46 protein-coding genes, 2 tRNA genes and 15 pseudogenes (1 of these 63 running past the window's edge) are annotated in these 57,347 nt (G+C 60.4%); 50 read left to right on the forward strand and 13 right to left on the reverse strand.

Annotated elements, in window-relative coordinates:
- The 11 genes and pseudogenes from Q427_RS31835 to Q427_RS01240 form a co-directional block, all read left to right on the forward strand.
- On the forward strand, positions 1–417 hold a 417-nt coding region (locus Q427_RS31835; RefSeq protein ID WP_043510350.1), incomplete at its 5' end, for a hypothetical protein.
- Positions 418–659: 242 nt separating this feature from the next.
- Entirely contained in the window at positions 660–1,769 is a 1,110-nt protein-coding gene (locus Q427_RS01205) for a Wadjet anti-phage system protein JetD domain-containing protein (RefSeq protein ID WP_081785764.1), read from the forward strand.
- 37 nt (positions 1,770–1,806) lie between these two features.
- A complete protein-coding gene (locus tag Q427_RS01210) occupies positions 1,807–2,115 on the forward strand; it encodes an MTH1187 family thiamine-binding protein (protein ID WP_043510353.1) in 309 nt (102 codons plus the stop codon).
- Positions 2,116–2,652: 537 nt separating this feature from the next.
- Positions 2,653–3,753: a 4-hydroxyphenylpyruvate dioxygenase gene (gene hppD / locus Q427_RS01215; RefSeq protein ID WP_043510355.1), complete on the forward strand. Its 1,101-nt coding sequence runs from the start codon at positions 2,653–2,655 to the stop codon at positions 3,751–3,753.
- Between the two features lie 164 nt (positions 3,754–3,917).
- A pseudogene (locus Q427_RS01220) lies at positions 3,918–5,377 on the forward strand (sodium-dependent transporter).
- 156 nt (positions 5,378–5,533) lie between these two features.
- Positions 5,534–7,254, forward strand: a pseudogene (locus tag Q427_RS01225) (ATP-binding protein).
- Positions 7,255–7,309: 55 nt separating this feature from the next.
- Positions 7,310–7,627: pseudogene (locus Q427_RS33065) on the forward strand (response regulator); the annotation flags it as partial.
- A gap of 259 nt (positions 7,628–7,886) precedes the next feature.
- Complete coding sequence (locus Q427_RS33070; protein ID WP_231613303.1) at positions 7,887–8,057, forward strand: CitB family transcriptional regulator; 171 nt, start codon at positions 7,887–7,889, stop codon at positions 8,055–8,057.
- A gap of 237 nt (positions 8,058–8,294) precedes the next feature.
- The gene (locus tag Q427_RS01235) at positions 8,295–9,296 is read left to right on the forward strand and encodes a Bug family tripartite tricarboxylate transporter substrate binding protein (protein ID WP_043510391.1); all 1,002 of its coding nucleotides are present in this window, start codon (positions 8,295–8,297) and stop codon (positions 9,294–9,296) included.
- Between the two features lie 93 nt (positions 9,297–9,389).
- Positions 9,390–9,839 (forward strand): annotated as a pseudogene (locus Q427_RS33075) (tripartite tricarboxylate transporter TctB family protein); the annotation flags it as partial.
- 51 nt (positions 9,840–9,890) lie between these two features.
- On the forward strand, positions 9,891–11,390 hold the full coding sequence (locus tag Q427_RS01240; RefSeq protein ID WP_043510393.1) for a tripartite tricarboxylate transporter permease: 1,500 nt from the start codon (positions 9,891–9,893) through the stop codon (positions 11,388–11,390).
- A gap of 94 nt (positions 11,391–11,484) precedes the next feature.
- On the opposite strand, the gene Q427_RS30885 is transcribed toward Q427_RS01240, so the two are convergent.
- Positions 11,485–11,712: a hypothetical protein gene (locus tag Q427_RS30885; RefSeq protein ID WP_155833417.1), complete on the reverse strand. Its 228-nt coding sequence runs from the start codon at positions 11,710–11,712 to the stop codon at positions 11,485–11,487.
- Between Q427_RS30885 and urtA the strand changes: the two genes are divergently transcribed.
- From urtA to Q427_RS01355, 23 genes and pseudogenes are all read left to right on the forward strand, one after another.
- Complete coding sequence (gene urtA, locus Q427_RS01245; RefSeq protein ID WP_442905419.1) at positions 11,703–13,073, forward strand: urea ABC transporter substrate-binding protein; 1,371 nt, start codon at positions 11,703–11,705, stop codon at positions 13,071–13,073. The two genes, Q427_RS30885 and urtA, sit on opposite strands and share 10 nt — an antisense overlap.
- Positions 13,074–13,259: 186 nt before the next feature.
- Positions 13,260–14,826, forward strand: a pseudogene (urtB, locus tag Q427_RS01250) (urea ABC transporter permease subunit UrtB).
- Positions 14,827–14,829: 3 nt separating this feature from the next.
- A complete protein-coding gene (urtC, locus tag Q427_RS01255; RefSeq protein ID WP_043510356.1) occupies positions 14,830–15,972 on the forward strand; it encodes an urea ABC transporter permease subunit UrtC in 1,143 nt (380 codons plus the stop codon).
- Complete coding sequence (gene urtD / locus Q427_RS01260) at positions 15,969–16,808, forward strand: urea ABC transporter ATP-binding protein UrtD (protein ID WP_043510357.1); 840 nt, start codon at positions 15,969–15,971, stop codon at positions 16,806–16,808. The genes urtC (Q427_RS01255) and urtD (Q427_RS01260) overlap by 4 nt, the downstream gene beginning before the upstream one ends.
- Positions 16,808–17,506: an urea ABC transporter ATP-binding subunit UrtE gene (urtE, locus tag Q427_RS01265; protein ID WP_043510359.1), complete on the forward strand. Its 699-nt coding sequence runs from the start codon at positions 16,808–16,810 to the stop codon at positions 17,504–17,506. The genes urtD (Q427_RS01260) and urtE (Q427_RS01265) overlap by 1 nt, the downstream gene beginning before the upstream one ends.
- Positions 17,507–17,747: 241 nt before the next feature.
- Positions 17,748–18,913 (forward strand): annotated as a pseudogene (locus tag Q427_RS01270) (transporter substrate-binding domain-containing protein).
- Between the two features lie 19 nt (positions 18,914–18,932).
- Complete coding sequence (locus Q427_RS01275) at positions 18,933–19,592, forward strand: ANTAR domain-containing response regulator (RefSeq protein WP_051496030.1); 660 nt, start codon at positions 18,933–18,935, stop codon at positions 19,590–19,592.
- A 331-nt stretch (positions 19,593–19,923) separates the two neighbouring features.
- Positions 19,924–21,159 (forward strand): transporter substrate-binding protein, encoded by a 1,236-nt coding sequence (locus Q427_RS29600; protein ID WP_081785766.1) that lies wholly within the window; start codon positions 19,924–19,926, stop codon positions 21,157–21,159.
- A 74-nt stretch (positions 21,160–21,233) separates the two neighbouring features.
- Positions 21,234–22,103 (forward strand): urea ABC transporter permease subunit UrtB, encoded by an 870-nt coding sequence (urtB, locus tag Q427_RS01285; protein ID WP_043510361.1) that lies wholly within the window; start codon positions 21,234–21,236, stop codon positions 22,101–22,103.
- 12 nt (positions 22,104–22,115) lie between these two features.
- Positions 22,116–23,246, forward strand: coding sequence for an urea ABC transporter permease subunit UrtC (gene urtC / locus Q427_RS01290; protein WP_081785767.1), 1,131 nt, complete (start codon positions 22,116–22,118; stop codon positions 23,244–23,246).
- A gap of 1 nt (position 23,247) precedes the next feature.
- Positions 23,248–23,991, forward strand: a complete 744-nt coding sequence (urtD, locus tag Q427_RS01295; RefSeq protein ID WP_043510362.1) for an urea ABC transporter ATP-binding protein UrtD — start codon at positions 23,248–23,250, stop codon at positions 23,989–23,991.
- Positions 23,984–24,679 carry an urea ABC transporter ATP-binding subunit UrtE gene (gene urtE / locus Q427_RS01300; protein ID WP_043510364.1) on the forward strand — a complete coding sequence of 232 codons (696 nt, stop codon included), beginning with the start codon at positions 23,984–23,986 and terminating at the stop codon, positions 24,677–24,679. The genes urtD (Q427_RS01295) and urtE (Q427_RS01300) overlap by 8 nt, the downstream gene beginning before the upstream one ends.
- Before the next feature lie 80 nt (positions 24,680–24,759).
- Positions 24,760–25,800: an aliphatic amidase gene (locus Q427_RS01305; RefSeq protein ID WP_043510365.1), complete on the forward strand. Its 1,041-nt coding sequence runs from the start codon at positions 24,760–24,762 to the stop codon at positions 25,798–25,800.
- Between the two features lie 147 nt (positions 25,801–25,947).
- The gene (locus tag Q427_RS01310) at positions 25,948–27,030 is read left to right on the forward strand and encodes an AAA family ATPase (protein ID WP_231613304.1); all 1,083 of its coding nucleotides are present in this window, start codon (positions 25,948–25,950) and stop codon (positions 27,028–27,030) included.
- Positions 27,031–27,228: 198 nt separating this feature from the next.
- A pseudogene (locus tag Q427_RS01315) lies at positions 27,229–28,083 on the forward strand (urease accessory protein UreD).
- 18 nt (positions 28,084–28,101) lie between these two features.
- Positions 28,102–28,403, forward strand: a pseudogene (locus tag Q427_RS01320) (urease subunit gamma).
- Positions 28,404–28,414: 11 nt separating this feature from the next.
- Positions 28,415–28,747, forward strand: a complete 333-nt coding sequence (locus tag Q427_RS01325; RefSeq protein WP_043510368.1) for an urease subunit beta — start codon at positions 28,415–28,417, stop codon at positions 28,745–28,747.
- Positions 28,744–30,458 (forward strand): annotated as a pseudogene (gene ureC, locus Q427_RS01330) (urease subunit alpha). The gene Q427_RS01325 and the pseudogene ureC overlap by 4 nt, the downstream one beginning before the upstream one ends.
- Before the next feature lie 358 nt (positions 30,459–30,816).
- The gene (ureE, locus tag Q427_RS01335) at positions 30,817–31,368 is read left to right on the forward strand and encodes an urease accessory protein UreE (protein WP_043510369.1); all 552 of its coding nucleotides are present in this window, start codon (positions 30,817–30,819) and stop codon (positions 31,366–31,368) included.
- Positions 31,358–32,098: an urease accessory protein UreF gene (locus Q427_RS01340; protein WP_231613305.1), complete on the forward strand. Its 741-nt coding sequence runs from the start codon at positions 31,358–31,360 to the stop codon at positions 32,096–32,098. The genes ureE and Q427_RS01340 overlap by 11 nt, the downstream gene beginning before the upstream one ends.
- 36 nt (positions 32,099–32,134) lie before the next feature.
- Positions 32,135–32,767, forward strand: a complete 633-nt coding sequence (ureG, locus tag Q427_RS01345; protein WP_043510371.1) for an urease accessory protein UreG — start codon at positions 32,135–32,137, stop codon at positions 32,765–32,767.
- Between the two features lie 63 nt (positions 32,768–32,830).
- Positions 32,831–33,423 (forward strand): annotated as a pseudogene (locus Q427_RS01350) (HupE/UreJ family protein).
- Positions 33,424–33,552: 129 nt separating this feature from the next.
- The gene (locus tag Q427_RS01355) at positions 33,553–33,777 is read left to right on the forward strand and encodes a DUF1049 domain-containing protein (RefSeq protein ID WP_043510372.1); all 225 of its coding nucleotides are present in this window, start codon (positions 33,553–33,555) and stop codon (positions 33,775–33,777) included.
- Between the two features lie 105 nt (positions 33,778–33,882).
- Here Q427_RS01355 and Q427_RS01360 read toward each other — a convergent pair whose 3' ends face one another.
- From Q427_RS01360 to Q427_RS35895, 3 genes are all read right to left on the reverse strand, one after another.
- Positions 33,883–34,806, reverse strand: a complete 924-nt coding sequence (locus tag Q427_RS01360; protein ID WP_043510374.1) for a YihY/virulence factor BrkB family protein — start codon at positions 34,804–34,806, stop codon at positions 33,883–33,885.
- 443 nt (positions 34,807–35,249) lie between these two features.
- Positions 35,250–35,753, reverse strand: a complete 504-nt coding sequence (locus Q427_RS35890) for a serine hydrolase domain-containing protein (protein ID WP_331280505.1) — start codon at positions 35,751–35,753, stop codon at positions 35,250–35,252.
- 32 nt (positions 35,754–35,785) lie between these two features.
- Positions 35,786–36,286, reverse strand: a complete 501-nt coding sequence (locus Q427_RS35895) for a hypothetical protein (protein ID WP_331280506.1) — start codon at positions 36,284–36,286, stop codon at positions 35,786–35,788.
- A 162-nt stretch (positions 36,287–36,448) separates the two neighbouring features.
- Here Q427_RS35895 and Q427_RS01370 point away from each other — a divergent pair, with 162 nt between their 5' ends.
- From Q427_RS01370 to dcd, 8 genes and pseudogenes are all read left to right on the forward strand, one after another.
- Positions 36,449–37,123 carry a hypothetical protein gene (locus tag Q427_RS01370; protein WP_043510375.1) on the forward strand — a complete coding sequence of 225 codons (675 nt, stop codon included), beginning with the start codon at positions 36,449–36,451 and terminating at the stop codon, positions 37,121–37,123.
- A 40-nt stretch (positions 37,124–37,163) separates the two neighbouring features.
- Positions 37,164–37,733, forward strand: a complete 570-nt coding sequence (locus tag Q427_RS01375) for a hypothetical protein (protein ID WP_155833418.1) — start codon at positions 37,164–37,166, stop codon at positions 37,731–37,733.
- A 74-nt stretch (positions 37,734–37,807) separates the two neighbouring features.
- Positions 37,808–38,220: pseudogene (gene arfB / locus Q427_RS01380) on the forward strand (alternative ribosome rescue aminoacyl-tRNA hydrolase ArfB).
- 61 nt (positions 38,221–38,281) lie between these two features.
- A complete protein-coding gene (locus Q427_RS01385; RefSeq protein ID WP_051496032.1) occupies positions 38,282–39,034 on the forward strand; it encodes an RNA pseudouridine synthase in 753 nt (250 codons plus the stop codon).
- Between the two features lie 448 nt (positions 39,035–39,482).
- Complete coding sequence (locus tag Q427_RS30890; RefSeq protein WP_155833419.1) at positions 39,483–39,785, forward strand: hypothetical protein; 303 nt, start codon at positions 39,483–39,485, stop codon at positions 39,783–39,785.
- On the forward strand, positions 39,710–40,228 hold the full coding sequence (locus Q427_RS01395) for a hypothetical protein (protein WP_043510378.1): 519 nt from the start codon (positions 39,710–39,712) through the stop codon (positions 40,226–40,228). Before Q427_RS30890 ends, Q427_RS01395 begins: the two co-directional genes overlap by 76 nt.
- 149 nt (positions 40,229–40,377) lie before the next feature.
- Positions 40,378–41,183, forward strand: a pseudogene (gene apbC / locus Q427_RS01400) (iron-sulfur cluster carrier protein ApbC).
- A 170-nt stretch (positions 41,184–41,353) separates the two neighbouring features.
- Entirely contained in the window at positions 41,354–41,920 is a 567-nt protein-coding gene (dcd, locus tag Q427_RS01405) for a dCTP deaminase (protein ID WP_043510379.1), read from the forward strand.
- A gap of 192 nt (positions 41,921–42,112) precedes the next feature.
- Here dcd and purN read toward each other — a convergent pair.
- Together purN and purM are read right to left on the reverse strand one after the other, a co-directional pair.
- Positions 42,113–42,870 (reverse strand): annotated as a pseudogene (purN, locus tag Q427_RS01410) (phosphoribosylglycinamide formyltransferase).
- Entirely contained in the window at positions 42,867–43,943 is a 1,077-nt protein-coding gene (gene purM, locus Q427_RS01415) for a phosphoribosylformylglycinamidine cyclo-ligase (protein WP_043510380.1), read from the reverse strand. Before purM ends, purN begins: the two are co-directional and overlap by 4 nt.
- A 176-nt stretch (positions 43,944–44,119) precedes the next feature.
- Between purM and Q427_RS01420 the strand changes: the two genes are divergently transcribed.
- The gene (locus tag Q427_RS01420) at positions 44,120–45,196 is read left to right on the forward strand and encodes an AI-2E family transporter (protein ID WP_043510381.1); all 1,077 of its coding nucleotides are present in this window, start codon (positions 44,120–44,122) and stop codon (positions 45,194–45,196) included.
- Positions 45,193–45,894 carry a DnaA regulatory inactivator Hda gene (hda, locus tag Q427_RS01425; protein WP_043510383.1) on the forward strand — a complete coding sequence of 234 codons (702 nt, stop codon included), beginning with the start codon at positions 45,193–45,195 and terminating at the stop codon, positions 45,892–45,894. Before Q427_RS01420 ends, hda begins: the two co-directional genes overlap by 4 nt.
- Positions 45,895–45,935: 41 nt before the next feature.
- Here hda and Q427_RS01430 read toward each other — a convergent pair whose 3' ends face one another.
- From Q427_RS01430 to Q427_RS01440, 3 genes are all read right to left on the reverse strand, one after another.
- Positions 45,936–46,484, reverse strand: a complete 549-nt coding sequence (locus Q427_RS01430) for a carboxypeptidase-like regulatory domain-containing protein (protein WP_043510385.1) — start codon at positions 46,482–46,484, stop codon at positions 45,936–45,938.
- 165 nt (positions 46,485–46,649) lie between these two features.
- A complete protein-coding gene (locus tag Q427_RS01435; protein ID WP_442905420.1) occupies positions 46,650–47,030 on the reverse strand; it encodes a phasin family protein in 381 nt (126 codons plus the stop codon).
- A 105-nt stretch (positions 47,031–47,135) separates the two neighbouring features.
- A complete protein-coding gene (locus Q427_RS01440) occupies positions 47,136–47,909 on the reverse strand; it encodes a GGDEF domain-containing protein (protein WP_231613306.1) in 774 nt (257 codons plus the stop codon).
- 63 nt (positions 47,910–47,972) lie between these two features.
- Here Q427_RS01440 and Q427_RS33080 point away from each other — a divergent pair, with 63 nt between their 5' ends.
- Positions 47,973–48,176: a hypothetical protein gene (locus Q427_RS33080; RefSeq protein WP_231613307.1), complete on the forward strand. Its 204-nt coding sequence runs from the start codon at positions 47,973–47,975 to the stop codon at positions 48,174–48,176.
- Positions 48,177–48,444: 268 nt separating this feature from the next.
- Positions 48,445–49,203: a cyclic nucleotide-binding domain-containing protein gene (locus Q427_RS01445; protein ID WP_051496035.1), complete on the forward strand. Its 759-nt coding sequence runs from the start codon at positions 48,445–48,447 to the stop codon at positions 49,201–49,203.
- A 56-nt stretch (positions 49,204–49,259) separates the two neighbouring features.
- On the opposite strand, the gene Q427_RS01450 is transcribed toward Q427_RS01445, so the two are convergent.
- Positions 49,260–49,781, reverse strand: a complete 522-nt coding sequence (locus Q427_RS01450; protein ID WP_043510386.1) for a hypothetical protein — start codon at positions 49,779–49,781, stop codon at positions 49,260–49,262.
- 384 nt (positions 49,782–50,165) lie between these two features.
- Between Q427_RS01450 and Q427_RS01455 the strand changes: the two are divergent.
- Positions 50,166–51,544 (forward strand): annotated as a pseudogene (locus tag Q427_RS01455) (class II fumarate hydratase).
- A gap of 192 nt (positions 51,545–51,736) precedes the next feature.
- On the opposite strand, the gene glpD reads toward Q427_RS01455, so the two are convergent.
- Positions 51,737–53,080 carry a glycerol-3-phosphate dehydrogenase gene (gene glpD, locus Q427_RS01460; RefSeq protein ID WP_442905421.1) on the reverse strand — a complete coding sequence of 448 codons (1,344 nt, stop codon included), beginning with the start codon at positions 53,078–53,080 and terminating at the stop codon, positions 51,737–51,739.
- A 179-nt stretch (positions 53,081–53,259) separates the two neighbouring features.
- Complete coding sequence (locus tag Q427_RS01465; protein ID WP_043510387.1) at positions 53,260–54,018, reverse strand: DeoR/GlpR family transcriptional regulator; 759 nt, start codon at positions 54,016–54,018, stop codon at positions 53,260–53,262.
- A 147-nt stretch (positions 54,019–54,165) separates the two neighbouring features.
- On the opposite strand from Q427_RS01465, the pseudogene glpK reads away from it, so the two are divergent.
- The 3 genes and pseudogenes from glpK (at position 54,166) to Q427_RS01480 (ending at position 55,900) form a co-directional block, all read left to right on the forward strand.
- A pseudogene (gene glpK, locus Q427_RS01470) lies at positions 54,166–55,651 on the forward strand (glycerol kinase GlpK).
- A gap of 71 nt (positions 55,652–55,722) precedes the next feature.
- Positions 55,723–55,799, forward strand: a tRNA-Val gene (locus Q427_RS01475).
- Positions 55,800–55,823: 24 nt separating this feature from the next.
- Positions 55,824–55,900: transfer RNA gene (locus Q427_RS01480), tRNA-Val, on the forward strand.
- 782 nt (positions 55,901–56,682) lie between these two features.
- Here the strand turns inward: Q427_RS01480 and Q427_RS01485 are convergent.
- A protein-coding gene (locus Q427_RS01485) for an IS110 family transposase (protein ID WP_043510390.1) crosses the window boundary here: on the reverse strand, positions 56,683–57,347 show its 3' portion. The gene runs 364 nt beyond the window's last position; 665 of the gene's 1,029 nt are visible here — the last part of the coding sequence; its start codon lies off the right edge, out of view; the stop codon is at positions 56,683–56,685.

Here is a 57,347-nt window from a genome sequence, read left to right on the forward strand (position 1 = left end):
CGGGAGGCCGTCTCGCTGATGTGGCTGGTCAAGCTCTCGGAATTCGCCATCGAGCGGGAGCTTCGCGAACTGCCGGGGCACCACAAGCGGCGCGCCCGCAGCAGCCGCGAGAGCGTGATCCTGCTCGACGGGCTCTTCTCCAAGCTGTCGCACCGCCGACTGATCCAGGACTCCCTGGAGTCCCTGCGCAACACGCGGGGGCGTTTCCAGATGATCGGCCTGATCCACAACCCCAACTACGAGAACGACCCTGAGATATTCCCCACCTACCTGGTGGGCAGCGTCATCGGCGACGGCCAGGGGCAGGGCGGTCACGTCATGGTACGCGACGGGCGCATCACCCCACCCGAGGAAGTGGGCCGCAGCCAGGGCGAAGCCAGCCTGTTCGGCATCCACGTCACCGAAGCGGTGGAGTGAAGGATCGGCCAGGAAGAAGCAGCTGTTGGAGCGCTGCTCCGCATCGCGACTGGCGCCGCAGGCGCCTCGGCGGAGGCTGAAACGTCAGTTACGTTCGCGAAGGTTGGCAACACCGCCGGGAGTCCTTCGGCCTCCAGTCGTGAGCTGAAGCTTCCTCCGACAACACGGTAGTCGCTGACCTTGTTGGAGCGCTGGTCCCCATCGCGACTGGCGCCGGCAGGCGCCTCGGCGGAGGTTGAAACGTGGGTGACGATGTGATGATTCACTTGAGTGAAACAGCAAGGGCTGCACTGGCAGACCTTGAGCAAGCCTGGTCCCGGGAATTTCTCAGGGGGAAGGAGAAGGGGTGGCGGGCTAGGTCGGTGATCGCTCGCTGGACCCGGCAGTCGCTATGCCAGACTCGGCATGGTGGCCGTGCAGCGCTACTGGAGCTCTACCGGGCGGGCTTGCTCGAAGTGAACAATGGTGAGGTCAGTCTGTCTCCACTCATGGACTTGAATCCTACCATCAAGCTGGCGGCAAGCCATCGCGAAAAACTGGCCGCACTCCTGCCGGTTGCCCTTCCGGCCCTGGGGCTGACTGCTGAACAGAAAGTAGTCTGGAATTCTGCCTTGGCCAGTTCGCTGGATGGCTGGTCCCGGGAGGATCAGCTGGCACTGGTAGACGGGCTTCGACGATTGAGCGACGCATTGCCCGCTGCCTATTCGCTTGGTACCTATATCGCGAGTGCTCGCTACCTCATGGGTAGCAGCAAGCTGCTCGACTCACTGCCGTCGCCGCTGTTGCGTGCCTTTGGTATCGAGCGTTCCCGCTTTTCCGCTGCCGATGCCTGGCTACTGGCCAGCATGCCGTCAGCGCCTGAAGGCGTCTTGTTGATCGAGAATCTGCAGAGTTTCACTCAAGCCTGCCGGACCGGTCTGGATCAGCGTTTGGCTCTGGTCTGCAGCTTTGGCTATGGGCTCTCACTGGGTGAGGCACTGATTGGTATCGAGCAGGTGCGGTTGGTGGGAGAGGGAACATTGCCACATACCCTGGCTGAGCTTCTGGACATGAGCAATCAAAGCTACTGGGGTGATCTCGATCCGGAAGGGCTGAGGATTTTCCTGCGTTTGCGAGCTCGGCTTCCCGGCCTGCGCCTGTCGGCCCTTTACGGACCCATGATCGAAGCATTTTCAGAATCCACGGGCCATCCGCTGCACAGGATGACAGGAAAGGCGAACCAGCGCCTTGCCGGCGATTGGGCCCGGGGACTGGATCAGGAGTGGCTCGATGACGCGGCCCTCATTGCGCTGGCCGGCCAGGCCCTCGATCCAAAACTGGAGGCGCGATGGCTGGCATTTGCGGCACACTAGCTACTCATGCGCCGTTACTGGATAAGGAGAAGTCACCATGCACGTCATCATCGATATCTGTGTCGTACCGCTGGGCGTGGGGGTGTCGGTCTCGCCGCAGATCGCCGCCTGCCAGCGGGTCATCCAGGCCTCGGGCCTCGAGCACCATATGCATGCCTACGGTACCAACATCGAAGGGCCGTGGGACGAGGTGATGGCGGTGGTCAAGCGCTGCCATGAGGTGGTCCACGAGATGGGCGCGCCGCGCATCACCACGACCATCAAGCTGGGCACCCGGACCGACCGGGAGCAGAGCATGGGCGACAAGGTGACGAGCGTGGAGGATAAGCTTAGAGGTCAAGAGTGACCGCGACACTTGGGAAACACTCCGCAAATGCCTACACGAGCGAATCGCTGCGTTGCGCGGTGCCGAAGCGTCGGACCGGCGGATCCTCACATATACCCCATATGCTCCGGTTGACTCGAAACCTTCGGTTTCTCGCTCCTCCGGAGCCATCCTTCGGATGTTTGTCGCTGCGCTCGGTTCTGTGCTCCGTGCGCCTTGCGACCCACAGGGATGTGGGAAGTGCGTTGGTTCGTCGGGAACGAACCTAGCCGCTTCATCTCGCTCGGCGATTTGTTCAGCGCTTCCCTTGAGATGTAAAACATTCGTTACGCCCTGTCAGGATTTTGCACCGCCTTTCCGGCGCGACAGGCCGGCTTCGGCAGGGTGTCAACATGGCTTTACGCCTGCTGGGGTGCGAGCGATGCAGGCGAGGGTTACCAGGCGCTATGCGGGCGTTTCGGCGGCAGCGGTGGGGCACTAGGCTGGGGGCACATCTTCGGTACCGCAGTGTGCCTATAACAATCGCGAAGCATCGCGCCATACCCCTGGAGGATATCCATGAACGCTCCTGCCAAGACTGTCTCGCCCATCAGCCAAGAGAACCCCATTGGCACCAACGGCTTCGAGTTCGTCGAGTACACGGCCCCAACTCCCGAGGGCATCGAGGAACTGCGTGCGCTGTTCAATCGCATGGGTTTCACCGAGACCCGCAAGCACCGCTCCAAGGATGTGTTCCTGTTCCAGCAGGACAACGTGAACTTCGTGCTCAACGCCGAACCGAACAGCCCCGCCGCGGAGTTCGCCAGCGTCCATGGCCCCAGCGCCTGCGCCATGGCCTGGAAGGTGGCCGATGCCAAGCAGGCTTTCGACTATGCCGTCGCCCATGGCGCCGAACCCGTGGAGAACAAGGTGGCACCGGGTGAAGTCGGCATTCCCGCGGTACGCGGTATCGGCGGATCGCTGCTCTATTTCGTCGACAACAAGGTCGACAGCGAAGGCCGCACCATCTATGACATCGACTTCGAAGCCATACCCGGCCGTACCCCCCAGGACAACAGCGTGGGCCTTCAGGTGCTCGATCACCTGACCCACAACGTCGACCGCGGCCAGATGGACTTCTGGGCGAACTTTTATACCGATATTGCCAATTTCCGCGAAAACCGCTACTTCGACATCAAGGGCAAGAAGACCGGATTGCACTCCCGTGCCATGACTGCACCTTGCGGAAAGATGCACATCCCGATCAACGAGTCCGCCGACGACACCTCGCAGATCGCCGAATTCCTGCGCGAGTACAATGGCGAAGGTATCCAGCACCTGGCCATGGCCACCGACGACATCTACGCCACCGTGCGCGCCCTGCGTGCCAACGGCGTGACCTTCCTCTCCACGCCGGATACCTACTATGAGAAGGTCGATGCGCGGGTGCCGAACCATGAGGAGAATGTCGAGGAGCTGCGCGAGCTGAGCCTGCTGGTCGACGGCGGCCCCGACGAGGGTGTGCTGCTGCAGATCTTCACCGAGACCGTGATCGGCCCGATCTTCTTCGAGATCATCCAGCGCAAGGGCAACGATGGCTTCGGCGAAGGCAACTTCAAGGCCCTGTTCGAATCCATCGAGGAGGATCAGATCCGCCGCGGTGTGCTCAAGGACGATTGATCGCAGCAACGGCTCCCGATTCCTCAGGATCGGGAGCTTTTTTGTGCCAATATATAGTGACATATACTGTTAAATGAAAAATAAGCGAGATTAAACACTGCAATAATGGCTAATAATCATTAATATTGCTGTGTTCGCGTATAACAACGACCTCTGGTGACAAGATGAGCGATTCGCAACAACCCCGCGCCCAGTGGCTAGGCCGCTGGGGCTTCGTGCTGGCGGCTACCGGCTCTGCCGTTGGCCTGGGCAATATCTGGAAGTTTCCCTATATCACCGGCGAGCACGGCGGAGGCGCTTCGTGCTCGTCTACCTGGCCTGTATTCTCGCGGTCGGCGTGCCGGTCATGATGACGGAGATCGCCTTCGGCCGGCGTGGCCGTGGCAGCCCCATCGATGCGGTACGCCGAGTCGTGACAGAGTCGGGCCGCTCATCGGCATGGTCGCTGCTGGGCTGGCTGGCCATGCTGGCCGGCTTCATGATCCTGTCGTTCTATGTGGTGGTGGCCGGCTGGTCCTTCTCCTACCTGTGGAAGATGCTGACCGGCGGCCTGGCCGGCACCGGCGTCGACGACATGGTGGCGATCTTCGTTGCCAACAACGAGAATCCGCTCAACCTGGGCTTGTGGAGCACCCTGGTGGTGGTGCTGACCATGCTCATCGTCGGCAAGGGAGTACAGGCTGGTATCGAGCGCAGCGTGACCTGGATGATGCCGGGCATGGTGATCATGCTGCTGATCCTGATCGGCTACGGCATGTTCTCCGGCGGCTTCGGCGAGGCGTGGCGCTTCCTGTTCTCCTTCGATGCCGGAAGCCTTTCCAGCGACGGCATGCTGGCTGCCCTGGGCCATGCGTTCTTCACCTTGTCGCTGGCCTCCGGGGCGATTCTCACCTACGGCAGCTACCTGCCGGCGCGGAGCTCCATCGTGCGTACCACCTTCAGCGTTGCCCTGGCCGATACCCTGGTGGCGCTGATGGCAGGTCTGGCGATCTTCCCCATCATCTTCGCCAACGGCATGGACCCCGGTGAAGGCCCCGGGCTGCTCTTCATGAGCCTGCCGCTGGCCTTCCAGGCCATGCCCATGGGGACGCTGTTCGGGATCCTGTTCTTCGTCATGCTCTCCATGGCGGCGCTGACCTCATCGATCTCCATGGTCGAGGCCACCGTCTCCTGGCTGTGCGACAACAAGGGGCTCTCCCGGCGTGCCGCGGCCTGGGGTACGGGTATCGTGCTGTGGTTGATCAGTACCATGGCCATGCTGTCGTTCAACCTGGGGGCCGACTGGACCCTGGCGGGACGTCACTTCTTCGACTGGCTGGATTACCTGACCTCACGCTGGATGATGCCGCTGGGCGGTCTGGGCATGGTGCTGCTGGCCGGCTTCGTGTTGAAGAGCGAGACCTTTCGTGACGAGCTGGGCCTGTCGCCGCGCTGGCATGCCCTCTGGCTGTTCATGGTGCGTTATGTCAGCCCACTGGGCATCCTGGTGATCTTCGTCGACGCCCTGGGTGTCGCCCGCATCGAGTTCGCCACCCATTGGCCGTGGCTGCTTGCGGTACTGGCACTGGTCACGCTGATCGGTGAGCTGGCCAGCCCCCGGCTGCGCCGGACGCTGGCGGGTTGATCCGCTCTTCGTGACGACGGTGATAATCGCCGGATAGCTGTCCGACCCTGTTGGATATGGGGCACTCGCCGACCAGGCGAGTGCCCCTTTTCATTGCCAATGCGACAATTCGATCAGGCGTGCGACAATGCGAACAAGAGATCAACGAGGCAGGCCATGTCGTCCCACTCCCGAGTCGTAGCCGAAATCCAGCGAATGAAACGTCCGCGCTCCCGCCGCAGGCGGCTCGCGGGCAGCTTTCGACTGCAGGTGATGCTGCTGGTCGGCGTTCTGCTGGCCGGCATGCTGCTGGCCCAGGGGGCCTATCTCAACCACCGCAAGGGCGAGATCATCAGCGGCCAGATCGGCCAGCGCGCACTGGCCGTGGCGCTTAGCGTTGCCAGCATCCCCGAACTCATCGCCGCCTTCGATGACGCCGAGCCCAGCGTTACCATCCAGCCCATTGCCGAGCGCATCCGCCGCGAAACCGGCGCACGCTACGTGGTGGTGGGCAATACCGAGGGGTTGCGCTATTCCCATCCGTTGCCCGAGCGGCTCGGCAAGCCCATGGTCGGCGGTGACAACGACCGGGCGCTGCTGCATGGCGAATCCTATGTCTCGGAAGCCACCGGCTCCCTGGGCGATGCCATGCGCGGCAAGACACCGGTTCTCGACGCCGAAGGCAATATCATCGGTATCGTCTCGGTGGGCTTCATGCTCGATCGGGTGGCCATGGACGTGGTCGAACATACCAGCCTGGGGTGGTGGCTGGTGGCGCTGATGATCGTGTTCGGCTTTGCCGGCGCCTATGGCCTGTCGCGCCATCTCAAGCGGGTCATCCTGGGCCTCGAACCCTACGAGATCGCCCGCCTGGCCATGGAGAAGGAGGCGATCCTGCAGTCGATTCACGAGGGGATCCTGGCGGTGAATCGCGAGGGCCAGATCACCCTGGTCAACCAGCAGGCGCGGCGCTTTCTTGGCCTGCCGCCGGTGCATGCGTTGGTCGGGCAGCCGATTCAGGACATCGTGCCCAACTCGCGACTGCTCGAGGTCATGGAGCGAGGCGAGCATCAGTTCGACCAGGACATGTGGCTGGGGGACCACCCGGTGGTGGTCAATCGCGTGCCCATCCACCACGAGGGCGAGATCGAGGGCGCGGTGGCGACCTTCCGCAGCCGGCGCGAGATCGTCGAACTCTCCAATGCGCTGAATGCCGCCAGCCGGGACGTGGACATGCTGCGTGCCCAGGCCCACGAGTTCTCCAACAAGCTCTACACCATTTCCGGGATGCTCCAGCTCGGCCGGATCGAGGATGCCATCGCCCTGATTCACCAGGAAAGCGCTCGGCAGCAGGCCCAGATGACCTTCCTGATGAAGCATGTGGGGGATCCGGTGGTCAGCGGTACCCTGCTCGGCAAGCTGACCCGGGCCAGAGAGCTTGGCGTGCAGCTTGAGATCGATGAGCAGAGCTCGCTGCTCGAGCCGCTCACCGTGAAGGGCCAGGAGGTACTGATGACGGTGATCGGAAACCTGCTGGACAACGCCTGCCACGCGGCGCTGCAGAGCGACCGCCGTAATGATGAGGGGCCGCGGGTAAGACTCTTCTTTACCGACCTGGGGGAGCAACTCTTGATCGAGGTGGAGGATAACGGCCCCGGGGTGCCTCCGGAGCATGTCGAAGCGATCTTCCAGGAGGGGTTTTCCACCAAACCGGGCAAGCATCACGGGATCGGCCTGGCCTGGTAAGCCGCCTGTGCCGGGAGAACGGTGGCGCCATCACCCTGGAAGAGAGCGAGCTGGGAGGAGCCTGTTTCATTGCCGTGCTCGACCGCTCCCTCTGCCGTTCGGCGACAGCGGGGCAAGCCGCCGCGGCCGGGCACGACAGCGCCCTGAAATGACCTGAGCGCGACGATAACCACAAGACGAGAACAGCCTTCGCGGGGGTATTGAGAGATGCACGAAACGGGCTATCCGCCGGCGGAACTCGGCATCCTGATCATCGAGGACGATTTTCGCATTGCCGACATTCATCGCGCCTTCATCGAGCAGAGCGAAGGCTTTCGGGTGGTGGGCATGGCCAGAAGCGGTACCGAAGCGCGGGCGCTGATGTCCCGGGAGGGCGACGAGGTACAGCTGGTCCTGCTGGATGCCTACCTGCCGGATGTTGAGGGGCTCGAGCTGCTCTGGTCGCTGCGCCGTGATTACCTGCAGGTGGATATCGTGATGATCACCGCCGCCCGTGAAGTGGATACCATCGCCGAGGCCTTGCGTGGCGGCGTCTTCGACTACCTGATCAAGCCGGTGGAGGCCTCGCGCATGGCCCAGATGCTGGCTCGTTTTCGCCGTGAGCGTGCCGCCCTGACCGCACGCAGTGAAATGAGCCAGGAGGAGCTCGACAGGGCACTGACCCGGCTGCGTCCCGAGGGGGCGTCGGGGCGCGATGTGCGCAGTCTGCCGAAGGGGATCGATCGCCTGACCCTGCGTACCCGTGGTATCGGCGCTGGAGCATGCCGGGACGCCGCTGGCTGCCATGGAGGTGGCACGAGCCATGGGCGCCAGCCGCTCCACGGCCCGTCGCTACCTGGAGTTCCTGGTTTCGGTGCAGGTGGTGGGCGCCGAGCTGGGCTATGGCGATGTGGGCCGGCCGGAGCGCCGCTACCGCGTGGTGGGGGATACGTCGCCATGGTGTGAAGAGGGGTAGCTCAAGAGAGCCGTTGAAGAGGGTGGCCAGGGGGAAGTCAGGACCAGTGGTGGTAGGGGGGCAGGGCAGATGCGCGGAAGTCCGTGAACAGAAAGGACAGAATGTGTTTAAAGGACTATTTGTCGTTTATGTTCAGAAGCTTGTGGCTGTGGTGAGGCTCTTCTAACGTTCGTGTCGTAGCGCCCAAGGGCGATCATGCAACGATCACAAAACAAGATGCTGAATCCGGAGAACGCCATGACTACCAAGCTATCCCTCAAGCGCCTGACGCTGATGGCCCTTCCACTGGCTGCTGTCGTCGGGGCAACGACCACCGTCAGCGCCGATGAGTGGACCCCGACCCGTTCCATCGAGTTCATCGCGCCGGCCAACCCGGGCGGTGGCTGGGACACCCTGGTGCGCACTACCTCGCGGGTGATCCAGCAAGAGGGTCTGGCGGAGCAGAATTTCGCCGCCATCAACGTGCCGGGTGGTGGTGGTGCCGTCGCCTGGGCCCAGATCGCCCGCGACAGCGGTAACCCGCACAAGCTGTTCGCCACCAGTCCGCCGATCATCCTGGTTCCGCTGGCCGGCACCTCCCGCCACGACCACAACGACTTCACGCCGATCGCCCGCCTGATCACCGACTACTCCATCGTGCTGGTGCGTGACGACTCCGACTATAGCGATCTCAACGAACTGTTCGCGGCCATCGAAGAGAATCCGGGCCTGAGCATCGGTGGCGGCAGTGCGCCGGGCTCCATGGATCACATCTCCATTGCCGGCCTGGCCTCGGCTGCCGGGCTGAACGCGGCTGAGGTCAACTACATTCCCTTCTCCGGCGGCGGCGAAGCGATGACCAGCCTGATGGGTGGCCACGTGGAGGCAGTCATCACCGGTGCCGGCGAGGCCTCGGGTCAACTGGGTGCAGGCAGCGAACTCAGGGCGCTGGGCGTCTCGGCTCCCGAGCGAATGGGCGGCGTCCTGGCCGACATCCCGACCTACCAGGAGCAGGACATCGACTATACCTTCGATATCTGGCGTGGCGTGATGGGTGCCCCCGACATGCCGGCCGAGGCGGTGGCCTACTACGAGGACCTGTTTGCCCGCATGCAGGAGACCGAAGGCTGGCAGGATGCCCGCGACCAGCTGGGTTGGCTCGATGCCTACCAGTCCAGCGAGGCGTTCGGTGAATTCCTCGATGCGCAGAAGGAGCTCTTCAGCGAAGTGCTGAGCGAACTCGGCCTGATCGGCGAGTAACACCTCGCAAGCCATCGTCGGCGAGGGCCCCGCAACGGGGCTCTCGTCCGCACCCATAGCACTGCTTGAGCCCCGCTGGCTCGAGGTCCCGCCATGACTCGACTCAATTCCAACCAGATCATTGCACTGGTTCTGGCCGCGGTAGCGATAGGCTATCTGGCCATGGCCTGGCAGATTCGGCCCTTTCCGCTGCCAAGGCCGATCGACTCCGACATGTTTCCCAAGGTGCTGGGGTTCATCCTGCTTGGTCTGTCACTGCTGCTGTTCCTGGAGAAGCCCAAGGCACAGGACGTGCCCGAGGAGCTGGACCCCGAGGAGCAGACCGCCCCGGTGCTGCTGCGGCCCTGGTCTCGGGTCGTCGTGACCAGCCTGGCCTTGGTGGCCTACGCGCTGCTGCTGGTGCCGGTGGGCTTCGTACTGACCTCCGTCTCGCTGGTCTTCGGGCTGGCCTTTTATTACGGCTATCGTCGCCATGGGGTCAACCTGGCCACCTCGCTGGGTGTCGTGCTGATTCTCTACCTGACCATGACCCGGATCATGGGCGTCTATCTGCCACCGGCTTGCTGCCGCTCTGACCACGGCCCGGAGTCTCCTATGGAATCGCTGAATAACCTGATGTACGGCTTCGGTATCGCGCTGGAGCCGATGAACATCGCCTACGTCTTCGCCGGGGTCTTTGCCGGCACCGTGATCGGCATGCTCCCTGGCCTGGGGCCGATCAGCGCCCTGGCCCTGATGATCCCGATCACCTTTGCCATGGAACCCTCGTCCGGCCTGATCCTGATGGCGGGGGTCTACTACGGCGCCATCTTCGGCGGCTCGAGCTCGTCGATCCTGCTCAATGCCCCCGGCGTCGCCGGCACCGTGGCGACCTCCTTCGACGGCTACCCCATGGCCAAGCAAGGCCTGGCCGGCAAGGCGCTGGCCATCGCCGCCTACGCCTCCTTCGTCGGCGGTACCATCTCCATCGTTTTCCTGATGCTGGTGGCACCGATGCTGTCGAAAGTGGCAGTCAGCTTCGGGCCGGCAGAGTACTTCTCGCTGATGGTGCTGGGGCTGACAGCGGTGGTGTCCCTGTCCGACAAGTCCCTGGTCAAGGGGCTGATCGCCGCCGTGATCGGGGTGATGATATCGATCATGGGCATCGACCTGCAGACCGGCACCGAGCGTTTCACCTTCGGTACTGCCCACCTGCTCGATGGGATCGACTTCCTGGTGGTGGCGCTGGGCATCTTCGCCCTGGCCGAAGTGTTTTACATGCTGTTGCGCGGTGGCGGTGGCAAGGAGCAGCCGCGCAATGCCATCGGTTCCTTGAAGCTGACCCGCAGCGAGGTTCGCGAGATCGCACCGCCCATTGCCCGCAGTTCCGTACTTGGTTTCTTCACTGGTGTCCTGCCCGGCGCGGGGGCCACTATCGGCTCGTTTCTCGGCTACAGCATGGAGAAGCGCCTGGCCAAGGATGGGGATACCTTCGGCAAGGGCAATATCAAGGGGGTTGCCGCCCCCGAGGCCGCCAACAATGCCGCCTGTACCGGTTCCTTCGTTCCGCTGCTGACACTGGGTGTGCCTGGTTCCGGCACCACGGCGGTGCTGCTGGGTGCGCTGTTGGTGATGGGCGTCAGCCCGGGGCCGGCCATGCTGGTGGATCGTCCTGATGTGTTCTGGGGGGTCATCGCCAGCATGTACATCGGCAACATCTTCCTGCTGGTGCTCAATCTGCCGCTGATTCCCTATATCGCCAAGATCCTCGAGATGCCGCGCCCGCTGTTGCTGGCACTGATCCTGATCTTCTGCATGGTGGGGGTCTACGGCATGAGCTTCAGTGTCTTCGATCTGCTGCTGCTGCTGGGGTTCGGTCTGGTGGGGCTGGGCATGCGCCTGTTCGGTTTCCCTGCGGCGCCGCTGATCCTGGCACTCATCCTCGGCGCCATCATGGAGGAGTCCATGCGCCGGGCACTGCAGATATCGGGGGGCGACTGGATGATCTTCATCGACAAGCCGATCTCCATGTGGTTGTTGATCATCGCCGCGCTGTCGCTGCTGCTGCCGGTGGTGAAGCAGGGCCTGGCAAGGGTTCGCCGCGCGCGCGCCTGACCCGCGATAGACCTTTCGTCCTTGGGGTGCCGGTGCAGACCGGTGCCCTTTTTTTATGCATCCTGCACGCCGGCGGTGCACGGCCTTCAGGCGTTCACGTCATGTACTGCACCATGGCAGTGCCCCGGCGCATGTCAGCGATGCGGTCGAGCATCTCCAGTTCATTGAAAGACAATGGATTAACGGTTTTCGCAAGCGAATGGCGCAAGCCTTGCAAAGGTTGATGGCTGAGACCCGCACCGGCGCTCCTTCGGCCCCGGTGCGATGCCACCACGATGAAACCTTCCTGCAGGAAGGTGCAAGGAGTGACAAGTGAACGCATCCCGACGCAAGGCTCTGTCCCGTCCCTCTCTCCGTTCTTATCTTCGTCCCTCGAAGCTGGCGGCCGCTGCACTGGTCACCACTGCCGGCTTCGGTATCAGCGCTCAGGCGCTGGCGGAGGATCCGATCAAGGTGGGCATACTCCACTCCCTCTCCGGCACCATGGCCATCAGCGAGACGGTGCTCAAGGACACCGTGGAAATGCTGATCGAGCAGCAGAACGAGCAGGGTGGCCTGCTGGGTCGCCAGCTCGAGGCAGTAGTGGTCGATCCTGCCTCCAACTGGCCGCTGTTCGCCGAGCGCGCTCGCGAGCTGCTGGCCCAGCACGAGGTTGACGTTGTCTTCGGCAACTGGACCTCGGTCTCGCGCAAGGCGGTGCTGCCGGTCTTCGAGGAGCTCAACGGCCTGCTGTTCTATCCGGTGCAGTATGAGGGCGAAGAGTCCTCCGAGAACGTCTTCTACACCGGGGCGGCGCCCAACCAGCAGTCGATTCCCGCCGTCAACTACCTGCATGACGAGGTCGGCGTGGAGCGCTGGGTGCTGGCCGGGACCGACTATGTCTTCCCACGCACCACCAACCGTATTCTCGAGGCCTACCTCAAGGATGAATTCGGTGTGGCCGACGAGGACATCATGGTCAACTACACCCCCTTCGGTCACTCCGACTGGCAGAACATCGTCTCGGATATCCGTCGCTTCGGTAGCGAGGGCAAGAAGACGGCAGTGGTCTCGACCATCAACGGCGATGCCAACGTCCCCTTCTACACTGAACTGGCCAACCAGGGCGTTGACGCCGCGGATATACCGGTCCTCGCTTTCTCGGTGGGTGAACAGGAGCTGACCGGGATCAATACCGGACCGCTGGTTGGTCACCTGGCGGCATGGAACTACTTCATGAGCGTCGATACCGACATCAACTATGACTTCATCGACGCCTGGATCGACTACACCGGCGACGAGGAGGCGGTGACCAACGACCCCATGGAGGCCCACTACATCGGCTTCAACATGTGGGCCGAGGCGGTGCGCAAGGCCGGCACCACCGACGTCGACGCCATCAAGGACGCCATCATCGGCGTGACCGTACCCAACCTCACCGGCGGCTACGCGGCAATGATGCCCAACCACCACATCACCAAGCCGGTGCTGATTGGCGAGATTCAGGACAACGGCCAGTTCGACATCGTCTGGCAGACGCCCTCCACCGTGGCCGGCGACGCCTGGTCCGACTACCTGCCCGGGTCACGTGACCTGATCGCGGACTGGCGTGCACCGATGCGCTGCGGCAACTTCAACGTCGCCACCGGTTCCTGCGGCGGCAGCACTGCGGCCGAAGAAGCCGAGGCTGCCTTGGCCGAATAAGCCGAGTCGATCCTTTTCCTCGCCGCCCGGTCGGGCGGTGAGGATGCACGCCATCTTGTCTCTATTCAAAGGAAGCCTGCGATGCGGAATTTCCCGTTGTCCTGGCCAGTGGCGGTCAGGGCGCTTGCCGACACTGCTGCCGGCCGGTCATCTCGCTGCCTGGCGCTGCTGATCCTGCTCTCTTTCTTGTGTCTCACGGCTGGCGCTGCGCAAGCAGAGACTCACGTCGGCGGCGATGACGCCGCGGCCCTCGAGCTGCTCGAAGCGCTTGACGTCGACGCCTATCCGGCCAAGGGCGAGGCCATCGACGCCATCGTCCAGAGCGATGACCCCCGGGCTCGTGACTGGCTGTCGGCACTCCTCGACGGCCGTCTGCAGCGCACCGACGAGGGTCGCTTCGTGGTGGTGCTCGATAACCGTGGGCGTGAATGGCCGGTGGAGGACGCCCTGTCCGGTGAGGCCCTCGGCGAGATGTCACGCCGTGACCTCGACCGCATCGGCATCAACAATGCGCTGCGCAACCAGTTGCGCAGCGCCATCGCCGTGGTCGATCTCTACTCGGCCGACCTGACCCTGCGTCGCGCCTCGGCGGAACGATTGCTCGGCGAGGTCGATGCCGACCTGGCGGAACCCTTGGCCGGTGTCATCGAGCACGAGGTGGATCGCCGGGTGCGTGCCAGGCTGGTCCAGGCGCTGGCGATCCATCGTCTGGAGCAGGGCGAGGTCGATGCCGTTGCCGACCTGGAGGGCAGTCTGCACCCCCGGGTCCGTGTGGCCCTGGCTCGCGCGGTAATGGGTGATGACCCGGTGGTCGCCGACGCCGCCCAGGCGGCACTGAACAGTATCGAGCAGAACCTGCGCATCAACCGTGGGCTGGAGACCCTCTACTTCGGCCTGAGCTGGGCTCGGTGCTGGTGCTCGCTGCCATCGGCCTGGCCATCACCTTCGGTGTGATGGGTGTGATCAACATGGCCCATGGCGAGTTGATCATGCTGGGCGCTTATACCACCTGGGCGATGCAGCAGCTGTTGCCGGGCCAGCCAGGGCTGGCGCTGATCCTTTCGATTCCCGCCGGCTTCCTGGTCGCCGCCCTGGCCGGCATCGCCATCGAGCGGGGCGTGATCCAGTTCCTCAAGGGGCGACCGCTGGAAACACTGCTGGCTACCTTCGGTATCAGCCTGATTCTCCAGCAACTGGTGCGCACGGCCATCTCGCCCCAGAACCGAACCGTGGTCACCCCGGAGTGGATGAGCGGTTCCCTGATCGTCAACGATGCCCTGTCGCTGACCCTGAACCGCATGTATGTGCTGGGCTTCACCCTGGTGGTATTCGCCGCCTTGATGCTGATTATGCGCCGCACCCGGCTTGGTCTGGAGGTGCGTGCAGTGACCCAGAATCGCGCCATGGCTCGCTCCATGGGCATCCGCGCGACCCGGGTCGATATCATGACCTTTGCCCTGGGCTCCGGTGTCGCCGGACTGGCCGGGGTCGCTCTCTCTCAGCTCACCAATGTCGGCCCCAACCTGGGCCAGAACTACATCATCGATTCGTTCATGGTGGTGGTGTTCGGCGGGGTGGGCAATCTCTGGGGCACCCTGGTGGCGGGACTGTCGCTGGGCGTGATCAACCAGATTCTCGAGCCTGGGCGGGGGCCGTGCTGGCCAAGATCATCGTGCTCGTCTTCATCATCCTATTCATCCAGAAGCGGCCCCGCGGACTCTTTCCGCAGAAGGGCCGGGCGGCGGAGGGCTAACGCATGCATTGGCTTGGAAGACCCTTTACCGAGCGTTCGACACAGCTGTTTCTCGGCGTACTGCTTGCCGCGCTGGTCCTGGTGACGATCCTTCACGTGGCAGTCCCCCAGGGGCATCCGCTGTATGTCAACGCCTATACCGTCAACCTGTTCGGCAAGTATCTCAGCTATGCGCTGCTCGCCGTCGCGGTGGACCTGGTGTGGGGCTATCTCGGCATTCTCAGCCTGGGGCACGGTGCCTTCTTCGCCCTGGGCGGCTATGCCATGGGCATGTACCTGATGCGCCAGATCGGCGACCGTGGCGTCTACGGCCACCCCGAGCTCCCGGACTTCATGGTGTTCCTCAACTGGGACAGCCTGCCCTGGTACTGGACCGGCTTCGACATGGCCTGGTTCGCCTTCATCATGGTGCTGCTGGCACCGGGTCTGCTGGCCCTGGTGTTCGGCTTCCTGGCATTCCGTTCGCGGGTCACCGGGGTCTATCTGTCGATCATCACCCAGGCGCTGACCTTCGCCCTGATGCTGGCCTTCTTCCGCAACGAGATGGGCTTCGGCGGTAACAACGGCCTGACCGACTTCCGTGACATCCTGGGCTACAACCTGAGAAGCGATGCCACCCGGCTGGGGCTGTTTATCGCCACGGGGGTGGCACTGGGGCTTGGCTACATCCTTTGCCGTGCCATCGTCGGCAGCAAGCTGGGCCGGGTGTGCGTGGCGACCCGTGACGCCGAGGCCCGCACGCGTTTCATCGGCTACCGGGTCGAGCGCTTCCAGCTGTTCGTTTTCGTGGTCTCGGCGATGCTGGCCGGGCTGGCCGGGGCGCTCTACGTGCCCCAGGTGGGCATCATCAACCCCAGCGAATTCTCGCCGATCTTCTCCATCGAGATCGTGCTCTGGGTGGCGCTGGGCGGTCGTGCCACGCTCTACGGCGCGGTGATCGGCGCCATTCTGGTCAACTACGCCAAGACGGTCTTCACCGGGGTGATGCCGGATGCCTGGCTGTTCGCCCTGGGGGCGATGTTCGTGCTGGTCACTGTCTTCCTGCCCAAGGGGGTGGCGGGCATTCTGGCCTATCGTTTCCGCCGGAAGCGCCGCGATGAGGATGACGGCGCAGCCACTTCCGCCGGCAAGGAGGTATCGGCATGAGCTTTCTCAGATCACTGGCCGACCGGGATCGTGTCTTCGACTTCCTGGTCCCGGCGGAATCACCCGTGGATGTGCGTCACGGTCCCATCCTCTACCTCGAGGACGTGTCGGTCAGCTTCGATGGGTTCAAGGCCATCAACGACCTGAACCTGACCATCGACGATGGCGAGCTGCGCTGCATCATCGGCCCCAACGGGGCCGGCAAGACCACCATGATGGACATCATTACCGGCAAGACGCGCCCCGATGCCGGCAAGGTTTGGTTCGGCAGCCGCCATGATCTCCTGACCATGAACGAGCCGGAGATCGCCAGCCTGGGTATCGGTCGCAAGTTCCAGAAGCCGACCGTCTTCGAGGCATTGACGGTATTCGAGAACCTGGAGCTGGCCATGGCGGCGGACAAGCGCATCCTGCCGACCCTGACGGCGCGCATGACGCCGGTCATTCGCGAGCGCATCGAGGAGGTGCTGGAAACCATCGGGCTTGCCGAGCTGCGACTGCGGCCGGCGGGCATTCTCTCCCACGGCCAGAAGCAGTGGCTGGAGATCGGCATGCTGCTGATGCAGCGCCCGCGCCTGCTGCTCGTCGACGAGCCCGTGGCCGGCATGACCGAGCAGGAGATGGAGCGTACCGCCGAGCTGCTCACCGGCCTGGCCGGGAAACAGTCGGTGGTGGTCGTGGAGCATGACATGGGCTTCGTGCGCTCCATCGCACGCAAGGTGACGGTGTTGCACCAGGGCAGCGTATTGGCCGAGGGCAGCATGGACCGGGTGTCCAACGATCCGAAAGTGGTCGAGGTCTATCTGGGGTCCGACGCCGAAGAGGAGGTGGCCTGATGTTGCGCGTCGAAAAGCTAAACCAGTACTACGGCGAGAGCCATACCCTGTGGGATCTCGATCTGGACGTACCTGCCGGCCAGTGCACCTGCGTGATGGGCCGCAACGGCGTCGGCAAGACCACGCTGTTGAAGGCGATCATGGGCGAAGTGGCCGTTGCCGGTGGCAGCATCCGCTTCGACAGCGAGACGGAGCTGACCAGGAAGCGTGTGGAAGATCGCTCCCGGATGGGTATCGGCTACGTGCCCCAGGGCCGGCAGATATTTCCCCTGATGACGGTGGAGGAGAACCTGCGTACCGGGCTGGCGGCCCGACGGGACGGCAAGCACAGCATTCCGGAGCGGGTATTCGAACTGTTTCCGGTACTTGCCGAGATGAAGCACCGCCGCGGAGGGGACCTCTCCGGGGGGCAGCAGCAGCAGCTGGCGATCGGACGGGCGCTGGTGATCGAGCCGCGACTTTTGATCCTCGACGAGCCGGGGGAGGGGATCCAGCCCAATATCGTTGCCCAGATCGGCGGGGTGATCCGCAAGCTGATCGACGAGGATGGCCTCACGGTGCTGCTGGTGGAGCAGAAGCTGCCCTTCGCCCGCAAATACGCAGACCGCTTCGTGATAATGAACCGCGGCCGGCCGGTGGCCGAGGGGGGAATTAACGATCTGACGGATGGGCTGATCAAGGAGCATCTGACTGTGTAAATTAATATTCTTGGCAATACCTTCGGTGTAATGCCGGAGGAGCAGTGTTGACTAAACCTGATGGGAGACATTCAATAGGTCAGTGTTACATTCATGCTTGACAAGCTGGGCTTTATCGTCAAATCTAGGAGGTAAGGGTTTCCCAATGATGGGGTGCCCTCCAAGGAGCAGCACAGCTCCCCGTTGAAACTGGCTTTATAGCCGGTTACCGGGGAGCTTTTTTTTTGGAGTGATAACGAAAATGTCAAGCAGCAACCATATCTGCCAGCCTTGCAAATTAGGCGTGCTGTTCTCCACAACAGGCACCTTGGCAATTATCGAGAAAGCTCAGCAACAGGGTGTGCTGTTAGCAATTGACGAGGTGAATAATGCAGGAGGCATTAATGGCGTAGAAATCGAACCAATCATGTATGACCCTGGTTCACAAGACAAGCGATATGGTGAGCTGGCTGAACGCCTCATCTGTGAAGATGGAGTCAGGCTCATCATTGGTTGCTACACTTCATCGTCACGGAAAGAAGTGCTTCCTGTAGTCGAGCGACAAAATGCTCTTTTTTTCTACCCTACCTTATATGAAGGTTTTGAATATTCCGCTAACGTAATATATGGTGGTGCTGCGCCGAATCAGAATAGCGTTCCTCTAGCCAGGTACTTGATGGAAAATTTCGGGAATAGATTCTTTTTTGTCGGCTCTGACTATATTTATCCCCGGGAGTCGAACCGGGTCATGAGAAATATCCTGCGCCAAGCCGGTGGCGAAGTGGTAGGCGAAAGGTATGCACCTCTTTTGGCTAGCTACGAAGATTTTGATAAAATAATCCAGGAGATAGATGAAGCAAATCCGGATGTTATATTTTCGACTGTTGTGGGAGATGCAACGGTTCGATTTTATAAAGCATATAAAGCTCATGGTGGCCAAGCGCCTATCGGCAGTCTCACCACCAGTGAAGCCGAAGTAGCAGAAATGGGGCTCAAGCCGCAGCTGGACATATTACGGCAGCGCCATATTTTCAAAATTTGAATTCTCAATCCAGTCGGGCTTTTGTGGAGCGATTTCGTAATCGATTTGGCGTGAGTGCTCATGTGACAAGCTGTGTGGAGTCAGCATATTTTCAGGTGCATTTACTGGCCAATGCACTAAGATCTACAGGCTGCCAGGATCCTGATCGACTACGAATAGCACTTGGCGGAGCGGAGTTTGAAGCTCCACAGGGAAGAATTAAGATAGATCCAGATAATAACCATACATATTTATATTCTCGGATAGCACGCGTGAACCAGGAAGGGCAATATGTAGTGGAGAGGGAGACACCCTATTCGGTAAAGCCTGATCCGTACCTTGTGGTTCCGGCTTTGCATGACTGGAGTGCGGAAATGGCTCATCCCTCCAGAAATCGGTGCACCTGAGAGGTAGCCTGTGGAAAACATGACAACCGGAAATATAATAAAATCAATCCGAACTTTGCGCACAATGGTTCTGCACCCGCAAGATGCACATGCAGAGCAATTAATTGAGCAAATAAGGCGTATTGGTTGTCAAGTGGAAGCGCAATGGCCTGTGCCTCATGCCTTGCCTGAACATGTCGACATACTCTTCGTTGAGGTGACGGAAAGCCCAGCAGCAATGTTGTTGGAGCTGCTAGGGAAAGAGTGTGAGAGACGGCCAACGTTAATAGGAGTCGTTAGCTACGAAAACCCCTCTGTGCTTAACGCCTTGTTGGACATGCGTGTAGATGCGGTATTAACAAAACCGTTACGACCGACAGGGGTGCTAAGCAACATGGTGCTGGCGAGAAGAATATGGAAGGATTTTCAACGCTCAGAAAAAGAAATCAACAAACTGAAAGATAAGGTTAAGAATTCACAGATTGTCACCCAGGCTAAATTCATAATTATGCGTCTGCATGACATATCAGAAGATGAATCATATGCAATGATACGTAGCCAGGCGATGTCAAAGAGGACATCAACCGTTGAAATTGCCCAAGCAATAATTAATGCAGACAGCATACTGGGAAATATAAGTTCCAAAGGAATAAAAGATGCATGGGGAGAGCATAAGTTTCTTGACGACGGCGTTGAGTGAAGCTCTGGCCTGTATTTTGAATTGTCAATATGTCTTCTGTTTTTTCCGACATATTGATGGATAAACTTTGAGTGATTTGCTGCATGCTGTAATGGTTTGCTCAGGAAGGAGTGTCGGCATATAGAACCAAAATTTTGCCGTGACGACCTGATCTAGCGGGATGCCTGAAAAAGGCAAAATCCAGTGCATCAACGATGATGTATCTGGGGAAAGTGGCAGAGAAGCCTCTTGGGATAGCAGTGTTAGTGCTTGCCAAGAGGTTTTTTTGTGCCTGAATGGTGCGTTGAGTATTAGCCGTATAAAGCATAAAGACAAGAATAGGAGAGCAATCATGAAACGTAGAGATTTTTTAAAAGGTGTGGCTGCAACGGGCGTCCTTGGGGCAACAGGGTTTCCAGGAATATGGACCAAGAGCGGTAATGCATGGGCCTCTAACAATGAAATACCAGTAGGTGTCTTGTTTTCGCTTACGGGGCCAGTGGCCGTAGTGGAGAGCACTTTGCAGAATGCTTGTCTTATGGCAATTGAAGAGATCAATGCCGAAGGGGGAATCCATGGAAGAATGCTTAAGCCGGTAATAGAAGATCCCGCATCAGATCCGGCAACATTTGCAGATAGAATTCGCCGGCAAGTTTTGCGCGATAATTGCGTAAGCGTATTTGGTGCTTATACATCTGCCTCAAGGCAGGCCGTACTACCTGTGGTTGAGCAGCATGACAACCTTTTCTGGTACCCCACTTTGTATGAAGGCAGAGAGTGCTCACGCAACGTAATGTATGGTGGTGCGGTGCCTAACCAGCAGCAGCAAGATTTCGTACCTTGGCTAAAGGAAAATTTTGGTGGTCGTTTCTATTTGATCGGGAATAACTATGTGTATCCCCGAGAGGAAAATAATGTCTGCAAAATGATCCTGGATGATATAGGTGGCGAAGCGGTACATGAAGAGTATGTGCCAATGGGGCATTCAGATTTTGGTTCTGTGATAAACAGAATTCGTGATATGAAGCCTGATGTTATTTTCTGCACATTGGTAGGTGACTCAGATGTCGCTTTCCAACGCCAAATGCATGCTGCCGGTTTTGACCCGGAGACAATGCCTGTTGCTAGCCTTACCCGCTCTGAGATTGAAGTTAAGGCAATGGGCGGAGCTGCAGCAGCAGGTCACTTCTCTTCGGCACCCTATTTCATGGGGCATGAGTCCGCAGCTAACCATCGGTTCGTAGAAGCGTACTTGAATCGCTTTGGGCAAGATGAAGTAACCCACTTTGTCAATGAGGCAGCGTATTTCCAGGTATATCAATTTAAAGCAGCTGTTGAGCAACTCGCTCCTAGTGATATTACCCCATTGAATATTCGAGATGCGGCTGTTGGTCTTCGTATGCTTGCACCGCAAGGTGAGATTGAAATTGATCCCAATTTGCACACTTACCTTTGGCCGAAAATCGCCAGATGGCAAGCAGATGGTCAAGCAGAAGTCGTACAGCAGTCTGCGCGACGCATGGCGCCAGATCCATATTGGGCTTATGAGGATCAAATGTGCACAGCTGAGGGTCTTGTCCGTACTTAATTTGACTTGGTATTGCCCGGCGCTGCCGCATCGTTTCTGCGTCGGGCATTTCCTACCTTCAGGAGTGGCAAGTTATGGATTTTGCTTTAAATCAGTTCTTTGCTGGCTTAAGCATAGCTTCGATTTTGCTTCTAATAGCACTTGGATTGGCAATCATCTATGGGACAATGGGTGTCATTAACCTTGCGCACGGCGAATTTGTAATGATCGGTGCTTATACTGCTTGGTATCTTCAAACATCACTGGGGCTAAATATTCTGTTTTCGTTACCACTGGTATTTCTTGTTGTTGGATTAATGGGGCTTGCGATAGAGCGTGGAGTGGTACGCTGGCTGTACCATCGTCCTCTTGATACCATACTTGCTACCTGGGGTATTGGAATTGTCATTGAACAGCTGGTGAGATTGTTCCTGGGGTCTACATCACGATATGTAGAAGGGCCTGCAATCTTGGATGGTAATGTTGAGATTGCAGGCGCGATCTTATCCATTTACCGCCTTTTCTTGATCGTGTTTTCGTTAATGGTTGTATTTGGTACTTGGTATTTGATGCGTCGCACAGAGTTTGGGATGAAACTTCGTGCTGTAATACAAAATAAAGAAATATCTGAATGTTATGGAATACGATCTGAAAATGTTTACGCGGTAACCTTTGCGTTCGGTGCAGGTTTGGCTGGCATGGCAGGTGCTCTAGTAACACCTTTGATCAGCGTAACTCCCGGTATGGGTACACACCTTGTAGTAGACGCCTTCCTTGTTGTTATTTTAGGTGGCGTGGGCAGTTTATTGGGAACAGTGGTGGCTTCAGGGCTTGTCGGTGAGGCTACGGCGCTATTTTCATTCCTTTTTAATGACACTATAGGGCGTGTCGCGGTACTAATGGCAATTATCATTATTATAAGATTTCGCCCTCAAGGGTTGTTCCCAGATAAAGTGCGGCGCTAAGGAGGGGATGTCATGAATCTTAATTTTCGTTATGACGTTGTCGGGTATGTTTTATTTGCAGTGTTTGTGCTGCTTGTAATGCCGATGTACGCATCTTTCGATGGTTTTCAGCTAAACACTTATGCACGATATTTGACTCTAGGCTTGGCGGCCATGGCTTTAGCTTTATCCTGGGGCTATGCCGGGATATTGAACCTTGGCCAAGCCGGATCATTTGCCCTTGGCTCTTATATTATGGCCGCGCACTTAAAGCTCAAGGCCAGTGAAAATATGCCGGGAGGCATGCCCGACTTCATGGGCTGGACGAACCTTGAAGCTTTGCCATGGTTCTGGCAACCATTTCACTCAGTTACCCTGACACTGCTTTCGGTAATATTGTTGCCTGCGATAGTTGCAAGTATCATTGGGGTCTTCATGTTCAGGGGAAGAATTACGGGTGTATTTGTAGCCATCATTACCTTGTCCTTTCTTGTGGCTTTCCAGTTGGTGTTTGTTGAGTATCAAATGTATACAGGGGGGGAGAATGGTCTTACAGGCCTGGCACCCTTGGAGTTGTTCAACTGGACGGCAAATAGCTATAGCACTGATTTCTACTATTTTGTTGCTGGGTGTTTGATTATCATAATGGCCCTTACTGTAGCGCTCGTGCGAAGCAAGGTCGGGTTGATTCTACGTGCAATAAAGGAAAATCCAGATAGAGTTCGTTTCTTTGGATATAATGTAGCTAGTTATGAAATTATGGCTTTCAGTACATCTGCTGCGATTGCCAGTTGGGCAGGTATGCTGTACGCCTTGGTGCTTCAGTTTGCATCTCCGAGCTACATGAGCGTTTCCTTTAGTCTTGCCATTGTGATCTGGTGTGCTGTCGGTGGACGAAACTCACTTGTAGCCGCTGCACTTGGTGGAATCATTGTAAATGCATTGCAAGGAAGACTTTCAGAGATATTTGTTGAAGGCTGGATGCTTTTCCTCGGCGTCGTGTTTATTCTCGTGGTTCTGTTTATGCCTAACGGGATTTATGGTCTCTTGAGTGCAAGTATTGGTAAGTTTAAAAGCATGACTTCAGATGGCAAAGGTCACAGCCAGGCAATAGAAGCTAATACAGGTTTGCCAATGCAAAGCGACTCCAAGAAGGAGCGGTAATATGGCACATTTAGAGATTAAAGATCTTTCGGTTAGTTTTGGCGGTCTTCGTGCTGTTGATGGGCTAAGCATGAATCTCGAGTTTGGAGAGTTACGCTGTCTTCTCGGGCCGAATGGAGCAGGTAAATCGACTACGCTGGATCTCATTTGTGGGAAAACGAAAGCTACTAGCGGGGAGGTGATATTCTCAGGTAATAATATAACTTCTATGCTGGAGTTCAAACGTGCTCGTGCTGGAGTAGGCAGGAAGTTCCAGACTCCATCGGTGTTCAAGGAGCTAACGGTTTGTGAGAATCTTGAGGTTGCTCGATCACAAAAGCCCAAGGTTTTAGATTCCTTGCGCGTCTTTCGCTCTAATATGAGCGGCCGCATGGCTGAGGTTTTAGATATTATCGATTTGGGTGATGAGCTCAATACCGTTGCTGCCAACCTTTCCCATGGCCAAACCCAGTGGTTGGAAATTGCAATGCTATTGATTCAAGATAGCAAGTTGATACTTTTCGATGAGCCTACTGCTGGTATGACTATTCAGGAGACCATGAAAACAGCAGAAATCTTCAATGCGCTCAAAGGTAGTCACACCATGATCGTGGTTGAGCATGACATGGGGTTTGTTCGTGAAATTGCTGAAACTGTAACCGTTATGGACATGGGTAAACTGTTAGCCGAAGGCAGCATACAAGAAATCGAAAATAACCCGGCGGTGAGGGAGGCTTATTTAGCTGGAGACGATGATCATGCTTGAGGCAAAAGATCTTTTTTCATTTTATGGTAAGAGTCCGGTAATACAAGGGCTGAACTTTACTATCAAACAAGGCAGCTTCGTTAGTGTGTTGGGACGGAATGGTGTGGGTAAAACTACACTCTTGCGAACCATCATGGGTCTAACCGACCGAATTACTGGATCATTAACATTCATGGGTAATGATCTTGGAAGTATGGCTACGCACCAACGTAGCAAGGAGGGCATTGGCTATATTCCACAAGGGCGAGAGGTGATTCCGCGCTTCACAGTGCGTGAAAATATCGTCATGGGTACGTATGCCAGAAAGGATGGAAAGCGTGATTTTCCGGAATATATTCTGGACATGTTCCCGATATTGAAAGAGTTCTTGAACCGGCGTGGCGGCGATCTGTCTGGTGGACAGCAGCAGCAGTTGGCAATTGGTAGGGCATTGGCGATGGAGCCAAAGATCCTTCTTCTTGATGAGCCAACTGAAGGCATACAGCCAAATATTGTTCGGGAAATAGAGGACGTGCTTGTAAAATTGAATCGTGAAATGGGGATTACTATTGTTCTCGTTGACCAGAATATTCCATTTGCGCGCCGCGTTTCCGACAACTTTCTTGTGCTTAATAAAGGGCGTATTGCTGTTTCAGGAACAGGGGAGGAGCTCACCGACCAAATCGTTGACGAGTACCTCACCTTCTAGGCGGAAGGCATTCGATCCGCCATTTAACTTCGGACTTCCCTTGTCCGAATCATGATAAATAGATGTTAAGGAGTCAGGATATGCGACACGGTGATATTTCCAGCAGCAATGATACGGTTGGCGTGGCAGTTGTTAACTACAAGATGCCTCGGCTCCATACCAAATCAGAAGTTCTTGATAATGCACAGAACATTGCGGACATGATTGTTGGTATGAAGAAAGGCCTACCAGGAATGGACTTGGTCATCTTTCCAGAATACAGCTTGCAAGGGATCATGTACGATCCACAGGAAATGATGGAAACAGCTTCCGTCGTCCCCGGTGAAGAGACTGAGATCTTTTCAAAGGCGTGCCGGAAAGCGAATACCTGGGGAGTCTTTTCAATTACCGGTGAGCGGCACGAAGAGCATCCCAAGAAGAATCCATACAATACGCTCCTCTTGATAAATAACAAAGGTGAAATTGTCCAGAAATATCGCAAAGTGATTCCTTGGTGTCCCATCGAAGGGTGGTACCCTGGCAACACCACTTATGTATCTGAAGGTCCTAAGGGGCTGAAAATTAGTTTGATTATCTGTGATGACGGCAACTATCCGGAAATCTGGCGTGATTGTGCTATGAAAGGAGCAGAGCTGATCGTCAGGTGCCAGGGATACATGTATCCAGCAAAAGAGCAGCAAATCATGATGGCAAAAGCGATGGCATGGGCTAATAACTCCTATGTTGCTGTAGCCAATGCTGCTGGCTTTGACGGTGTATACAGTTATTTTGGTCATTCTTCCATCATTGGATTTGATGGTCGTACTCTGGGCGAGTGTGGCGAAGAAGAAATGGGCATTCAGTATGCACAGCTGTCAGTGTCTCAAATCCGTGACGCTCGACAGAATGATCAATCACAGAATCATTTGTTCAAGATTCTGCATCGTGGCTATTCCGGCATGCACGCATCTGGCGATGGAGACAAGGGATTAGCCGAATGCCCGTTTGAATTTTACAAGACATGGGTTAATGATGCAGAGAAGGCTAGAGAGGAAGTAGAAGCCATTACACGTACAACCTCAGGTGTGGCGCAATGCCCGGTTGGTAGCTTGCCTTATGATGGAAAAGAAAAGGAGGCTTGATAGGTAAGCTATCTCAATGGCCCTGCTGTCAGTTGGCAGGGCCGGTTACCCTCTATTTCAATTTTTCCGATTCTGCTTTGTGGGTGGTAGGGAGGTCAGCTAATGCCTTTTATAAACGACATGCTGGATAATACGGACAGGCAGCGAATGGATAAGGCTGCCTTGGATTCGGAGAATTCTCCAGAGCATGATGTGCTCCAGTCACACCTAGCACACAAGTCAAGGCTGGAAAGTCGTTTCAAGTTTGATGTTGATGTTGTCCTGGATGCATTGAAGAAAGATATTCTAGGCCAGGAAAAGGCGATCGAGTCCGTCCATGATATACTCAAGGTGGTTCGTGCGGATATTACCGATCCCCGGCGCCCGCTATTCACCGCTCTTTTTCTTGGTCCTACTGGTGTCGGCAAGACCGAAGTCGTTAGATCATTGGCGCGTTCCCTGCACGGTGATGCGGATGCATTCTGCAGGGTGGATATGAATACTCTCTCTCAGGAACACTACTCTGCTGCCATTACCGGTGCTCCTCCCGGTTATGTTGGAGCCAAGGAAGGTAATACGTTATTTGACCAAGATAAAATGGAAGGTAGTCCGGGACGTCCCGGTATCGTCTTGTTCGATGAGTTAGAGAAGGCGAGCCCTGAGGTGTTGCAGGCCCTTCTAAATGTTTTTGACAACGGAATGCTTACTGTTGCTTCTGGTGAAAGAACCTATAGTTTTCGTAATACACTGATTTTCATGACCAGTAATTTGGGCGCTCGTGATATTCAACGTTACGAGCAGCGTCAAAATGGTTTCATTCGTCGCCTGTTTCCACGATCTGCCAAGGGAAGGCATAAACAAGTCGAAGATATCGTTCAGGAAAAATTGTTGAAGTCATTCTCACCTGAGTTTGTTAACAGGATTGATAACATCACAATTTTCAATTGGATCGAGATGGAGTTGGTTGGTGACCTTGTCAAGCTTGAGGTTCAGCGACTTAATCGAAGGCTGCTTAAGCACCAGTGTCGATTGACTGTGAGTGATGAAGTTATCGATTATGTCTCATCAACAGGTTTCGATCGCCAGTTTGGTGCACGTGCCTTACGCCGTGCCGTCCGTAGAGTCATTGAGGTTCCTCTTGCCGAATACCTGCTGGATTTTCACTCCACCGATGATAATAGAGAAGACATTGTTGTTTACCATGCTGAACTTCACAAGGGGCATGTGTTTTTTCAGTGCAAGAACAGCTGATCCTGTTCGAGCCAACTCATCTTTGCACTACATATGGGCAAAGCCTTGAGTTATGCACCAGATTGATGCGGCAAAATATTTCTGGATGTTCTCCATGGATTTTTAGATCGTTGATTCCAAAAGACTTTTTATTATTTCGCTTTCCTTGGTCTTAATTTTGCCTGCTCTTAGTCACTATCATCCTTTATTGGTGCATGAATGTCTCTTTCAGGGCACTGTTTCGATAGCGAAAGATGCTGGGCGGCTTCGCTGGCGCTGGCTTTCGAAGCGCGAGAGGGGGTCACGCGGATGGTGCATGCGCGCCACCAGGGGCCGCTACGGGTACAGCGGCCGTTTTATCCCGAACGGCGGACGGGCCCCTGCCACGTCTACCTGTTGCACCCGCCGGGTGGGCTGGTCAGCGGCGACAGGCTCTCGATATCGGCCCGGGTGGGGACGGACGCCCATGCGCTCCTGACCACGCCGGCGGCCAACAAGCTCTACAAGGCCGACAGCCATGGCGTGTCCTGGCGTCAGCAGACCCATCTCGAAGTGGAAGATGGCGGCGTACTCGAGTGGCTACCCCAGGAGACCATCGCCTTTGACGGTCGATGGGTGAGCAAGCGACGCATATCGACCTGGCCGGCTCGGCGCGCTGCCTGGGCTGGGAAGTGCTGGCACTGGGGCGTCCGGCAAGCGATCTGCCTATGTCTCCGGCCGCATCGACCAGCGATTTCGCCTGACGCGGGATGGCAAGCCGCTGTGGTTGGAGCGTCAGCCCCTGGACCCGCTGCACCCGCGCTTCGCCGGTCGCTGGGGGCAGGGTGGCGCCACGGTCCAGGCCACGCTCTGGGCGGTAGGGCTGCACGACGAGGCCGGCGCCATCGAGCATTGCGGGATGCCATCGCCATGACCCCACGCTGGGCGGTGACGGTACGTCATGGCGTGCTGCTGCTGCGCTACCTGGGGCAGGAGCGTAACGAAGCCTGGGATATCTGCCAGCAAGCCTGGGCCTGTCTCAGGCCGCTGCTGTGTGGCTCCTGTGCCCATTCCCCCCGTATCTGGTTTACCTGACTCAGCCAGGAGAATTGCATGGAACTGACCCCCAGAGACAAGGACAAGCTGCTGCTGTTCACCGCAGCCCTGCTTGCCGAACGTCGCCGAGCGCGCGGGCTCAAGCTCAACTATCCCGAGGCGGTGGCCTGATCAGTGCCGAGATCATGGAGGGTGCCCGTGACGGTCGCACCGTCGCCGAGATGATGAGCCATGGCCGCGAGATCCTAAGCCGTGATGACGTCATGGAGGGCGTGGCCGAGATGGTCGATGAGGTCCAGGTCGAAGCCACCTTCCCCGACGGGACGAAACTCGTAACCGTGCATGATCCCATTGTCTGAGGAGCCCCGCGATGATTCCCGGTGAGTATCAACTGAAGGACGGCGAGATCGAGCTCTGTGCAGGTCGCCAGCGCATCACCGTCGAGGTGGCCAATACCGGCGACCGGCCGATCCAGATCGGCTCCCACTACCACTTTGCCGAAGCCAATCCGGCGTTGACCTTCGATCGCGACAAGGCGCGCGGTCACCGCCTCGATGTGGCGGCGGGGACAGCCATCCGCTTCGAGCCCGGCCAGTCCCGGAAGGTGACATTGATTCCCTTTGTCGGCCGCCGTCACGTCTATGGCTTTCGCGGCGAGGTGATGGGTGCGCTCGACACGGCGGGCAAGGGAGGAAAGCCATGAAGCCTGATAACACGATCAGCCGGCAAGCCTATGCTGACATGTATGGCCCCACCACCGGCGATCGGGTGCGCCTGGGCGACACCGAGTTGTGGATCGAGGTAGAGGACGATGCGACCCACTACGGCGACGAGGTCAAGTTCGGCGGCGGCAAGGTGATTCGCGACGGCATGGGCCAGAGCCAGCGCCATGACGACGCGGTGATGGATACCGTGATTACCAACGCCCTGATCCTCGACTGGTGGGGCATCGTCAAGGCCGACGTGGGACTCAAGGGTGGTCGTATCGCTGCCATCGGCAAGGCGGGCAACCCCGACACCCAGCCCGACGTGGAGATCGTCATCGGCCCCGGCACCGAGATCATCGCCGGCGAAGGCATGATCCTGACAGCCGGCGCCCTGGATGCCCATATCCATTTCGTCTGCCCGCAACTGGTGGAAGAGGCGCTAATGAGCGGCATCACCACCATGCTGGGCGGCGGTACGGGCCCTGCCACCGGCTCCAAGGCCACCACTTGCACTCCCGGACCCTGGCACATCGGCAAGATGCTCCAGGCGGTTGACGAGATGCCCATGAACATCGGCCTGCTCGGAAAGGGCAATGCCAGCCTGCCGGAGGCGCTGGAAGCCCAACTGATAGCCGGCGCCATGGGCCTCAAGCTCCACGAGGACTGGGGTACCACCCCGGCATCCATCGACAACTGCCTGAGTGTCGCCGACCGCTACGACGTCCAGGTGGCGATTCATACCGACACCCTGAACGAGTCGGGCTTCGTCGAGGACACCCTGGCGGCGTTCAAGGAGCGCGGCATTCACACCTACCATACCGAGGGGGCGGGGGGCGGCCATGCGCCGGATATCATCACAGCCTGTGCCAAGGACTATGTGCTGCCGTCGTCCACCAACCCGACCCGGCCTTATACCGTTAACACCATTGATGAACACCTCGACATGCTCATGGTGTGTCACCACCTGGACCCGAACATTCCCGAAGACGTGGCCTTCGCCGACTCGCGCATTCGCCGCGAGACCATCGCTGCCGAGGACATCCTCCACGACCTGGGGGTGATCTCCATGATCGCCTCGGATTCCCAGGCCATGGGTCGGGTGGGCGAGGTAGTGTGCCGGACCTGGCAGACCGCCCACAAGATGCGGGTACAGCGTGGCCTGCTGCCGGAAGACGAGGCGCTGGGCGCCGATAACTTCCGCGCCAAGCGCTATATCGCCAAGTACACCATCAACCCGGCCATCACCCATGGCATTGCCCATGAGGTGGGCTCCATCGAGCTGGGCAAGCTGGCCGACCTGGTGCTGTGGGATCCGGCCTTCTTCGGCGTCAAGCCGGCGCTCATCATCAAGGGCGGCATGATCGCCGCCGCCCCCATGGGCGACCCCAATGCCTCGATCCCGACGCCGCAGCCGGTGCACTACCGCTACATGTTCGGTGCCATGGGCCGTGCCGCCAGCGCCACGCGTCTCAGCTTCGTCAGCCAGGCGTCCATCGAGGCCGGAATCAAGGAGCAGTTGGGGCTGCAGAGTGAGCTATCGGCTTGCGGCAACGTGCGCGGCGTGCGCAAGCAGCATATGAAACTCAACGACGCTGCCCGGAGCTGACCGTCGATCCCCAGACCTACGAGGTGCGTTGCGATGGGGAGCTTCTGACCTGCGAGCCGGCGACAGAGCTTCCTCTGGCCCAGCGCTACCACCTGTTCTGAGCGCCGAGCCCCGGGCTACGGGCTGCGACCGCCAAAGTGAGCGGCGCCGGGGTCAGGTCGCAGCGGGGGTCCGATTCCAGGGAAGGAATCGGTAGCGTACAGGGAAGTATTCACAGCGCCCCCGCCTAGGAGCCTGTCGGACTTGACCGATCGTCGCGAGAGATTCGGATTTCGAGACAAGTTTATCGATCTGATGAGGCGAATAGCCCGCTATTTAACGAATCAGATCGCATGAAATTGGCCGAAAGACCGGATCTCGCAGTAGATCAGCGTTAAGTCCGGCAGGCTCCTAGACCTGTCGCCGGGTTAGCCGCGGTAAATAGGCTGCGGGTTCTGAGCTCAAAAAAGGAAATGAACGATGCTGAAACTGACCGAACGACTGGGACCCATCGAGGCAAGACAGGCCATCGACACCCTGACACTGCCGCTCGAGCTTCGTATTCGTGGGCGCCTCAAGGCCCAGAGCGATGGCGGCCGTGAGCTCGGGCTCTTTCTCGACCGCGGTCCGGTGCTGCGCTCGGGCGAAGGCCTGCGTGCCGAGAGCGGTGAGGTGATCCGCATCGAGGCCGCCGACGAACCGGTGGTCACCGCGCGCATCGCCGCGGGCCTGCCGTTGGCAAGGCTCGCCTACCATCTCGGCAATCGCCATGTGCAGCTCGCCCTGGGTAGCGACGATGCCAGGCCGGATCAGGGCTGGGTGCGCTTCCCACAGGATCACGTGCTTGAAGAGCTGGCCGAACGGCTGGGGGCGACCCTCGAACATCACCAGGCGCCATTCGACCCCGAGCCGGGTGCCTACCAGCAGACCGTTGGCCATGGCCACTCTCACGGCCACTCTCATGAGCACGGCCATTCCCACCACGATTCTCATGACCCCTCACACCCTCATGGCCACACCCATGCCCACTGAACGGGCGACCGTGTCAGGGCAGGGGGCCGTGGCGGGGCAGGGAAGGGACGATGACCTGGCCCTGCTGGGGCTCCTGCAGCTGGTCAGCCCCGCGCTGCCCATCGGTGCCTTCGCCTTCTCCCAGGGCCTGGAGAGCGCCTTCGAGCTGGGGTGGGTCAGCGACGAGGCGAGTCTCGGTGAGTGGCTGGAGGGGGTGCTGGAGGATGGCCTGAGCCGTTGCGAGCTGCCGGTGCTGGCGCGGCTTCAGTCGGCCTGGGCGGCAGGTGATGGCGAAGCGGTGGCCGAGTGGGACCGGTGGCTTGCCGCCAACCGTGAAACCGCCGAGTTGGCAGCGGAAGACTCACGGCTGGGGGCGTCGCTGGCTCGACTGCTGGGCAGTCTCGATCTGCTTCCTCAAAGCTCATCCGGTGGATCGTCCACGCTGCCGGCGGGTGCCGGCTACGTGACCCTGTTTGCATGGACGGCCCATGCCCGCGGTGTATCGGTACGCCAGGCTCTGCTCGGCTTTGCCTGGGCCTGGCTGGAGAACCAACTGGCGGTGGCCTGCAAGGCGCTGCCGCTTGGCCATACCTCGGCCCAGCGGCTGGTGGAGCGGCTGAGACCGGTTCTGGTCACGGCGGTGGACGAGGCACTGGCCCTGTCGGATGACGAGCTGGGCCCCGTGCTGCCCGGCCTGGCGTTGGCCAGCGCCCTACACGAAACCCAATATTCGCGACTGTTTCGCAGTTAGCAGGACAGGACAATCGAGTTCTAAAGGAGGCACGACATGACTCACTGTTTACGCATCGGCGTCGGTGGCCCGGTGGGCTCCGGCAAGACGGCACTGCTCAAGCAGCTCTGCCTGGCGCTGCGCGATTATTACGATATCGCGGTGGTTACCAATGACATCTATACCCGCGAGGACGCCGACTTCCTGCTCAAGCACGATGCGCTGCCGGCGGATCGTATCCTCGGGGTGGAAACCGGCGGCTGCCCGCATACCGCCATCCGCGAGGACGCCTCCATGAACCTGGCGGCCATCGACGACCTGCAGGCACGCCACCCCGGCCTGGAGCTGGTGCTGGTGGAGTCCGGCGGCGACAACCTGTCGGCCACCTTCAGCCCCGAGCTCTCCGATCTCACCCTCTATGTGATCGACGTCTCCGCCGGTGACAAGATTCCACGCAAGGGCGGGCCTGGTATCACCAAGTCCGACCTGTTGATCATCAACAAGATCGATATCGCCGAGCAGGTGCATGCCTCGCTGGACGTCATGGAGCGCGACTCGAAGAAGATGCGTGGCGAGCGCCCCTTCGTCTTCACCAATCTCTATGACGGGGTGGGCCTCGAGACGGTCATCCGCTTCATACTCGACCGCGGCATGCTATCGGAGCGCCGTCCCCAGGCCGCTGCCGTTTGACAACCCATTTCCCATTATTGCCTCACCCTTGCTCAGGTCATCGCTCAGGAGAATGCCACCATGATGTCAGCTCTTTCCCCCGCTACCCGGTCGGCTCTCGCCACCGCACCCGCACTGTTACTGGTGGCCGGCCTCGCCGTAGCCCACCCCGGTCATGATCACGAGGGCGGCTTCTCAGCCGGCCTGAGCCATCCGCTGTTGGGGCTCGACCATCTGTTGGCGATGCTGGCCATCGGCCTCTGGAGCCTTCGTCAGTCTCGCCCGCTGCGCCTGGCGCACCTCTGCTCGCGGCCGGTGGCATGTTGTTCGGTGCCGGCCTGGCCTGGGGCAGCCTGGCCCTGCCCGGCGTCGAGTTCGGTATTGCCATGTCGGTGCTGCTTGCCGGCATCCTGATCGCCGCCCTGGTCAAGGTTCCCAGCGTGCTCGGTGCCGGAGTGGTCGTGCTGTTCATGCTGTTTCACGGCCATGCCCATGGCAACGAGATGCCCCACGGCGTGTCGATGATGGCCTACCTGGCGGGGTTCACCCTGGCTACGCTTGCCATTACCTACGCCGGTCGCCTGCTCGGGGGCTTGCTGATGGCTCGTGAAAGCCGTCTCGTGCGTGGTCTCGGGGTAGCCATTGCCGCTGCCGGAGCGGTCTTCGCCATCGGTTGATCCTGGCGTCAGGTCACGAAGCCGCCCGGGCAGCTACGGGTGGCTCCATCTTCCAGTGGCGGACAATCAGTTGACAGGCGGCGCAACGAAGCTCAGCTTGAGGAGATCACATTCGACGGGAGAGCGTGCATGGAAAAGCTGCTGCTGGCGGTCAAGATCTTTATCGCGGTGTTGGTGCTCATCCTCGTCGTACAGAATATCGTCATGGTGGAGGTCCGATTCCTGACCTGGGGCCTCAGGCTACCCATGGCACTGCTCCTGGTGGTGATCTACCTGCTGGGCATGGTCACGGGCAAGAGTCTGTGGACCCTGTTCCAGCGCTTGTACCGTGATCGAACTCAACGCCCCCATTGAGCATGGCGCCGACGGCACCCATCGATACAGGAAAGTGAGATGGGTCGTTGAGATACACCATTGAAGCAGGGCATCACGGCTTGGCCTGTCAGGATGCCGGCCGCATCAGTCCAGATGGGTAATCGGCTGCCGGCGCGGGTCAACGTGCCACGGCAATCCTTGGCGTGCGTTGTACTCCAGTTCGGCGATCACCTGCGCGCCCAGCAGCAGGATGATCGCGCCCACCTCCAGGCTCAGCAATACCACGATGAGCGCGGCCAGGGAGCCGTAGACGACGTTGACGAAGGAGAGGTTGACGAAGTAATACACCAGAATCAGCCGCACCCCCTCCCACAGCAGTGCCGCCACGAACCCGCCCACGATGGCGCGCCTCAGTGCGATCTTTACCACCGGCAGCACCTTGTAGATGGCGCTGAACAGAAGGAAGACCCCGAAGAAACTGAACAGGTTGAGCAGCGGCTCAGAGAGGCCGGCAAAAGGCATGTTGCGGTCAAAGAGGGCTAGCCACAGGGCATTGATGGCTTCGGCCAGGGTGGCCAGCAGGGTCAGCGCCATCAGGCCGGTACCCAGGACCAGCATGAAGGCGTAGGGAAGCAGCACCGAGACCCAGATGCTGCGCCCCTTGTTCGGCTCGGGGGCGTGGAAGATGATTGCGAGTGCATCTTCCAGCATGCGAAAGGCGAAGGAGCTGAAGACCAGCAGTACCAGCAGGCCGAACAGCCCGATGGCATCTCGGGAGTCGAGCAGGGCGCGTACGGCATCCATCAGCAGCTCGGCATGGGCCGGGGCCAGGTGCAGCACCTGGACGCTGAGAACATCGAGCAGGATCTGTTCCTGGACGACTTGGGTCAACAATACCGTTATCAGGGCGAACAGGGGGACGATGGAGAGCAGAATATTGTAGCCCACACCGCCGGCCAGCAGGATGCCGTGGTTGCGCAGAAAGGCGGACAGGACGCGCCAGACAAAGCGTCCCGCCAGGGGGAGTACAACGAAGACGACGTTTCGCGTTTTACGTGCTCGAGACATGCGTATTGCCGTCCTTGTGCTCAGTTTGCGTTACCGAACGTCAGCAGTGAGTTCTGCCATGTTCTCCCATGCTACGCTGCCGTCACTGTCAGGCTACATTTCTACCCATGTTAAGGTATTAGGCTACACAAACATCGACAACCGGTATGAACTTCGCTGGTTGCTTGCTGGCTGAATGCATCAGCTTCACTACACTGGAACCTGACGAAGGCATCAGATTCGTCGTGCGTTTCTCCCTTTCATCTTGCCAGCAAGGAGTGCTGCATGCGCAATATTATCTATATCATCGGCCTGATCGTCGTTGTCCTTTTCATTCTCTCGATGCTTGGCCTTCGCTGATAGCGGGGTCGGGTAGCAGGGCGAGGCCGTTCTAGCAATGGCGTCTGCTGCTGTCTTATGCCTCGCCTGGTTGTTGCCTTCCCGCCATTGATTGAGTGCTGACTCTATTTCAAGAGGGTCTCGACTATTGCGTGCAGCCGTTGTTGGAACTGCCCGCCGGGTGAAGGCGGCATGGGATCCGCGGTGATGGCGATGGTCAGTTTCCTGTCGGGAATCACGTATAGCGCCTGGCCCCCGAAGCCGCGACCGTAGTAGGCGGTTTCTCCGGCCAGCTCGGTGATGAACCAGCCATAACCGTAGCCGTCGTTGGTCCAGGGCGAGGTGCCCCGGGGTTGCCAGGACATCTCCACCCAGCCTTCCGGTAGTATGCGCGTTCCATCGATCACGCCACCGAGCCGATAGAGCTCGCCAATTTGAATCAGCGCCCGCGGCGACAACTGCATGTCGTTGCCGCCGAAGTGAATGCCTTGCGGGTCCCGGGGCCAGTCAGGAATGGTGATATTCAGCGGTTTGCCCAGCAGGTGCCTGGCCAGGGACAGGGTGCTGTCGCCACTGGCCTGGGTCAGGGCAGCAGAGAGCAGGTGGCTGGAGCCCGTGGAGTAGAGCATTCGTCCGCCCGGCCGATCGACGAAGGGGCGGCTCAGGCGTCCGCGACCCAGTTCGCGCTGGCGACCCAGGCGCCATAGTTGGCACCGGAAGTGCGTTCCAGCCCGGCCTGCAGCGAGAGCAGATGACCGACGGTGATCTGCTCCACTCTCGGGTCGACCCCATTGGGCACCAGGGGGCCGAGCAGCGCCACGATGGACTGGTCGACGCCGTCGATCACCCCCTCCTCGATGGCTGCCCCCGCCAGCGCGGCGAGCACCGTCTTGGAGAGGGACTTGATATTGGCCGGCTGGTGACTCCCGGGGCCGGCGTAGGTGTGCTCGAATACGATCTCCCGATCCTCGGCAACGACCAGGGTATGCAGGCGGGAAAGCTCGCCGGCCTGGCTCTGGAGGCGCTGGATGGCATCCTCGTCAAGCCGCTGAAACCCGGCTTCGCTGGCGAGTGAATGGCAAGTCGTCGCCAAGGCCAGCATAATGGCCAGGATTATCGGATACCGTTTGGGTAGCCGCCGTCGCGTTGTCGCCGTTGCCATGGCTTCTTCCTCTCGCTTGCCGTTCGGGTGCCGATGCGCTTGCGGTCCGAGTTTCGAGCAGGGACGGGATGATTGGTTCCCCCCTGCCGGGCCCTGAACCGCGGTAGGGTATTCTGCATGGCGGCGGGCATTTGCGCGTTCCTATCTTGCCAATGAGGCATCATGGCTAAATTCGAAGTGATCGGTACTGCCAGCATCCCTGGCAAGGGCAGTGAGCTGCGCCTGCTGCAGCGCAATGACGAGTTCTCCATTCGTATCGCCGGCAGTCCCGGTGAGCTGATGAATACCCGCCTGCACGGCTCCGAGGATGCCTTGGCCGAACTGGCCTGCGAGCGGATCGCTGATCGCACCGGTATCCGGGTGTTGATCGGTGGCCTCGGCATGGGGTTTACGCTGGCGGCCGCATTACGCTCGTTACCCGACAGTGCCGAAGTGGTCGTCGCCGAGCTGGTTCCCGGCGTCGTCGACTGGAACCGGGGGCCCTTGGGCGCCGCTGCCGGCTATCCACTGAACGATCCGCGTGCCGTCGTCAGCCTGGGTGATGTCGGTGAGCTGCTCCGGCGTGAACCTGGCGGCTTCGATGCCATCATGCTCGACGTCGACAATGGTCCCGAGGGGCTGACGCGCAAGGAAAATGACTGGCTATACTCACCCCAGGGCCTCGCCGCTGCCCAGGAGGCGCTGCGTCCGGATGGTGTGCTGGCGATCTGGTCGGCCGGGCAGGATCCCGCCTTCACCGAGCGCCTGCGCCGAATCGGGCTCCTGGTGGAAGAGGTCACGGTGCGCGCCCATCGCCCGGGCAAAGGGGCCAAACACAGGATATGGCTGGCTTGTTGATATGGATTCGTTCTTGGTCACACTGCGCTGGATATGTCTGTTGCTGGTAGTCCTGTTGCTTTCCGCCTGTACCGGACGCGTCATGCCGCCTGCGCCGGCGGAGATCGCCCAGCCGATGGATGTCTACCTGGTCGATCACGGTCGGCATTCCAGCCTGGTCCTGCCGCGGGAGGAGGGCGGCATGGTGCGTTACAGTTATGGCGAATGGCGGTGGTATGTGGAGGGGCAGCGCCACTTCCTGTCAGGTGCCGCGGCCTTGCTCTTGCCGACCGCCAGTGCGCTGGGGCGCGGTATCCATGAGGATGTGACGGGGCCCGGTGACTTTTCGCGGATGGCACCGGAAGGCTTGGTGCGGACCTATCCGCTCCAGGCAGAGGCTGGGCGGGTCAGGGAACTGCGGCGCAGCCTCGATCGGCATTTCGAAGGGGATGCCGAATCCGTATACAGCGAGGAATTCGGCCTCCATTTCGTACCTCACCCACGCGCCTACTGGGCAGTCCACCAGTCGAACCTGGTGGCGGCCGGATGGCTGCGCCAGCTGGACATCGATGTTCGGGGCATTCCCTGGTACTCCCGTTGGCGGATCGAGTCGTCGCGGGAAGATCCCTGATCGCCGGGCGTATTCGCTCGGTCCATTTACACATTGCCCCACGCTTCTGCGTGAGGTGGTACAAGGCAGAGAACATGCTGGAACTTTCTCGTCAGGTCATTATCGCTGACCACGAAATCGACATGCAGGCGGTGCGTGCCCAGGGCGCCGGGGGGCAGAATGTCAACAAGGTGGCGACGGCGATTCACCTGCGTTTCGACATCCGCGCTTCCAGCCTTCCTGAAGGCTTCAAGGAGAAGCTGCTGGCCCTCAACGACCAGCGCATTACACGCGAGGGGGTGGTGATCATCAAGCCCAGGCCCACCGCACCCAGGAGCGGAACCGAGCCGAGGCTCTCGGTCGACTCAAGGCGCTGATCAAGAGCGTGATGTACGCACCGAAGAAGCGGGTCGCGACCCGTCCGAGCAAGGGGGCCAAGCAGCGCCGTCTGGACAGCAAGAAGAAGCGAGGCCAGCACAAGGCCATGCGCGGCAAGGTGGAAACCTGATTCCCCACCAGTAGTGCCGTCCTCATCCATTCCACTTCATTCCTCTCATTCGAGACATTCCATGACCGTCGCCGATACCACTTCATCCACACCACCCGCTACCGAACGGCTATCCAAGCGGCTGGCGCGGCAACTGCACTGCTCGCGCCGGGAGGCAGAACTCTACATTGCCGGGGGCTGGGTGACGGTCGATGGCGACGTCGTCGAGGAGCCGCAGTTCAAGGTTGGCGAGCAGCGTGTCGAGTTGTTGCCTGGTGCCAGGGCGAAGGAAATGCCCCCCGTCACCCTGCTGGCCAACGCCCCCCCGGGTCTTGCCGTCAGCGAAGAGGTCGAATGGGTCAGGGAACTGATCTCACCGGGAACGCACTGGCAGGACGATCCCGCCGGGCTGAATCCGCTGAAGGCGCATTTTCGCGCTTTGCAGCCGATGCTGCCGCTGGAAGAGGGCAGTTCCGGTTTGCTGGTCTTTACCCAGGACCGGCGTGTGGTGAGGCGGCTCGATGAAGATACGGCGCGGCTCGAGCAGGAGGTGGTGGCCGAAGTCGACGACACCCTCAGCGATGAGCAGTTGGATGTGCTGCGCCGCGGCAAGAGCGAGCCAGGCCGGAAGCTGGCACCCTGCAAAGTCAGCCGACAGAGCGAAACCCATCTACGCTTTGCTGTGAAGGGGATGGTGTCGGGGCAGATCGAGTCGATGTGCTCCAGTGTCGGGCTGACGGTGCTGAGCCTCAAGCGCCTGCGTATCGGCGGGGTGTCGCTGGGGCGTGTGCCGCCGGGCCAGTGGCGGTACCTTAAGCCTGGCGAGCGCTTCTGAGCGTTTCTGGTTCCCTTTCACCATCGTTGATGCCTATGTATGCTGATTTATGACGGTACGCGCCTGTCATCGCTCGATGCCAGGCATCTATTACCAGAGAGAGGGTCTTGCCAATGTCGGAAAATACCCAGAGCCCACTTTACAAGGACAATCGTGTCAAGGCCCTGGTGGCCGTGGCGCTGCTTGCGGTGATCTGGGCGATCTTTGCCCACAACAGCGCCGGCAATCATCGCGATCGCAGTGCAGCCCTTGAGGAGCAACTGGCGGCGATACAGGACGAACGCCAACAGTTAGCGTCCCAGCTGCAGGAACGCGATGCCGCAGGAGAGGACATCGAAGCCCTGGAAGCCCGTGTGGCAGAGCTCAATGAGGAGCAGCAGGCTGCCGAGGCGGCATTGGCCGAGGAGCAGGAAGCCGCCCGCGCGAGATCGCACGCCTTGAGGCCGAAGTGGCTGAGGTCGAGGGGCAGCTGGGTGAGCTTCAGGAGGAGCGTGCCGCTCTTGAGGCCGACATCGAAGCCTACCAGGCCGAGAAGGCCGAGGCAGAAGAGGCGCTGGTCGAACTGCGTGGCGAGCATGAGGCGGTGGACCAGGCTCGCAGTGATGCCGAAGCCGCTCGTCAGGAAGCCGAAGAGGCACACCAGGAGCCGAGGCGGCACGCCAGGAAGCCGAGGAGTTGCGTCAGATTGCCGTCGATGAGCGCCAGGAGGCCGAGGTCGCCCGTGACCTGGCCGATAATGAGCTGGCAGTGATCGAAGAGGACATTGCTGCGGCAGACGAGCAGTTGGATACGTTGGGTGCCGAGATCACCGAGCGCGAATCCACCATCGACGCGCTGGAGAACGACATCGAAGCCCTGGAGGCCTGGCGTGACGAGGTGGAACGCGAAATCGGCGAGGCGAGGGAGTTGCGCGAGCAAACCCTGTCCGAGGTTGAGGAAGCGCGTGCCGAGCGTGAGGCTCTGACGGAGGAGATCGAGGATGGGCGCGGTGCCCTGGCCCAGCTCGATGATCAGATCGAGCGTCGCCAGCAACAGCTGCAGAGACTGGAAGCACAGCTCTCCGAATGGCGCAGTGAATTGGAGGATCTCCAGCTTCGTACGTCCGACCCGGAGCGTGCCCAGCAAGAGGAATCTGAGCAGGCCGAAGAAGAGAACGAGGAAGAAGACGAGGGAGAGGAAGCCGAGCAGTCTTGAATCAGGCGCTAGGCATCAGAAGGCGGAAAAGCGGCGAGCCAGGCTCGCCGCTTCTCGTTTGGCCGATTGAGAGCGCGTTATACTGGCCGAAGTGATTCCATGTTTCCCACGAGCGGAGAGACATCCATCAGTACAAGGAGCGAGTCGTGATCGAAGGGGTCAAGCATATCGTCGCCGTGGCATCCGGCAAGGGCGGAGTGGGCAAGTCCACCGTCGCCGTCAACCTGGCCTTGGCCATGGCCGCCGAGGGGTACCGTACCGGCATCCTGGACGCCGACATCTACGGGCCCAGTCAGGCCAGATGCTCGGTGTGGCAGAAGGTGCACGACCGCAACAGGCCGGCGAGAACCGCTTCAGGCCGCTGGAGGCCCACGGGCTTCAGGCCATGTCCATGGCCTTCATGGTGGATACCCGCGAGCCCATGGTGTGGCGCGGCCCCATGGTTTCCGGGGCCTTCCAGCAGCTACTGACCCAGACGGCCTGGGACAATCTCGATGTGCTGTTCATCGACATGCCGCCGGGCACCGGTGACATTCAACTGACCCTGGCCCAGAAGGTCCCCGTCGACGGCGCCGTGATCGTGACCACGCCCCAGGACATTGCTCTGCTCGACGCCCGCAAGGGCATCGAGATGTTCCGCAAGGTCAACGTGCCGGTATTCGGCGTCGTCGAGAACATGAGCCTGCATGTATGCACCCAGTGCGGCCATGCCGAGCCGATCTTCGGTGAAGGCGGTGGTGAGCGGATCTCGGCGGAATACGAGACCCGTCTGCTGGGTCGCCTGCCGCTGGCCCTGTCGATTCGCGAGCAGGTCGACGGCGGGCGGCCGACGGTGGTGGCAGAGCCGGATGGTGACGTAACTGCCACCTTCCGTGACATGGCCCGCCAGATCGCCGAGCAGATCGAAGGGCAGCAGGCAGACGAAGGGCCAAGTATCTCCTTCAGCGATGATTGATCAGGGCTAGGCCATTGTCCTGTAGCGCGAGGGTCGCCTGCCCCGGATCAGCCCCGAGTGGTGCTGATAGCTGCAATAGACCTGGACGATTGAGCAGACAGTGACGCCCGACGCAGCGGCCGCTATCATGGCGGCCCCGATTCGTGATTTGACAGCATCAGGACGACCCAATGAGCATCAAAGCCGACAGTTGGATCCGCCGCATGGCCGAGCGGGATGGCATGATCGAGCCCTTCGAAGCCGACCAGGTTCGCTACGTGAACGACCAGCGGGTGATCTCCTACGGTACGTCCAGCTATGGCTACGATGTGCGCTGTGCCGATGAATTCAAGGTATTCACCAATATCCACTCCGCGATCGTCGACCCCAAGGCCTTCGATGAGAAGAGCTTCGTCGATATCAAGGGTGATGTCTGCGTCATTCCGCCCAACTCCTTCGCCCTGGCCCGCACCGTCGAATACTTCCGTATCCCGCGTAGTGTGCTGACCATCTGCCTGGGCAAGTCCACCTATGCCCGCTGCGGCATCATCGTCAACGTGACGCCGCTCGAGCCGGAGTGGGAGGGGCACGTGACCCTGGAGTTCTCCAACACCACCAACCTGCCGGCCAAGATCTACGCCAACGAGGGCGTGGCCCAGATGCTGTTCCTGGAGTCGGATGAGATCTGCGAGACCTCCTACAAGGATCGGGGCGGCAAGTACATGGGGCAGAGGGGGGTCACTCTGCCGCGCACCTGAGGCGCCAGTCGCGATGGAGAGTCGGAGCGCCGAACCAGCGCGCCAACAGCTGCTTTTTCCACCTACGGTGCCACGCCATCTTGTCGGAGGAATCTTCAGATCACGACTGGAGGCCGCAGGACTCCTGGCGGTGTTGCCGGTATTCGCGACGACAACCAACCTTTCAGCCTCCGCCGAGGCGCCTGACGGCGCCTACTCCTCGTCCAGTTCCTCGTCGAGCTCTTCGGCGGCGTCGGCGTGGGAGAGGCGCAGCCCCTGAGGCGGCAGGCGGGTGCCGTCCAGGGTCGCACCGTCGCCTTCCAGGCGCAGGCGGCCTTCCAGGAACCACTTCACGGCGATGGGGTAGATCAGGTGCTCACGGGTATGCACCTTCTGCTGGAGGCTGGCCTCGGTTTCCCCCTCGACGATGTCCACGGCGGCCTGAATCACCACCGGCCCGCTGTCGAGCTCCTCGGTGACGAAGTGCACGCTGCAGCCATGCTCGGCAACGCCATCGGCAAGTGCTTGGCGTGGGTGTTCAGTCCCTGGTAGGCGGGTAGCAGCGAAGGGTGGATATTGAGCATCCGCCCCAGATAGCGCTGCACGAAGCGGGGTGTCAGGATGCGCATGAAGCCGGCCAGCACGATCAGGTCGGGCTGATGGCGATCGATGACCTTGATCAGGGCGCCGTCGTAGGCTTCGCGGCTGTCGTACTCCCGGTGGGGCAGGGCCACCGCATCGATGCCGGCATCCCGCGCCCTAACCAGGCCATGGGCATCCGCCACATTGGAAACGACCGCCACGATCTCGCCGCCGAGTTCATCATGGCTCTGGGCATCGATCAGCGCCTGCAGGTTGCTGCCACTGCCCGAAATCAGCACGACCACCCGCCGAACCTCGCTGGGCTCGGGGGTGAAATCGTTCAGGGTGTCGCTCTGTGGCGCATCGTGGGTAAAGCCAGGATCACTCATGCCTTCAGGTTCTCCAGCCGAACCGAGTCTTCGTCCTGGGCGCGGGCGATGATCTCACCGATGCGATAGACCGTTTCACCCTGTGCCTGGAGGTGGGCGCGCGCCTGATCGGCCTGGTCGGCGGGAACCACGACGACCATGCCGATGCCACAGTTCAGTACCCGGTGCATCTCGTGCTCGTCGACGTTGCCCTGCTCCTGCAGCCAGTCGAAGACCTTGGGGCGCGTCCAACTGGCGGCGTCGATACGGGCGCCGAGGGCCTCGGGCAATACCCGAGGGATATTCTCCAGCAGGCCGCCACCGGTGATGTGTGACAGGGCATGAACCGCCACGCCACTCTCCTTGATCAATGACAGCAGCGGCTTGACGTAGATTCGGGTGGGGGCGAGCAGGGCATCGCCCAGGGGCCGGCCATCCACCGCGATATCGAGGGAGGCGCCGCTCACCTCGAGAATCTTGCGGATCAGCGAATAGCCGTTGGAGTGGGGGCCCGAGGAAGCGATGCCGAGGAGCACGTCGCCTTCGGCGACCTTGCTGCCGTCCAGGATCTCGGACTTCTCGACCACGCCGACACAGAAACCGGCCAGGTCGTAGTCGCTGCCTTCGTACATGCCGGGCATCTCGGCGGTTTCACCACCCACCAGGGCGCATCCCGATCGCTCACAGCCTTCACCGATACCGGTGACCACGTCCGCGGCGATGTCCACATCCAGCTTGCCCGTGGCATAGTAGTCGAGGAAGAACAGCGGTTCGGCGCCGGCCACCACCAGGTCGTTGACGCACATGGCGACGAGATCGATGCCGATGGTGTCATGCTTGCCAAGATCCATGGCGAGTCGCAGCTTGGTGCCGACGCCATCGGTGCCGGATACCAGCACCGGCTCGCGATAGCCTGCCGGCAGTTCGCACAGAGCGCCGAAGCCGCCTAGCCCGCCCATCACCTCAGGGCGCATGGTACGTTTGGCAACGCCCTTGATACGGTCGACCAGGGCGTTTCCGGCGTCGATGTCGACGCCGGCATCCTTGTAGCTGAGCGGTGCCTTGGACGGCTGGGCGGAAGTGGAGTCGGTCATGGCCTGTCCTGTATAAAGTCGCGGTTGCGGTTAGTGTAGCGCTGCCGCTCTAACATCGGCATGGCGCGTCGATTGCCCGGAGCGAATCGACGAGCAGTGGGCAAGATCGGGCGGGAATTGTAGCATCACGGCGCACGGCCCGCATTGTCGTGGCCGTCCAACGCAGGGAGTGTGGGATGCGCAGAGAGTGGTGGATTCTGATTGCCGCAGTCGCGATGCTGTGGCTGCTGTTCCAGCTGGAAGCGATGCTGATGCCGTTCATCGCCGGCATGATCCTGGCGTACCTGGCCGATCCCCTGGCCAATCGGTTCCAGCAATGGGGATTGTCGCGGATGCTGGCGGTCTGTGTCGTCTTCCTGTTGCTGTCGATGATCCTGGGCCTGGCGCTGCTGGTTCTTATACCTCTGGCCGTCCAGCAGATCAGGCAGTTCGGCCAGTTGGTGCCCGGCATCTTCGAATGGGTGGAAACGGTGCTGGCCCCCCAGATCCGAGGATGGACCGGGCTGGATGTCGCGGCGGATCTGGAAAACGTGCAGGAGACCCTCGCCGAGCACTGGCAGGATGCCGGCGGTTATCTCGCCCAGTTCCTGGGCCAGATCGGGCGATCGGGCATGGCCCTCGTCACCTGGGTGACCTATGTGGCACTGATTCCCGTGGTGACCTTCTACCTGCTGCTGGACTGGGGGCGGTTGCTCGACAACCTGCGCAACCTGATGCCGCGCCAGTGGGAGCCCGAGGCAGTGCGTCTGGTCGCCCGCTGTGACGAGGTGCTCTCGGCCTTCCTGCGAGGCCAGTTGCTGGTCATGCTGACCCTTGGGGCCATCTACGCCATCGGACTGACCCTGATGGGGGTTCGCTTCGGCCTCTTGATCGGTATGGTGGCGGGCCTGGCCAGTATCGTGCCCTTCCTGGGCTTCATCGTCGGCATCAGTGTGGCGCTGATCGTGGCCTTCTTTCAGTTCGGTAGCTGGCTGGCGCTGGTGGGGGTCGTGGGGGTGTTCACCTTCGGGCAGATCATCGAAAGCACCGTGCTGCAGCCCAAGCTGCTGGGTGACAAGATCGGACTTCATCCGGTCGCCGTGATCTTTGCCGTGCTGGCAGGGGGGACGCTGTTCGGATTTACCGGCGTTCTGCTGGCGCTGCCGGCAGCGGCGGTGATCATGGTACTCTTGCGTGAACTGAAGGATCGTTACAAGCGCAGCAGCTTGTACGATGCCGGGCTACGTAAGCGACACGACGAGGATTCTTCATGAGCCGAGCACCGGCGCAGCTGCCGCTGGGAGTGAGTCTGCGTGACGATGCCACCTTCGACAGCTTTCTGCCGGGCGCCAACGCCACCCTGCTGGAGACACTGACCCAGCAGCTTGGCGAAAACGGCGAGCCCTTCGTCTACCTGTGGGGGGCTGCCGGCACCGGCCGAACCCATCTGCTACAGGCCGCCTGCCATGCGGCATCCAGCCGGGACCTCCGTGCACTCTATCTCCCGCTCGAGGAACTGGGGCACTTTCCGCCGCTGATGCTGGAGGAGGTCGAGCGACTCGACCTGGTGGCCATTGACGACGTGGATGCGGTGGTGGGACGAAAGCGCTGGGAAGAGGGGCTCTTCCATGCCTTCAACCGGTTGCGCGATGCCGGTAAGCACCTGCTCATGGCCTCTGCCGTCTCGCCGCGCCAGCTACCGGTGAAGCTGCCTGACCTGGCGTCACGCCTGACCTGGGGCGTCACTTTCCATCTCCAGGGGCTCGACGATACCGAACGCTTGCAGGCGCTGCAGTTGCGCGCCCGGGTTCGCGGCATGCAGCTGCCGGACGAAGTCGCCCGCTATATCCTGCACCGCGGGCCGCGCGGCTTGGGCGAGCTCTGCGAATCGTTGGCGGTTCTCGACCGAGCGTCACTCACCGCCCAGCGCAAGCTGACGATTCCGTTCGTCAAGCAGGCGCTGGGCTGGTAGGACAGGGCCAGGCTTTTCGGCCCAGGTTTCTCGACTCAAGGTCATCGGCTCAGGTTGACTTCCAACCGCTGGCCATTGCGTAGCGATACCTGCCGGATAATGGCCTGTCGCTGGCCGTTGCCGGGATTCACCACGCTCCCCATCACATAGAACTCGCCCGCGGGTAGCCCCTGCAGGCTGAAATGTCCATTGCCGTCGGTGCGGGTCGTATGGGTGAATTCCCGGGCGCGGGGGTCGGCTGGTTCCACGGCGCGGCCCGCCAGCGCATGTTCGGCGGCCTCGGCGGAATAGGTGGTTACCGGTGCTACCGCAACGGTCTCCCCCGCGCCCGGCATGCCGTTCAAGGCCAGACGGCCACTGATCGCCGCGGAGCCCGATCGTTCCAGGCTGGCATACTCCCGCTCGGGAAAGGCGACCTGGCGGGCGACCCTGCCCGGGGCGACCCGATCCGGATCAGCTCGTTCGACTGCCGGTGGGCGCTCGTCACCGATGTCGATGACCTCGATCCGCTCGGGCGGTGGCCCGGGTTCCATCATCTGGCAGCCGGAAAGAGTGAGGCCGAGCAGCGCTACTGGAATCCACGCTTTCATCTGTACTTCCTCGTGATTCGCCCGTGCCCTACGAGAGTAAACGATGTCACCGGTCAGGCGACAGCATCATATCCTCATGACAGTATCCCCATAACAGGAAAGGCCCGCCGATCATCGATCGGCGGGCCTTGTCGTCATGCCGGCCTCAGGGGCCGGCCACCGGCTTTACTTGCTAGCCTTGGTGGCAGTTTCCTGGGCCTGCTTGACGTTGGTCTCGGCCAGCTTCTGGCTCTTCTGCACGAAGTCCTGCTGCAGGGAGGCGACCTTCTCGGCGTCACCCTTCAGGCGCTCGGTCAGCTCCTTGGCGACCTGCTGCTGGCCTTCCATGTACGCACGGAGGCCTTCGGCGTCCTTGACGTTCATCAGGCTGCGCACCTGGGCCAAGCCGGTATCGGTATAGGCCTTGGTGGCGTCCAGCTGGGCGTTGACCAGCTTTTCGGTGTAGTCGACGCTCAGCGCCGCAAAAGCGCGGGCCGGGGCAAAGAACATTGACTCGAACTGCTTGGTGTCAAACTGCTTGGTATCGAAGTTGAATGCATTCATCATGATAGGAACCTCCAGGTTCTTGATAAGACATCGAACGGGAGATCCCGCTCTGTTGCAGTGCACAATAGCAGAGCTGTTTGTGCACTGCAACATCGATTTTGCAATTTAGCGTAACGGCATAAATTGGCCGCTGGTCCCGTTCCGCTGGAGGGGCGGGGCGTCAGGGGGGCACTCTATCCGGTTGCGGCCGTTGCGCTTGGCATGCAGCAGCAGGGTGTCGGCTCGATGAATCAGTTCATCCATCGATTGGTCGTCATGCGCTCGGGAGGCAATGCCAATACTGACAGAGAGCCGGCCGGCCTCCTGGAGGGTTTTGCTCAGCCGCTCGGCGATGGCTCTTGCCCCCAGGATGTCCGTCTCGGGCAGTACGATAATGAACTCGTCGCCGCCGTACCGACCCACCAGATCGCAATCGCGAACCATCGCCAACGTCGCCTGGGCCACGGTTCTCAGCGCGTGGTCCCCCGCCAGGTGGCCTAGCTCATCGTTGATGAGCTTGAAATTGTCGATGTCGAGCATCATCAGGCATAGCGCTAGCTCGTAGCGGGAGGCGCGCCTGAATTCGTTATCGGCCAGTTCGAGAAGCTGTCGGCGGTTATAGGTCTCCGTGAGACAGTCATGGGTGGCCAGGTAGGTCAAGTGCAGGTTGGCAGCCATCAGCTCGTTCGTGCGCGCCATGACCCGGCGCTCCAGTTCCCGTTCCAGCTCCTGAGGGCCCGGTTGTGCAGGGGCCCAGAGGGAGTCCTGGACGATGCCGAGGAGGTGCGTCAATTCACCCAGCGGGTTGGCGATCGGCACCAGCAGAACCTGTTGGCGGCCCTCGCATTGCTGTCCCTCCCTATCGAAGAAGCAGCCTGTGGCCTCATAGCGAACCGGCATGCCCTCCTCCGTACAGCGGGCGCAGCGGTCTATCACATCATCGCCGAACGGTGAGGGGAATAGGTGAGCCAATTGTTTGCCCACCCAGGTCGGTTCGCTCCCCAGCCGGGCTTGCTGTGCGGGGTTGATGGCCTCGATGACGAAATTCTCGCAACCTTCTATCCGCACCAGGAACATCTGCTCAGGGAAAAATTCCCACAAGCTCATCAATACGGCGCCGGCATTGCTGCCGAGCCGGTTAAGACAATCCTGCGTAAGCCAGTTTGACGATAGCATTGTCGTGCCCCCCTGCATGACGGTGATTCCGTTCGTGGCCGTGCTGACCGGCACAAGCCTCTCCTTGCCGATATCGCGGTGCAGCATCAATTCTAGTTTGGCGTGTCATGCCCTGCTGCATGGTTTTCATCATCCCGCCAGCTAGTTTCACTCCCTACCCAATAGAGGGAGGCATGATGGTTTTCACCTTTCACTACGTGAGCCCTCTTCTATACTTTGGTCCAAACCCTAAGAATCCCTAAGGGATAGGGGGGTTCCCATGACGAGTCAAGGCAAGATCTATAGCCGTGATCCGGATGCACTGAGCTGCCTCTCCTGCCGCCTCAATTCCCTCTGCCTTACGGCGGGCCTTCCCCTGGAGGAGAGGGCCTTGTTCAGCCGCATCGTTGGCCCGGCCGAGGCGCTCGAAAAACGCCAGGTCCTGGTAAGCCAGGGAGCGACATTTGACCGCCTGTTTGCCGTCCTTACGGGTAGCCTCAAGCAGGTCATCGTGACCGACAGCGACGAATATATCGTCACGGCGCTGTATCTGCCTGGCGATCTGGTTGGGTTGGACGCCATCGGCGAGGGGGCGTACCCAGGGTCGCTTGTCGCCCTGGAAACCACCCGAGTATGCGAGATTCCGTACGAACAGCTCGACCAGCTTTGCACTCGCTCCGCTGGGATACGTCGGCTTTTACCTCGCTACCTGAGCCAGGCGATGCACGATGAGCGACTGAGACTAAACCTGCTCCTGCGTCGAACGGCCGAAGTTCGGCTGGCCTGCTTTTTCGAGGGCCTTTCCGAGCGGTTCCGGCTTCGAGGCTATTCCCCACACCACTTCCGCCTGGCCCTGTCGCGAAGCGATATCGCGAGCCACCTGGGGCTGACCCCGGAAACCGTGGGTCGGGTACTGGTGAGCTACCAGCGGCAGAACCTGTTGGAGGTGAGCGGCCATGAATTCCGGGTTCTCGATCTCGAGCGGCTGAAGAGCCTCGCGGCAGCCAACGGCCGTCGCCACCGCCAGCGTGAAGCCTAGCGAGGCGCCGGGCGCAGCGGGTTGGGCACCCGCTGCGTGCTGTGTTCCCGTTGTCGTTATATCGCACTGGTTGCCTTGACGGATTGTGGCATGCGGCTGGTCCAGATCGGGCGGCCTGGTTCCCGGTATTCTTGAATGATGCGGTACTCGTTGTTCTTCTGGGTCACGAAAGCCTGCAAGGGGCGATGCAGCTCCGGCGTTGCATTGGTTTCCAGCAGCCAGGCAAAGAGCCTGCATGTGACCTCGGCGGCATCCTCGGCCGCCATCAGGGCATCCCGGCTCATGGCATCATCCACCACGAAGAAGTGCCGGCTCGAACGCGGCAGGAAGGGTGATTCCCGTGGCGGCTTCAGGGAGACGCAGGCGTCGAGTTCCAGTTGTGTGGCGACGTTGCGCAACGTCTGGATGCGCTGCTCGCACTCCATGCCAAGGGCGGCCATCAGGCGGCTGATATGGGGAGCAATCGGCAGGAAGCTGAGTGCCAGTCGCCGGTAACGGTTCAGCTCCCCCGTTTCATGGGTGTGGGCAATGCTGAGCTGTTCATGCGGTAGTAGCGTTAGCGCTGTCAAGTTGTCCATGTACACCATTCCGTTAGCGTTATCAATTTTCCTGAGCTGAGTGGGCTTCAGTGAGACAATCCTAGGTTGGCTGAGCCATTACGTTCCACGATAGGTATCAAGGAATGGATCGAATGGAGAAACTTGAATAAAGAAACTTAGGTGACTCAGTCAACGATACTAGTTATGTAATAATTTGATGCTTGGTTCTTCTGGTACTGTTTATATTTGTAATAATGGAGCCGAAGGATCGTTTCAGGTTTGTGTCTTGCTTGGTGCTCCTGCACGGGCGAGGTGCCTGCTGCCCTTGCAAGTGGTGTCAGTGGCAACCATGGTAAATGCCTAGGGCATGAGTCTTGGTCAAGCGTGTTGGTGTCAGTGCAGTACCGACAGGGAGGAGGGGAGATGAGCGACCATCGTATCGAACGCGACAGCATGGGCGAGCTGAAGGTGCCTCACGACGCCTGTACGGTGCCCAGACTCAGCGGGCAGTCAACAATTTTCCGGTATCCGGTCAAGCGATGCCGCCGGCCTTCATCCATGCCATCGCGCGCATCAAGCTGGCGGCGGCCCGGGTCAACCGTGACCTGCAGCTGCTGGATGGCGAGCGTGCCGAGGCCATCGCCGATGCCGCCAAGGCTATCATCGAGGGCAAGCACGACACCCAGTTCCCGGTGGACGTCTTCCAGACCGGTTCCGGCACCTCGAGCAACATGAACGTCAATGAAGTCATCTCACACCTGGCGAGCCAGGATGGCCTTCAGGTTGGCCCCAATGACCATGTCAACATGGGCCAGTCGAGTAATGACGTCATCCCCACGGCGATCCACCTCTCGGCGGCACTGGAAGTCACCACGCGGTTGCGACCCGCCCTGGTCCATCTGAGGGCGACCATCGACGAGCGAGCATGGGAACTCGACGGTGTGGTGAAGACCGGGCGTACCCACCTGATGGATGCCATGCCGCTGCGTCTGAGTCAGGAGCTGGGAGGGTGGTCGAGTCAACTGGGGCAGGCTATCGAGCGCCTCGACAGTGCCATGCTTCGTCTCTGTCGGCTGGCCCAGGGCGGCACTGCGGTAGGCACAGGCATCAATGCCCATCCCGAATTTGCCGAGAGAATGGCGCGTGAGTTGAGCGAGCAGACAGGGATCTCACTCCAGCCCAACGACAGCTTCTTCGCCAGTCTCGCATCCCAGGATAGTGCCGTGGAGCTCTCCGGTCAGCTCAAGGGGCTGGCCTGCGTGGTGATGAAGATCGCCAACGACCTGCGCTGGATGAACTCGGGGCCGTTGGCCGGTCTGGGGGAGATCGAGCTGGAAGCGCTGCAACCCGGCAGCTCCATCATGCCGGGCAAGGTCAACCCGGTCATTCCCGAGTCGGCGGCCCAGGCTGCCGCCCAGGTGATCGGCCTGGACGCCGCCGTGACGGTGGCAGGCCAGAGTGGCAACTTTCAGCTGAATGTCATGCTGCCCCTGGTCGCTCACAATCTGCTGACGTCGATCGGCTTGATGAGCAACAGCGCACGCTTGCTGGCCGACCGTGCCATCGCCACCTTCAAGGTGCGGGAGGCGAACATGGCCGGGCCGCTGGCCCGCAACCCGATTCTGGTTACCGCGCTCAATGGCGTCATCGGCTACGATGCCGCGGCAGCCGTTGCCAAGGAGGCCTACAAGGCCGGCCGGCCCATCATCGATGTGGCGGAGGAGCAGACAGATCTGAGCCGCGAGGAGCTGGAGCGGCTGCTCGATCCCGCCAGCCTGACCCGTGGGGGGATCCCCGAATAGGCATGGCTATCGCTGGCCGGGCGGCCAGCGTTGCTCATGCGGCCAGCACCTGGCAGTGGGCATCGACATGCTGGACCAGGGCATCGAGCTGGCGCGGTGTCAGGCGCAGGCCAAGTTTGGTGCGCCGCCACAGGATGTCTTCGGTGCTCGTTGCCCATTCATGATCGATCAGATAGTCGACTTCAGCGGCGGTCAGCCCGGCACCGAAGGCTTCGCCGAGGTCGGCTTCCTCGCTGCGCCGCTCAGGAAGCGCAGGCAGAGCGTCCCGTAGCTGCGGGCGAAGCGCCTTGCACGGTCGTCACCCAGCCAGGGGTAGGCCTCGAGCAACTGATGGCTGAAGTCCGCCTGGCTTGCCATGTCACCGCCCGGCAGCGCCACGGTGGCGGTCCAGGGGCGTCCCATGCGAGGGAAGCGTGGGGCGAGCATCTCGAGTGCCGACTCCGCCAGCTTGCGATAGGTGGTGATCTTGCCGCCGAATACCGATAGCAGCGGGGCGCCTTGTTCGTCGAAGGCCAGCGTATAGTCTCGGGTCATGGCCGAAGGATCGTCGGATTCGTCGTCACAAAGGGGACGCACGCCAGAAAAGCTGCTGATCACGTCGCTGCGGGTCAGCTGGCGTCGAAAATTCTCATTGACCACCCTGAGCAGGTAATCCACCTCCTCCTCTGCGATGGCCACACGGGCGGGGTCACCCTCGTAGCGTCGGTCCGTGGTACCCACCAGGCTGAAGTCATCTTCGTAAGGCAGTACGAAGACGATGCGCCTATCGCTGTTCTGCAGGATGTAGGCGCGGTCATCAGCGTTGAGCCTGGGCACGATCAGGTGGCTGCCCTGGATCATGCGGATGGCATAGCGCGACCTGCGACGGGTCTGCTCACGGATCACGCTTTCCACCCAGGGCCCCGCGGCATTGACCAGGGTGCGAGCATAGCGCCGAAAGCGCTTGCCGGTCCGCTGGTCCTCGAGCTCGATACACCAGTGGCCCTGCTCCTCGTAGGCTGCTGTACAGCGCGTGCGAACGAGAATCTCGGCGCCACCCTCGCGGGCCTGGATGGCATTCAGGACCACCAGTCGGGCATCATCCACCCAGCAGTCCGAATATTCGAAACCGCGCATGATCTCGGGCTTCAGCGGCGAATCCGAGCCGAAGCGAACGCCACGGGATCCGGGTAACTGCTTGCGCTTGCCCAGGTGGTCGTACAGGAACAGGCCGGCGCGGATCATCCAGGCCGGACGCAGGTGCGAGCGGTGGGGGAGGATGAAGCGCGAGGGCCAGATGATGTGAGGTGCCTTCTTGAGCAGTGTTTCCCGCTCCCGCAGGGCCTCACCGACCAGGCGGAATTCATGGTGCTCCAGGTAGCGAAGTCCGCCATGGATCAGCTTGCTGCTTGCCGACGACGTGGCGCCGGCCAGGTCGCCCTGCTCACAGAGCCCGACGGCAAGGCCGCGGCCGGCGGCATCATTGGCGATACCCGTGCCATTGATGCCGCCACCGATGATGTACATGTCGAGCAGGTCGCGTGAGGGTTCCGCCATGGATGCAGGCTCCGTTAAGCTGGCGTCACACCGCCAGACATCATGTCGTGTTTGAAAACGAACATAGATGAATCGAAACCGAACATCAAGGGGGAAAGGGTAGCAGACCAGCGCAAGGCGAGGTGCACCGGAGGAAACCAGCGGGGCGGCGGTGGCGCGGACGGTCGATAACCGCTCAATCAGGCCAGATGCAGGGCAACGTCGTGGGCCTTCATCAGGTGCACGATCGCTTCGGGGGGCTGGCGATCGGTGAACAGGGCATCGAGCTGGGCGATATTGCCCTGGCGGACTACCGGGTTGCGATGGAACTTGGAATGGTCGGCGGTGAGATAGACCTGGCGCGAGTTGCGGATGATGGCCTGCGCCACACGGGCCTCCTGGTAGTCGAACTCGAGGAGGGAGCCGTCCTCATCGATACCGCTGATCCCGATGATGCCGTAATCGACCTTGAACTGGTTGATGAAATCGATGGTGGCCTCGCCGATGATGCCGCCGTCGCGGGAGCGTACCTGCCCACCGGCGATGATGACGTTGAAGTCCTCCTTGTGCTGGAGAATGGCAGCGACATTGAGATTGTTGGTGATGACCTCCAGCCCCTGATGATCGAGCAGGGCTTCCGCCACCACCTCATTGCTGGTGCCGATATTGATGAAGAGCGAAGCGTGGTCGGGAATGTGGCTGGCCACCAGGCTGGCGATGCGTCGCTTGGCCTCGAGGTTGAGGTTCTTGCGGGTGCTGTAGGCGGTGTTGACGGTGCTCGACTCCAGGCCGGCGCCACCGTGAACGCGGCGTATCATCCCTTCCTCGGCCAGTGCATTGAGGTCGCGTCGCACCGTCTGCGGGGTGACGGCGAAATGTTCGGTAAGCTGTTCGATACTGGCGTAGCCCTGGCGGCGGACCAGATCGACGATGGCATCCTGGCGTTGCTGTTGATTCATGTCGGCTCCCTAGCGATCCCAAGATTGTAAGCTATTCGGCGGGTTAGCGGCAGAGGCGGTGGGGCTGCGTCGAAAGTCGTAGAGCAATGCGAACACACTGCAGTACCCTTGGTGATCATAAACGAACATACAATGACAGGACATATCATGGCCGACTACCTGCTTGCCATCGACCAGGGGACCACCAGCTCCCGCGCCATCCTCTTCGACCGCAGTGGCAACGTGGCCCACGTCGCTCAGCAAGAGTTTCCCCAGCAGTTTCCCCATGACGGCTGGATAGAGCATGATCCCGAGGCGATCTGGGGCACGGTGCTGGCGACGTGCAGAGAGGTGATCGAGCAGAGCGGTGGGCCACTTTCCCGCATTGCCGGTATCGGCATCACCAACCAGCGTGAAACCACCCTGCTGTGGGACCGACAAACCGGTGAGCCGCTCTACAATGCCATCGTCTGGCAGGATCGGCGTACGGCAGACGCGTGCCAGGATCTGCGGGACAAGGGGCATGCCGATCTGGTCCAGGCACGTACCGGACTATTGATCGATCCCTACTTCTCGGCGACCAAGCTGGCCTGGCTGCTGGACAACGTCGAGGGCGCCGCGACCGCGCGGAGCGGGGAGAGCTGGCCTTCGGCACCGTCGATACTTTCCTGCTCTGGCGGCTCACCGGTGGGCAGGTGCACGCCACCGACGCCACCAATGCGTCTCGCACCATGCTGTTCAACATCCATACCCAGCAGTGGGATGACGAGCTCCTCGCGCTGTTCGATATCCCGCGAGCGCTGCTGCCCGAGGTCCGCGACAGCAGCGATGACTTCGGCCATACCGAGGCGAGCCTGCTGGGTGCGGCGCTGCCGATCGGTGGGGTCATCGGCGACCAGCAGGCGGCCTTGGTCGGACAGGCCTGCTTCGAGCCGGGCATGGGCAAGAGCACCTACGGGACCGGCTGCTTCATGATCGTCAATACCGGGGACAAGGCCGCCGTCTCCCGCAATCGACTCCTGACCACCGTGGCGTATCGTCTCGGCGGCAAGCGACCTATGCCATGGAAGGCAGCATCTTCGTCGCCGGGGCTGCCGTCCAGTGGCTGCGCGACGGTCTCAAGCTGTTCGACAATGCCGCCGAGACCGAGGAACTGGCCCGCGAGACCCGGGATGGCCACAGCGTCTACCTGGTGCCGGCCTTTACCGGCTTGGGGGCGCCGCACTGGGCCCCCAAGGCGCGGGGTGCGATCTTCGGCCTGACCCGGGATACCGGCATTGGCGAGATCGTCGCCGCCGGGCTGCAGGCGGTCTGCTACCAGACCCGCGACCTCCAGGCCTGCATGCGCGACGACATGGAGGCAAGCCCAGGCAAGCTGCGTGTGGATGGCGGCATGGTCAGCAACGGCTGGCTGGTTCAGTTCCTGGCCGACATGCTCGGCGTTCAGGTCGACCGGCCGACGGTGCTAGAGACCACGGCCCTTGGCGCCGCCTACATGGCAGGTCTTCACCTGGGCTGGTATCGGGACCTGGACGAGATCGCCGATCTCTGGCGCTGCGAGAAGAGCTTCGTGCCCCAGATGCCTGAGGCGGAGCGGGAGCGGCTCTACCAGGGCTGGCTGGAGGCGGTGGAGCGTGTAAAAAGCGCGCCTTGAAGCTTGCAAAATTCAGCAATATCGGTAAGATATGCATCCGTTGCCGAGGCGCTTTGTCGCCCGCGGAATGCAGGACCATAGCTCAGTTGGTTAGAGCGCCACGTTGACATCGTGGAGGTCGGCGGTTCAAATCCGCCTGGTCCTACCAGCATTCCAGGGCAATAGCCCCTTCAGGACCATAGCTCAGTTGGTTAGAGCGCCACGTTGACATCGTGGAGGTCGGCGGTTCAAATCCGCCTGGTCCTACCAGATTCCCGAAACGCCCCGCAGCCCTGCTGCGGGGCGTTTCGCTTTCCTGATTACGTATAAGACCCAGCAGGCGCCTGGCGGAGGCCGCTGCGTTGGCGGTGATCGTTGGCGTCGGCAACACCGCCGGGAGGTCTTCGGCCTCCAGTCGTGATCTGAAGATTCTCCTACAACGGCGTGGCGGCGTTGGTGGAAAGTATCATTGTTGGAGCGCTGGTCCCCATCGCGACTGGCGCCGATAGGCGCCCGGCGGAGGCCGCGGCTTTATTGGTCATCGCCAACGCCGGCAACACCGCCGGGAGTCCTTCGGCCTCCAGTCGTGAGCTGAAGCTACTCCAACAGCGGTGTGGCACTGTCGGTGGGATAATCAGCTGTTGGAACGCTGGTTCCCATCGCGACTGGCGCCGATAGGCGCCTCGGCGGAAGCCACAGCGCAGGTGATTATCGCCAGCCTTGGCAACACCGCCGGGAGTCCTTCGGCCTCCAGTCGCCGATGCGTCGGACCGGAGCTGAAGCTTCCTTATATGGACCCGTCCCGTTGTGCAAGCCCGAAACGTATCGGCGGGGGGGTGAGACTGCACGCTTATATCCGGCCTGTCAGTGGCACTTCATCGGTGCCTGGCCATGATGGGATGCGCGCTCTCCGATCTGATCTCCGACTCGGCCTCAACATCGGCCATCAAGCTTCACAGAGTAGCGGAGAGCCGGTCTGACCTGTCCTGCCATCCACGTTCGTGCCTGCGCAACCTCCGGGAAATCTGGACTATTTCATGACACTCGCGGCTTCACGGTGTGGCCGCGTAGGCTGTGTCTCGCGCCATCACCGCCCAGCAGATCCTGCCGAGCTTGTTCGCCAGGGCGATGGTGGCCTTGGCAGCGCCACGTCGTGCCGCCAACGAACACGCCCAACGTGCCAGCCGGTCCGGCTGCTGCTGACGCTGAAACGCGCGCAAGGCCGCTCGGGAACCATGCACAAGCTGTCGACGCACCTCGCCGTTGCCCCGCTTGGAGATACTCATCAATCGCTCCTTGCCGCCGCTCGAATGCTGGCGGGGCACCAGGCCAATCGAGGCGCTGAAGCTCCGGCCATTGGCAAACCGGCCTGGGTCACCGATATGACTGACCAGCAAGGTGGCATTGACCGGCCCGATACCGGGCACGCTCAACAGGCGCTGGCACACCGGTGTCGCCTTGGCGAGCCGTGCCAGGCGCTGATCGTAGGCACGGACCCGGGCATCCAGCGCCAGCCACTGATCCAGGACATCATCCAGTACCACGAAGAGATCGTCACCCAGCTCTGTCCGATGCTCGGCGAGCAACCGCCTGACCTCGCCCTGGCGGAACACCGAGTGCCCCTTGGCCATGATGATTCCCATTTCGGCCAGCAAGCCATGTAGCTCATTGCCCAGCGCCGTCCGGTCGGCGATGGCCCGGGAGCGCACGCGATGCA

The sequence above is a fragment of the Halomonas sp. BC04 genome (genome assembly GCF_000568385.1).

Bases quoted from the DNA above. Each gene is read 5' to 3' on its own strand.
- Q427_RS30885 (WP_155833417.1), bottom strand. From the start codon at position 11,712: ATGCGTTCACTTGTCACTCCTTGCACCTTCCTGCAGGAAGGTTTCATC.
- Q427_RS01325 (WP_043510368.1), top strand. From the start codon at position 28,415: ATGATTCCCGGTGAGTATCAACTGAAGGACGGCGAGATCGAGCTCTGT.
- Q427_RS01430 (WP_043510385.1), bottom strand. From the start codon at position 46,484: ATGAAAGCGTGGATTCCAGTAGCGCTGCTCGGCCTCACTCTTTCCGGC.
- Q427_RS01235 (WP_043510391.1), top strand. From the start codon at position 8,295: ATGACTACCAAGCTATCCCTCAAGCGCCTGACGCTGATGGCCCTTCCA.
- urtB (WP_043510361.1), top strand. From the start codon at position 21,234: ATGGATTTTGCTTTAAATCAGTTCTTTGCTGGCTTAAGCATAGCTTCG.
- Q427_RS01240 (WP_043510393.1), top strand. From the start codon at position 9,891: ATGGAATCGCTGAATAACCTGATGTACGGCTTCGGTATCGCGCTGGAG.
- Q427_RS01340 (WP_231613305.1), top strand. From the start codon at position 31,358: ATGCCCACTGAACGGGCGACCGTGTCAGGGCAGGGGGCCGTGGCGGGG.
- Q427_RS01450 (WP_043510386.1), bottom strand. From the start codon at position 49,781: ATGGACAACTTGACAGCGCTAACGCTACTACCGCATGAACAGCTCAGC.
- Q427_RS01385 (WP_051496032.1), top strand. From the start codon at position 38,282: ATGACCGTCGCCGATACCACTTCATCCACACCACCCGCTACCGAACGG.
- urtC (WP_043510356.1), top strand. From the start codon at position 14,830: ATGCATTGGCTTGGAAGACCCTTTACCGAGCGTTCGACACAGCTGTTT.
- Q427_RS01440 (WP_231613306.1), bottom strand. From the start codon at position 47,909: ATGCCGGTTCGCTATGAGGCCACAGGCTGCTTCTTCGATAGGGAGGGA.
- Q427_RS01420 (WP_043510381.1), top strand. From the start codon at position 44,120: ATGCGCAGAGAGTGGTGGATTCTGATTGCCGCAGTCGCGATGCTGTGG.
- Q427_RS01275 (WP_051496030.1), top strand. From the start codon at position 18,933: ATGACAACCGGAAATATAATAAAATCAATCCGAACTTTGCGCACAATG.
- urtD (WP_043510357.1), top strand. From the start codon at position 15,969: ATGAGCTTTCTCAGATCACTGGCCGACCGGGATCGTGTCTTCGACTTC.
- Q427_RS35890 (WP_331280505.1), bottom strand. From the start codon at position 35,753: ATGCTCTACTCCACGGGCTCCAGCCACCTGCTCTCTGCTGCCCTGACC.
- purM (WP_043510380.1), bottom strand. From the start codon at position 43,943: ATGACCGACTCCACTTCCGCCCAGCCGTCCAAGGCACCGCTCAGCTAC.
- ureE (WP_043510369.1), top strand. From the start codon at position 30,817: ATGCTGAAACTGACCGAACGACTGGGACCCATCGAGGCAAGACAGGCC.
- Q427_RS01370 (WP_043510375.1), top strand. From the start codon at position 36,449: ATGGCTAAATTCGAAGTGATCGGTACTGCCAGCATCCCTGGCAAGGGC.
- urtD (WP_043510362.1), top strand. From the start codon at position 23,248: ATGGCACATTTAGAGATTAAAGATCTTTCGGTTAGTTTTGGCGGTCTT.
- dcd (WP_043510379.1), top strand. From the start codon at position 41,354: ATGAGCATCAAAGCCGACAGTTGGATCCGCCGCATGGCCGAGCGGGAT.
- Q427_RS01305 (WP_043510365.1), top strand. From the start codon at position 24,760: ATGCGACACGGTGATATTTCCAGCAGCAATGATACGGTTGGCGTGGCA.
- Q427_RS01435 (WP_442905420.1), bottom strand. From the start codon at position 47,030: ATGATGAATGCATTCAACTTCGATACCAAGCAGTTTGACACCAAGCAG.
- hda (WP_043510383.1), top strand. From the start codon at position 45,193: ATGAGCCGAGCACCGGCGCAGCTGCCGCTGGGAGTGAGTCTGCGTGAC.
- Q427_RS01355 (WP_043510372.1), top strand. From the start codon at position 33,553: ATGGAAAAGCTGCTGCTGGCGGTCAAGATCTTTATCGCGGTGTTGGTG.
- urtE (WP_043510359.1), top strand. From the start codon at position 16,808: ATGTTGCGCGTCGAAAAGCTAAACCAGTACTACGGCGAGAGCCATACC.
- Q427_RS01310 (WP_231613304.1), top strand. From the start codon at position 25,948: ATGGATAAGGCTGCCTTGGATTCGGAGAATTCTCCAGAGCATGATGTG.
- Q427_RS01210 (WP_043510353.1), top strand. From the start codon at position 1,807: ATGCACGTCATCATCGATATCTGTGTCGTACCGCTGGGCGTGGGGGTG.
- urtE (WP_043510364.1), top strand. From the start codon at position 23,984: ATGCTTGAGGCAAAAGATCTTTTTTCATTTTATGGTAAGAGTCCGGTA.
- Q427_RS01445 (WP_051496035.1), top strand. From the start codon at position 48,445: ATGACGAGTCAAGGCAAGATCTATAGCCGTGATCCGGATGCACTGAGC.
- glpD (WP_442905421.1), bottom strand. From the start codon at position 53,080: ATGGCGGAACCCTCACGCGACCTGCTCGACATGTACATCATCGGTGGC.
- Q427_RS35895 (WP_331280506.1), bottom strand. From the start codon at position 36,286: ATGGCAACGGCGACAACGCGACGGCGGCTACCCAAACGGTATCCGATA.
- hppD (WP_043510355.1), top strand. From the start codon at position 2,653: ATGAACGCTCCTGCCAAGACTGTCTCGCCCATCAGCCAAGAGAACCCC.
- Q427_RS01465 (WP_043510387.1), bottom strand. From the start codon at position 54,018: ATGAATCAACAGCAACGCCAGGATGCCATCGTCGATCTGGTCCGCCGC.
- urtC (WP_081785767.1), top strand. From the start codon at position 22,116: ATGAATCTTAATTTTCGTTATGACGTTGTCGGGTATGTTTTATTTGCA.
- Q427_RS01360 (WP_043510374.1), bottom strand. From the start codon at position 34,806: ATGTCTCGAGCACGTAAAACGCGAAACGTCGTCTTCGTTGTACTCCCC.
- Q427_RS29600 (WP_081785766.1), top strand. From the start codon at position 19,924: ATGAAACGTAGAGATTTTTTAAAAGGTGTGGCTGCAACGGGCGTCCTT.
- ureG (WP_043510371.1), top strand. From the start codon at position 32,135: ATGACTCACTGTTTACGCATCGGCGTCGGTGGCCCGGTGGGCTCCGGC.
- Q427_RS33070 (WP_231613303.1), top strand. From the start codon at position 7,887: ATGGAGGTGGCACGAGCCATGGGCGCCAGCCGCTCCACGGCCCGTCGC.